We start from the raw sequence: 55,638 nt of genomic DNA on the forward strand, positions 1-55,638 counted from the left end.
GTGACCTATATGGGCCTGCCCATATTCTTCGGTTTCTACCTCTACCACAAACTGCGCTACCGCACCCGGGTGATTCCGCTTGAGGAAGTGGATTTGGGCGACGAGGAAGAGGACGAAGACGAATAAGCCCCATCATATAAAAGGCTACCTGAAAACCGTGTTTCAAGTTTTCAGGTAGCCTTTTGTGGTTGTGTTATATTGCTTTTTATTTTTACGGTTTCAGGTAGCCTTATGTCATCGCCATCCACTTCCACCATCGCCGCCATTGCCACTGCCGCCGGGCAGGGCGGGGTGGGCGTTATCCGGCTTTCCGGCAGGCAGCTGTTGCCGCTGGCGCAGCAAATCAGCGGCGGCAAAACCCCGCAGCCGCGCCGTGCGCTCCATACCGATTTTGTCGATGCTGCAGGCGAAGCCATCGACAACGGCCTTCTGCTCTATTTCCCCGCGCCCGCCAGCTTCACCGGCGAAGACGTGATCGAGCTGCACGGCCACGGCGGGCGTGTGGTGTTGCAAATGCTGCTGCAACGTTGCTTCGAGCTGGGCGCGCAGCCGGCCGAGCCGGGCGAATTCACCAAACGCGCCTTCTTAAACGGCAAGCTCGATTTGGCGCAGGCTGAAAGCGTGGCCGACCTTATCGATGCCGCCAGCCAATCCGCCGCCCGCCTGGCCGTGCGCTCGCTCAAAGGCGCGTTTTCCCAGCAGATTCACGAGCTGGTGGACGAACTCATCACCCTGCGCATGCTGGTGGAAGCCACCCTGGATTTCCCTGAAGAAGACATCGATTTCCTGGCCGAAGCCAAAGTGGATGAGCGCCTTGCCGCCTTGCAGGAGCGCCTTGCCCGAGTGCTTGCCCAAGCCGAGCAGGGCGCGATTTTGCGCGAAGGCATGAACGTGGTGCTGGTGGGCGCGCCCAATGTAGGCAAATCCAGCCTACTCAACGCTTTGGCCGGCGAGGACGTGGCCATCGTTACCGACATTGCCGGCACCACCCGCGACACCGTGCGCGAGCAGATTACGCTCGAAGGTATCCCCGTACACATCATCGACACCGCCGGCCTGCGCGATACCACCGACCCGGTGGAGCAAATCGGCATCGAGCGCAGCCGCCAAGCCGTGCAGCAGGCCGATGTGGCCTTGATTCTCATCGACCCGAACGAAGGGCTGAACGAGGCTACCTGTAAAATCCTCGCTCAGCTGCCGCCCGGGCTCAAACGTATTGAAATCCGCAATAAAATCGACCTCAGCGGCGAAGCAGCGGAAAGCTGCGAGCAAAGCGGCCAACCCAGCGGCGCCGACACTCTGATCAAACTTTCCGCCAAAAACGGCGCCGGGCTCGATTTGCTCAAACAGGCGCTGCTGCGGCAAATCGGCTGGCAGGGCGAAAGCGAAAGCCTGTTTCTCGCCCGCAGCCGCCACCTGCGCGCGCTGGAAGCCGCCCAAACCGAGCTCGAACTCGCCGCCCTGTGCGGCCGCCACCGGCTCGAACTCTTCGCCGAACACTTGCGCTTGGCGCAAGACGCCTGCAACACCATCACCGGCGAATTCAACGCCGACGACCTCCTGGGCGTGATTTTCAGCCGCTTCTGTATCGGCAAATAGAGCGGTTGGAAGGCGAATAAACCGTACGTGCGGGCTTGTTTCCTGAATGCTGTAATGAAAAGGCTACCTGAAACGGGATTTGAATGTTTCAGGTAGTCTGCCGTTTGGTTTTTGGCTACACTTGCCGCCTTCGGAATAAAGCTTCCGACCAGTCAGGGCAGGCCGCGGACATTGCGACCCGGCTTTGCCCGTCGGCGACATTGCGCCGCCGCAAACTCTTATTGAAGGAACACGCCTATGACCACCCTCTCCCCGGTGGCTTTGCGCCGTCAAACCGAGCCGAAGCCGCATCCCACCGCGCAGTATTGGAAAAAATGCGATGTCGAAGCCCTGTTCGGGCTGCCCTTTCTCGACCTCGTATTCCGTGCCGCCGAAATCCACCGCCAAAATTTCAACCCGCGCGAAATCCAGCTTTCCACCCTGCTTTCCATCAAAACCGGCGGCTGCCCCGAAGATTGCGCCTACTGCCCGCAATCGGCGCACCACAATACCAATCTGGGCAAAGAGCAGATGATGGATGTGGGCGAAATCGTGGAAAAAGCCAAAATCGCCAAATCGCGCGGTGCCAGCCGTTTCTGCATGGGTGCGGCATGGCGCGGGCCGAAGCCGAAAGATGTGGCCGTGGTGTCCGAAATCATCAAAGCCGTGAAGGGGTTGGGCATGGAAACCTGCGGCACGTTCGGTATGCTCGAAGACGGCATGGCGGAAGACTTCAAAAAAGCCGGCCTGGACTACTACAACCACAACCTCGACACCGACCCCGAGCGATACAACGACATCATCCACACCCGCAAACACGAAGACCGAATGGACACCTTGGGCAAAGTGCGCAATGCCGGCCTGAAAATCTGCTGCGGCGGCATTGTGGGCATGAACGAAACCCGTGCCGAGCGCGCCGGACTAATTGCCAGCCTCGCCAACCTCGACCCACAGCCGGAAAGCGTGCCGATTAACCAGCTGGTGAAAGTGGAAGGCACGCCGCTGGCCGATGCCGAAGATTTGGATTGGACGGAGTTTGTCCGCACCATTGCCGTGGCGCGGATTACCATGCCGCACAGTTTCGTGCGCCTTTCCGCCGGGCGCAGCAATATGCCCGAATCCATGCAGGCGATGTGTTTTATGGCAGGCGCGAACTCGATTTTTTACGGCGACAAGCTCTTAACCACGGAAAACCCCAATGAAGACGGCGACCGCCTACTGATGGCCAAGCTGGATTTGGTGCCGCTGGATTATCATGCCGAACCCGGCGAGGCGGCGGAAAGGCTACCTGAAAACCACCACACAGCCGGCGGTTGCGGCGGCGGACATTGCGGCTGTGCGCATTGAGTTTCAGATTTCAGGTAGCCTTTTCAGGTAGCCTGAAGTGGAAAATAAAAAACAGCATGATGTTGCGTCATGCTGTTTTTATAGTGGATTAAATTTAAATCAGGACAAGGCGACGAAGCCGCAGAAAGTACAGATAGTACGGCAAGGCGAGGCAACGCCGTACTGGTTTAAAGTTAATCCACTATATATATGTAGGGAGGCTACCTGAAAAATATTGGCTGCCATTGTCTGCCAACCGATAGCAGCCTTATTCGTTTCCCTCCGCATGTCTTGCCAAATGCCGCAGCGCCGCCGCCAGCTCCGGGTGGTGCGCCAAATCGTCCGCTGCGGCCAAGCATTGTTCGGCGGCGGTGCGGCTCAGTTTGGCTTGTTTCTCTTTCGGCCGTTCCTGTTCCGGCGGGCTGATTTTCACCTGCACTTCGCGCACTTCCGGGCACACCGCACGCCAGGCCGGCAGCAGCCCCGCCGCGAGCATCCGCAGCCGTGCCGCCGCCATATTGTTGCTTGCATACCAAACCAAAACCCCTTCGCGCACCCGTACTGCCTGACAATGTTGTTGCAGCTCGGCTGGCAGCCGTGCTTCCAGTGCTTGGGCGGTATGCCGCCAGCTCTCGGCCTGCATAATCAGGTCGTGCAACCGCGATTCGCCGCGGCTGAGGCTGTCGCGGCTGTGCAGGCTGTGGCGGCCGGGGTTGAGGCGGTTGAGGTCGGACATGAAAGGCTACCTGAAAAGTGGGGTTGGGCAACGGCAAAGCAGGCAGGATACACCTAAAAACCTCATCAAGAGGCTACCTGAAAACAGGCAAACTGCCGCTGCCGATAAAAAAGCCTGCCCGATGCGCTTGAAATCCTGCCAGGGCGAGCCATATTCCCAAGCGCGAACAGGTTTGATTATGCTAGAATTACCCGTTATTTTACTATCGCAGTGGATTAGATTTGAACCGGAATAAGCCGGCAGGCGAATGCCGCCGCGGTTTGAATCGAGCACACGGGGCAACAGCAATACCGCATAAGGGATTAAATATTTTATGATTACTTCACTGGCCAAAAAAGTGTTCGGCAGCCGCAACGACAGGCTTCTGAAACAATACCGCAAATCCGTGGTACGCATCAACGGCATGGAAAAAGATATCCAGCAGCTCGACGATGCGGCGCTGCAAGCCAAAACCGCAGAATTCAAACAACGGCTCGCCAAGGGCGAAACCTTGGACGACATTTTGGAAGAAGCTTTTGCCGTGTGCCGCGAAGCTTCCCGCCGCACACTGGGCATGCGCCATTTTGATGTGCAGCTCATCGGCGGCATGGTGTTGCACCAAGGCAAAATCGCCGAAATGCGCACCGGCGAAGGCAAAACCCTGGTAGCCACGCTGGCTGTGTATCTGAACGCGCTCGCCGGTAAAGGCGTGCACGTGGTAACGGTAAACGACTACCTCGCCGCCCGCGATGCCGATATCATGGGCCCGCTCTACAACTTCCTCGGCATGAAAGTGGGCGTGATTGTGGCCAATATGGATCAGGCCGCCAAGCACGAAGCCTATAACGCCGACATCACCTACGGTACCAACAACGAATTCGGCTTCGACTACCTGCGCGACAATATGGTGCACCAGCTGAGCGACAAAGTGCAGCGCGAGCTGAACTTCGCCGTGGTGGACGAAGTGGACTCCATCCTCATCGACGAAGCCCGTACCCCGCTCATCATCTCCGGCCAGGCCGACGATAATACCGATTTGTATTTGGTGATGAATAAAGTACCCGCCCAACTGGTGCGCCAAAAAGAAGAAGAGGGCGAGGGCGATTATTGGGTGGATGAGAAAAACCGCACCGTATTGCTCAGCGAAGCCGGCCATGAACATGCCGAGCAAATCCTCACCAAAATGGGTTTGCTGCAGGAAGGCGATTCGCTCTACTCCACCGCCAATATCGCCCTGATGCACCACCTGATGGCCGCTTTGCGCGCCCACAGCCTGTTTAATTTGGACGAACACTATGTGGTGCAAGACGGCGAAATCGTGATTGTGGACGAATTCACCGGCCGCCTGATGACCGGCCGCCGTTGGTCGGAAGGCCTGCATCAGGCCGTGGAAGCCAAAGAAGGCGTGGAAATCCGCCAAGAAAACCAAACCTTGGCTTCCATTACCTTCCAAAACTACTTCCGCCTCTACAGCAAACTCTCCGGCATGACCGGTACTGCCGACACCGAAGCCTATGAGTTCCAAAACATCTACGGCTTGGAAACCGTGATCATCCCCACCAACCGGCCGATGATCCGCAAAGACTTCAACGACCAAGTGTTCCGCACCGCCGAAGAAAAATTCGAAGCCGTGGTGGCCGACATTAAAGAGCGCCATGCCAAAGGACAGCCCATTCTGGTGGGCACCACCAGCATCGAAAACTCCGAGCTGGTGTCTAATATGCTCTCCCGCGCCGGCTTGGCACACAACGTTTTGAACGCCAAAGAGCACGCCCGCGAAGCCGACATCGTGGCGCAGGCCGGCAAAACCGGTATGATTACCGTGGCCACCAATATGGCCGGCCGCGGTACCGACATCGTGCTCGGCGGCAACGTGAAACATCTCAGCCACATCATCCGCAACAATCCCGATTTGAGCGAAGAAGAAAAAGCCGCCCGCATTAAAGAGTTGGAAGACGGCTGGCAGGAAGAGCACGACCGCGTAATCGCTGCCGGCGGCCTGCACATCGTCGGCACCGAGCGCCACGAAAGCCGCCGTATCGACAACCAGTTGCGCGGCCGTTCAGGTCGTCAGGGTGACATCGGCTCCAGCCGCTTCTATCTCTCGTTTGAAGACCCGCTGCTGCGCCTCTTCGCGCTCGACCGCCACGCTGCCTTGCTCGATAAACTGGCGCCGGAACGTGGTGTGCCGATTGAAGCCAATCTGCTCACCCGTCAGATTGAAAGCGCCCAGCGCAAAGTGGAAGGCCGCAACTTCGATATGCGCAAACAGGTGTTGGAATACGACGACGTGGCCAACGACCAGCGCAAGGTTATCTACAGCCGCCGCAATGAAGTGCTGGAGACTGAAGACAACTCCGCCATGATGACCGAGATGCGCAAAGAAGCGCTCGACAACTTGGTTGATTTGTATATGCCCGCCGACAGCATCGAAGAGCAGTGGGATTTGGTGGCGCTGGAGAAACAGTTGTTTGCCGACTTCCACATTCACGCCCCGGTTACCGAGTGGCTAAAGCAAGACCCCACTCTTGACAACCAAGATGTGAAAGAGCGCGCTTGGAAACTGGCACAAGATGACTACGCCGCCAAAACCGATATGGTAGGCGCCGGGTTGATGCATCAGTTCGAACGCAATATCTTCCTGCAAGTGATGGATAGCCAATGGCGTGAACACCTCTCCGCTATGGACTACCTGCGCCAAGGCATACACCTGCGTGGCTATGCCCAGAAGAATCCGAAGCAGGAATACAAAATGGAATCTTTCGAGATGTTCCAAAACCTGTGGCAGAGCATTCGCGGCGAAACCGCCAGGCTCCTGTCGCAAGTGCGTTTCGAGCAGAATGAGCCGGTGGCCAAGGAAAGTGCTCCCGTGCAAATGGCCTATCAAGAAAACCATGCTCCAGCGCCGGATATCAGCTACTTGGCTGTTAATGGCAGTACTGCCGAAGCCGCTGATTTTGCCGAGGACGACTTCAGCCCCGAAGCCCTTACTGCCCGCGGCCAAATGGTACACCGCAACGACCCCTGCCCTTGCGGCAGCGGTCTACGCTACAAACAATGCCACGGCAAACTGGACTAAACTACTCTGTTTAAACTAGGTAAAAATAAAGGCTACCTGAAATTTCAGGTAGCCTTTGATTAAGCCTGAAGGATTAGTTCTGGCCTTCTTCCGGACGCATATGCGGGAACAGGATAACGTCGCGGATGCTCGGGGCGTTGGTCAGCAACATTACCAAGCGGTCGATACCGATACCGCAACCGCCGGTGGGCGGCAGGCCGTATTCCATGGCGCGGATGTAGTCGGCGTCGTAGTTCATGGCTTCGTCGTCGCCGGCTTCTTTCTGTGCCACTTGCGATTTGAAGCGTGCAGCTTGGTCTTCCGGGTCGTTCAACTCTGAGTAGCCGTTGGCCAGTTCGCGGCCTACTGCAAACAGCTCGAAACGTTCGGTGAGCTTCGGATTGGTATCGGAAGCGCGGGCCAGGGGAGACACTTCAACCGGATAGTCGATGATGAAGGTGGGGTTCCACAGCTTGCCTTCGGCACAGCCTTCAAACAAGGCCAGCTGCAGGCTGCCGATGCCGGGGGCGGCAGGCAGGTCTTCGCCGTGTTTCACCACTTCTTTTTTCAGCCATTCTTCGTCGTTCAGCTGCTCGTCGGTGTATTGCGGATTGTATTTTTTGATCGCGTCCACGATGGTGAGGCGGTCAAAGCGTTTTTCCAAATCCACTTCTTTACCGTTGTAGGGAACGTGCAGGCTGCCGCAAACCTCTTTGGCGCAAGCGCGGATCACGCCTTCGGTCATGTCCATCATGCGGTGGTAGTCGCAGAATGCTTCGTAGAACTCCATCATGGTGAACTCGGGGTTGTGGCGGGCAGACACGCCTTCATTGCGGAAGTTGCGGTTGATTTCAAACACGCGCTCGAAGCCGCCAACAGTCAATCGTTTCAGATAGAGCTCAGGAGCGATGCGCATAAACAGCGGAATGTCCAGAGCGTTGTGGTGGGTAACAAACGGACGAGCTGCTGCGCCACCGGCAATCGGGTGCATCATCGGGGTTTCCACTTCCAGATATTTTTCACCGATCATGAAGTTGCGGATAGTCTGGATAATGCGAGCACGTTTTCTGAAGATCTCGCGTGATTCGGCATTCACGATCAAATCAGCATAACGCTGGCGGTAGCGGGTTTCCTGGTCTTTCAGGCCGTGCACTTTGTCGGGCAGGGGGCGCAGTGCTTTGGCCAGCAGACGGATTTGGCTTACGCGTACAGTCAGCTCGCCGTGGTTGGTTTTAAACAGCACGCCTTCTGCGCCGAGGATGTCGCCCAAGTCCCAGTGCTTGAACTCTTCGTGAATCTTCTCACCAACACCTTGGTCATTTACGTAGAGCTGGATTTGACCGGAAACGTCTTGCAGGGTGGCGAAGCTGGCCTTACCCATATCGCGTTGCAGCATCATGCGGCCGGCCACCTTGACAGTTACGTTCTTTTCTTCCAACTCTTCCTTAGACAGTTCGCCGTATTGGCTCTGCAGGTCACCAGCAAAAGCATTGCGGCGGAAGTCGTTCGGGAATGCTACGCCATGCTTGCGGATTTCTGCCAATTTCTCGCGACGAACTGCCATGACCTGACTTTCGTCTAATTGGGGGGTGTCGGTATGTTGAGATTCATTCATGATATCCATCCATATATTAATGAGAAGCAGCGGTCTCGGGCAGACGGTCTGTCTCTGTGGTTGAAGAACTTCATTTCTGAAGATGCCGTTGCATCAATCGCCCTTACCGCGAGGTTGACGAGGATCAATGTTTGTACATTCATTTGCGGCAAACCTCACAGCTTTACGCAAAGGCATGGCTGTAAAGTAAAGGAAAGGCGAGGTGTATGTCAAGCGGGTAAATCAAAATTTTTTCAAGTGTTAATGCTTGAGGTGTGACAATAATGAAAACAATCTGTCTGCAGAACAACTAGATTATTGCGGCGCAAAAGGATTTATGCGGCCATATCGGCAGCGCGGGCGATAGCCAAGCCTTTTGCTGGCTGAGGTAGAGCGGGTTATCGGGGCATCCGCGTCCAGGGTTCGTTGGCGGTCAGGGGTTGTGTGACAATAATGGTCACGCAGTCGCGGGCGTAGTCGCCGCGGCGAAATCTACAGTTACGTCGTTGTCGATAAGGTGCGCTTCGCCGAAGGGGGGGACGGATGATACGGATGATGTAATGATGATACGGATGATGTAATACAGCAGAGTGTTGGCGTGGGCAAACAGGATTTCTCTGTTGGACAGCATGAAATTGAATAATTCGTGGTGGCGGATTTGGGCGGTGAATGTGGCCACTTCGGTAAATAGTCTGCCCATCGGCAGTTTGTGCTCAAAACGGCTGTGTAGTTGCTCCAGTTAATATAAAGCAGAAAACACGTTCGGAGTCAGTGCTGCCGAACGGGGCGGTAGTATTTGCCTTCTTTAGGTTGGAAACCACCAAGGTGGCCGTTGTGGGCAAACAGCCAGTATTTGCCCAATATTTCGCGGATGAAGGGGTGGGTGTTGGCCAGGCCGACGCTGTCTTGGGTAGCCTTGCGGATGTGGGCGATGACGTTGGTGGATTTGATTTGGTAGGTTTTTACCACAAACTCGGCCATCGGCGAGTTGGCGCAGGGCTTGTCGTCGTGGAATATGCGCACGCCTTTGTTTTCGAAGAAGCCGATGCCGAGGCTGTCGGCGTGTCGGTCGGCAGGCCCGCCGCACAAGCGGAATCCTTCAAAGGAGAAAACGATGTCGGTTGAGGTGTTGCAGTTCATGCCTCTAAGCTGTACATGATGAGTTCCACGAGATTAGTTGGTGAAACTGGCAGGCGTTGTGCTGCTATGGTTATTTTAACAACGGCCTTGAGGCTACCTGAAACCTGTTCTGTTGCCATGTCGATATAACGCGTGGTTATATGCTTGCATTTGGAAGGCATGCATTAATTTCAGGTAGCCTTACTGTGTGGGATTAAGGCAAAGTTTCTACTTGAAAGTTTTGGTGAAAATATAGTATAGTTAGTATCTTGGCATTTTTGGCCAAGTTTTTGTTTTGTCCAAAAGGTCGGCCAATCGTAGCGGACCCGTTGTTATATAAGGAAGAATCATGACTTTAGGTCTGGTTGGGCGAAAGGTGGGCATGACTCGCGTGTTTACTGAGCAAGGTGTTTCCGTGCCGGTAACCGTGTTGGAAATGTCTCCTAATCGCGTCACTCAAGTAAAATCCAAAGATACCGACGGCTATTTTGCTGTTCAGGTTACCTTTGGTCAGAAGAAAGTCAATCGTGTAAACAAGGCGGAAGCCGGCCACTTTGCGAAAGCAGGTGTTGAGGCAGGTCGTGGTTTGCATGAGTTTGCTTTGACTGAAGAAAAATTGGCTGAATTGAAAGTGGGCGACGAAGTAACTGTTGCTATTTTTGAGGCTGGCCAGTTTGTGGATGTAACCGGCACCTCTAAAGGAAAGGGCTTTGCCGGTACTATCAAGCGCCATAACTTTGGTGCGCAACGTGCTTCTCACGGTAACTCCCGTTCTCACCGTGTTCCTGGTTCTATCGGTATGAACCAAGATCCGGGTCGTGTGTTCCCGGGTAAACGCATGGCTGGCCAGTATGGTAATACCACTGCGACCGTGCAGCGTTTGGAAGTGGTTCGTGTGGATGCGGAACGCAATCTGCTGTTGGTTAAGGGTGCGGTTCCCGGTGCCGCCAATGGTGATGTGGTTGTTCGCCCCAGCATGAAAGTAGGTGCGTAATGGAATTAAAAGTAATTGATGCTAAAGGCCAGGTTTCAGGTAGCCTTGCTGCTTCCGATGCGCTGTTTGCCCGTGAGTATAACGAGGCATTGGTCCACCAGCTGGTTACTGCTTTTTTGGCAAATGCCCGTTCTGGTAACCGTGCACAGCTGACTCGTGCTGAAGTAAAACACTCCACCAAAAAGCCGTGGCGTCAGAAGGGCACAGGTCGTGCTCGTGCTGGTATGTCTTCCTCTCCGTTGTGGAGAGGGGGTGGTCGTGCGTTTCCAAACAAACCCGATGAAAACTTTACTCAGAAGGTTAATCGTAAGATGTACCGCTCCGGTATGGCGACTATTTTGTCCCAGTTGGTGCGTGATGAGCGCTTGTTTGTGATTGAAGAGCTGTCTGTTGCCACTCCTAAAACCAAAGCTTTTGCTGAGCAAGTGAAAAATTTGGGTATGGAGCAGGTTTTGTTTGTTACCAATCAGCTGGACGAAAACGTATATCTGTCTTCACGCAACCTGCCAAATGTGTTGGTTCTGGAAGCTCAGCAGATTGATCCGTACAGCTTGCTTCGCTATAAAAAAGTAGTGGTAACTAAGGAAGCGGTTGCACAACTTGAGGAGCAATGGGTATGAATCAACAACGTTTGATGAAAGTAATTTTGGCTCCTGTTGTTTCTGAAAAGAGCAATTTGTTGGCTGAGAAACGCAACCAGATGACTTTTAAAGTGTTGCCTGATGCAACCAAGGCAGAAGTTAAAGCTGCTGTTGAATTGTTGTTTGGTGTTCAGGTAGCCTCTGTGACTACAGTTGCGGTTAAGGGCAAGGTAAAGCGTTTTGGCCGCTCTTTGGGTCGTCGCAGTAGCGTGAAGAAGGCCTATGTCAGCTTGGCTGCTGGGCAAGAGCTGAATTTGGAATCTGTTGCAGCAACTGCAGATAAGGAATAAATATTATGGCTATTGTAAAAATGAAGCCGACTTCTGCAGGCCGCCGCGGCATGGTTCGCGTGGTTGCAGAGGGTCTGCATAAGGGTGCTCCTTATGCGCCGCTGGTGGAGAAGAAAAACTCTATCGCTGGCCGCAACCATAACGGTCATATCACTACTCGTCATAAAGGTGGTGGGCATAAACATCACTACCGCGTAGTAGATTTTAAACGCGATAAGGATAATATTCCTGCGAAAGTTGAGCGTATTGAGTACGATCCGAACCGTACTGCTTTCATTGCGCTGCTTTGCTACGCTGATGGTGAGCGCCGTTATATTATTGCTCCTCGCGGTATCCAAGCGGGTGCCGTGTTGGTTTCTGGCGCAGAAGCTGCAATCAAAGTTGGTAATGCTTTGCCGATTCGTAATATTCCGGTTGGTACCACCATCCACTGTATTGAGATGAAACCTGGCAAAGGTGCTCAGATTGCTCGTTCGGCTGGTGCTTCCGCGGTTTTGCTGGCTAAAGAAGGTGTTTACGCTCAAGTTCGTCTGCGTTCAGGTGAGGTGCGTAAGATCCATATCGATTGCCGTGCCACTGTTGGCGAAGTTGGTAATGAAGAGCAAAGTCTGAAGAAAATTGGTAAAGCTGGTGCTAATCGCTGGCGTGGTATTCGTCCGACCGTTCGCGGTGTGGTAATGAACCCTGTGGATCACCCACATGGTGGTGGTGAGGGTCGTACCGGTGAGGCTCGTGAGCCTGTCAGCCCATGGGGTACTCCGGCTAAGGGTTACCGAACTCGTAATAATAAGCGTACGGATAATATGATTGTTCGTCGCCGCTATTCAAATAAAGGTTAATTGATATGGCTCGTTCATTGAAAAAAGGTCCATATGTCGACCTGCACCTGCTGAAAAAGGTTGATGCTGCTCGCGCCGGTAATGATAAGCGTCCTATTAAAACATGGTCTCGCCGCTCAACAATTCTCCCCGATTTTATTGGGTTGACTATTGCGGTACATAATGGCCGCACTCATGTGCCTGTGTTTATTAGCGATAATATGGTTGGCCATAAGTTGGGTGAGTTTGCGCTTACTCGTACTTTTAAAGGACACTTGGCTGATAAAAAGGCTCAGAAATAAGGTGAATTATGAGAGTATCTGCACAACATAAAAATGCCCGTATTTCTGCTCAAAAAGCCCGGTTAGTTGCTGATTTAATTCGAGGCAAAGAGGTAGAGCAAGCTCTTAATATTTTGGCATTTAGCACAAAGAAAGGTGCTGAGCTGATTAAAAAGGTATTAGAGTCTGCTATCGCTAATGCTGAGCATAACGAAGGCGCTGACATTGATGAGCTTAAAGTTGTAACGATTTTTGTGGACAAGGGGCCGAGCTTAAAACGATTCCGTGCCCGGGCAAAAGGTCGTGGCAACCGTATTGAAAAACAAACGTGTCATATTAATGTGACAGTAGGAAACTAAGGAAAAGCTATGGGACAAAAAATTCATCCAACTGGCTTTCGCCTAGCTGTAAATAAAGACTGGTCATCTAAGTGGTTCGCCAAGAGCACAGAATTTGCTGCTGTATTGAAGCAGGATATCGATGTGCGTGATTATTTGCGTAAGCGCTTGGCAAATGCTTCAGTAGGCCGCGTAGTGATTGAGCGTCCGGCTAAATCTGCTCGCATCACCATTCATACTGCACGCCCTGGTGTCGTGATTGGTAAAAAGGGCGAGGATATTGAGGTATTGAAGCAAGATTTGCACCAATTGCTTGGTGTTCCTGTTCATGTGAATATCGAAGAAATTCGCAAGCCTGAACTGGATGCTCAAGTGATTGCTGATGGTATCGCTCAACAGTTGGAAAAACGTGTACAGTTCCGTCGCGCAATGAAGCGTGCCATGCAGAATGCGATGCGTGCTGGTGCTAAAGGTATCAAGATTATGACTTCAGGGCGTCTGAATGGCGCGGATATCGCTCGTAGCGAGTGGTATCGTGAGGGTCGTGTGCCGTTGCATACTTTGCGAGCAGCTGTTGAATATGCCACTAGCGAGGCTCATACCACCTATGGTGTTATAGGCCTGAAAGTATGGGTTTATAAGGGCGAGACTGGACAGTTGTTGGAAAATACCAACACTGAGAATAAGCGTAGAAAAGGAGGTGGCCGCCATGCTACAGCCGGTTAGAATGAAATATCGCAAGCAGCATAAAGGTCGCAATACTGGTGTCGCTACTAATGGATACGATGTCAGCTTTGGTAATTTTGGTTTGAAGGCAATTGGTCGTGGCAGATTAACGGCTCGACAGATTGAAGCGGCTCGACGTGCTATGACTCGTCATATTAAGCGTGGTGGGCGTATTTGGATTCGTGTGTTTCCAGATAAACCTATTACTGAAAAACCAATCCAAGTACGTATGGGTGGCGGTAAAGGCTCTGTAGAGTATTATGTCGCTGAAATCAAGCCTGGCAAAGTGCTCTATGAAATGGATGGAGTATCAGAATCCTTGGCTAGAGAGGCGTTTGCTTTAGCGGCTGCAAAATTGCCTATACGTACAACATTTGTGTCCCGGCAGGTAGGTAAATGATGAAAATGATTGATTTAAAAGACAAATCATTGGAGCAGCTGGAGGCTGATCTGGTTGGTTTGTTAAAGACGCAATTTAGTTTGCGTATGCAACATGCTACTGGCCAGCTAAGCAAGAATAGTGAGCTGAAGCGCGTTCGTCGTGATATTGCCCGCGTAAAAACCAAGTTAGCTGAGAAAGGGGTTGGCAATGAGTGATGCCAAAATTATTCGAACTTTGCAAGGTAGGGTGATCAGCGACAAGATGGATAAAACAGTAACCGTCTTGATTGAGCGCAGAGTAAAACACCCCTTGTATGGTAAGATTATCCAGCGATCCACTAAAATTTACGCTCACGATGAGCGAAATGAGTGCAAAGTGGGTGATGTGGTGGTAATTGCTGAGGGTCGCCCTTTGTCCAAGACAAAGTCATGGGTTGTCCAAAGCCTGCTTGAGAAGTCTCAAGAAATTTAGTTGTAATTTTGGTATTTTTGTAGGCGAGGTCTTGCAGTAGGAAAGAAAAGGCTGTAAACTCCTCGCCTTTCTAGCTTCTAGTTTCCTAGGAGTTTCTCCCTGTCGGGGCCAAAACTGATCTATTTTGGTAGATGCTGGTCATCTATTTGAGACTAATGATAGGTTAAGTTGGTTTTAAAAAGGTAATGACATGATTCAGATGCAGACTATTTTGGATGTGGCTGATAACTCTGGTGCTCGTCGCGTTATGTGCATTAAGGTGCTTGGTGGTTCTAAGCGCCGTTATGCAAGCGTTGGTGATGTTATTAAGGTATCGGTTAAGGATGCGGCTCCACGTGGCCGAGTGAAAAAAGGTGATGTATATAATGCTGTTGTTGTTCGTACAGCTAAAGGCATTCGTCGTGCAGATGGTGCGTTAATTAAATTTGATAATAATGCTGCTGTACTGCTGAATACTAAGCTTGAGCCTATGGGTACGCGCATTTTTGGGCCGGTAACGCGTGAATTGCGTACTGAGCGGTTTATGAAGATTGTTTCGTTGGCTCCTGAAGTGATCTGAGAGATAAGATTATGAGTAAAATTATTAAGGGCGATCATGTTGTTGTTATCTCGGGTAGAGATAAAGGTAAGCAGGGGCAAGTTACCCGTTTGTTAGGTGATAAGGTGGTTGTTGAGGGAGTGAATCTTGTTAGGAGGCACCAAAAGCCTAATCCTATGCGTAATATTGAGGGTGGTGTGGTTGTTAAAAATATGCCTATTCACATTTCAAACGTCGCTATTTATAACAAAGAGACGCAGAAAGCGGATCGAGTTGGTATTAAGTTGATTGATGAGAATGGCAAGGTTAGACGTGTGAGAGTGTTTAAGTCTAACGGTACTGAGTTGGCTTAAGTTGAGCTAAGGAAATTTAGGTATGGCACGGTTGAGAGAGTTTTATATTGAGACGGTTGTTCCTGCGTTGATGTCGCAGTTTGGGTATAAGTCCATCATGGAGGTTCCTCGTATTGAAAAAATAACATTAAATATGGGGGTTGGTGAGGCAGTTGCTGATAAAAAAGTGATGGAGCATGCCGTTAGCGATTTGGAAAAAATTGCTGGGCAGAAGCCTGTTGTTACTTTGGCTAGAAAATCAATTGCTGGGTTTAAGATCCGTGATGACTATCCGGTTGGTTGCAAGGTTACTCTTCGTAAGGAGAGGATGTTTGAATTTTTGGATAGATTAATTTCTGTAGCTTTGCCGCGTGTTAGAGACTTTCGAGGGGTGAATAGTAAATCTTTTGATGGTCAAGGTAATTATAATATGGGTGTTCGTGAGCAGATTATTTTCCCTGAGATTGAGTACGATAAGATTGATACACTTCGTGGGTTAAATATCACGATTACTACTACTGCGAAAACGGATGAAGAGGCAAGAGCATTGCTTTCGCTTTTTAAATTTCCATTTAAGGGATAATCATGGCAAAAAAAGCTCTTATTAATCGAGAAGCTAAACGCGTTGCGCTTGCAAAAAAGTATGCTGCAAAGAGGGCTGCAATTTTTGCAGTAATTAATGATGCAGGGGTAAGCGATAAAGAGCGATTTGAGGCTCGTTTAAAGCTTCAAGCTATTCCTCGAAATGCATCACCTATTCGTCAAAGAAGACGCTGTGCTTTAACGGGGCGACCACGTGGCACCTTCCGTAAGTTTGGCTTAGGGCGTACTAAGATTCGCGAGATTGCGATGCGTGGTGAGATTCCTGGTGTTATTAAGGCCAGCTGGTAAATTTTAAGGATAATGGTAATGAGTATGCATGATCCTATTTCTGATATGCTGACTCGCATTCGTAATGCGCAGCGTGCAAATAAAGCTTCCGTTGCTATGCCTTCTTCTAAGGTGAAATGTGCAATTGCTAAAGTTCTGCAAGAGGAAGGGTATATTGATAGCTTTTCGGTGTCTTCTGGTGTGAAGCCCGTTTTGGAAATTCAGTTGAAGTATTACCTGGGAAAGCCGGTAATTGAGCAGATTAAGCGAGTTTCTCGTCCCGGCTTAAGGGTGTACAAGGGTGCAGATTCAATTCCGCGAGTTATGAATGGGTTGGGTATTGCTATCGTTAGTACATCCAAGGGCGTGATGACTGGGCATAAGGCTCTTGCCTCAGGTGTGGGTGGTGAGTTGTTGTGCATCGTGGCTTAACTTTAAGTGGCCAATTAAGGAGCTTTATTTAAAATGTCTCGTATAGCAAAAAATCCAGTGCATGTCCCTGCTGGTCTTGATGTTGAGCTTGGGGCTGGTAAGTTGGTAATAAAGAATAAGAGTGACAAGTTAAGTGTTGCAGTGCCTAGTAGTATCTTGGTTCAGTTTGCTGATGGGCAGTTAGTATTTTCTGCTGTTACTGATACTAAAGAAGCAGATACAATGTCAGGTACTATTCGGGCGATTGCAGCTAACATGGTTAAAGGGTTGGCTGAAGGATTTGAGAAAAGGTTACAGTTGGTTGGTGTGGGGTATCGTGCACAGGCCCAGGGCTCTACCTTAAATCTTTCTTTGGGATTCTCGCATCCTGTTGTTTATGATATGCCAGCAGGTGTGTCTGTTCAGACACCGTCTCCCACGGAGATAGCGCTGAAGGGCGCCAATAAGCAAATTGTAGGGCAGGTAGCAGCTGAAATTCGTGGTTTTCGACCTCCTGAGCCTTATAAAGGTAAGGGTGTACGCTATTTGGACGAAGTGGTAGTTTTGAAAGAAGCAAAGAAAAAATAGCTAAGGAATTGCATTCATGGATAAGTATACTAGAAGAGCTCGTCGCGCGCATAAAGCGCGTGCGCGCATAAAGCAACTTGGAGAGATTAGGTTGTGCGTATTTCGAAGTAATAACCATATTTACGCACAAATAATTGATGCGAGTGGTGGTATTGTTTTGTCTCAGGCTTCCACAGTAGAGTCAGAGGTAAGAAAAAGCTTAGACTCATGCAGTAATGTTCAAGCTGCATCTTTAGTGGGTAAAAGAATTGCGGAAAAAGCTAAAGCATTAGGTATTGAAAGAGTTGCTTTTGATAGATCTGGTTTTCAGTATCATGGGCGTGTCAAAGCATTGGCAGAGGCCGCTCGTGAAAATGGCCTGAATTTCTAGGATAATAGTTACAGATTTGAGGATCAGATAATGGCAAAGCAAGATATTGAAGAACGTAATGATGGCTTGATTGAAAAAATGGTTGCTGTTAATCGTGTCACCAAGGTGGTTAAGGGTGGTCGAATCATGGCGTTTTCAGCACTGACAGTGGTTGGTGATGGTGATGGCCGTATCGGAATGGGTAAAGGTAAATCTAAAGAAGTACCTGCTGCGGTTCAGAAAGCTATGGATCAGGCTAGACGTTCAATGATTAAGGTATCATTGAATAATGGAACTATTCACCACGAGGTGGTTGGTAAACATGGTGCTACAAAGGTGTTTATGCAGCCTGCAAAAGAAGGTAGTGGTGTAAAAGCCGGTGGCCCAATGCGACTAATTTTTGAAGCAATGGGGGTTCATAATATTTCTGCAAAAGTACATGGTTCTACTAATCCATATAATATCGTTCGAGCCACTTTAGACGGTTTGGTAAAATTATATGCCCCGAGTGAGGTGGCAGCTAAACGCGGTATGTCTGTGGAAGAGTTGGGGGTTTAAGATGAGTACGCAAAAGACAATTATTGTAACGCTTACTAAGAGTTTGATTGGTACGGTTAAATCTCATCGGCAGTGTGTCCAGGGCTTGGGTTTGCGCCATCGGCATCATTCAGTTGAAGTGTTAGATACTCCTGAAAATCGTGGAATGATTAATAAAGTAAGTTATCTCTTGAAGGTTGGGGGCTAATTATTTATGTTTTTGAATACAATTCAACCATCTGCAGGCTCTATCCATGTTAAGCGTCGTGTTGGACGTGGTATTGGTAGTGGTCTTGGTAAAACGTGTGGTCGTGGACATAAAGGGCAAAAAAGCCGTGCTGGTGGATTTCATAAGGTTGGTTTTGAAGGCGGGCAGATGCCTCTCCAACGCCGCCTTCCCAAGAGGGGCTTTAAGCCAATCTCTTCTTTGAAAGCAGCAGTTATTACTTTGTCTGACTTGAATAAAGTAAATGGTAAAGAGGTTGATATCCTAATATTAAAACAAAACGGCTTATTAAACTCTGAGGTGAGCGCGGTTAAAGTGGTTGCTACTGGGTCTGTTGCTAAAGTACTTACTGTTCGTGGCGACGTTAAGGTTACCAAAGGTGCTCAGGCAGCTATTGAGGCTGTTGGTGGGGTTGTAGAGTTGTCTTGATATTTGTTGAAAATACCGAGAGGTGGCTGTAATTAGGAATTTAGCAAGAATGAATGATTTGAGAAGACGCCTGTTGTTTTTGCTCGGGGCTCTTATCGTCTTTAGGGTAGGGGCTCATATTCCCGTACCTGGAGTCAATGCTGCAGCACTCGCTAATAGTTTTAAGGAAGGTAATGCCGGTATCTTGGAGATGCTTAATCTCTTCTCTGGCGGTTCTTTAGAGAGGTTTAGTATTTTTGCCATAGGAATTATGCCATATATTTCAGCATCTATTATTATTCAATTGGTTGCTGAGGTACTACCATCGTTAAAGGCCTTGAAAAAGGAAGGGGAAGCGGGACGCCGAGCTTTGACCAAATATACTCGTTGGGGAACTCTGATTGTTGCGATAGTACAAGCATTTACAGCGGCAGCGTTTGTTTATCAGCAACCAGATCTTGTAGTGATTGGACGGTCAGAGTTCTACATTTCTACAATTACGTGTCTGGTAACCGGAACCATGTTCTTGATGTGGCTTGGAGAGCAGATGACTGAGCGTGGTATTGGTAATGGTGTTTCATTATTAATTACAGCAGGAATTGTGGCTGCTCTCCCTGGCGCGGTTAGTAACTTGTTGAATCTGGCAATTACTGGTGCTAGTGGCTATGGGGCAATTCTTTTTGTATTGTTCGGTGGGTTGTGCCTGATCTATATAGTTGTTTATATTGAGAGTGCTCAGCGTAAGATTCCTATTCATTATGCGCGTCGACAAATCGGGAACCGAATTGTACAAGGACAGAAAACCCATTTGCCATTTAAAATAAATATGGCAGGCGTGATTCCTCCAATTTTTGCATCTAGCGTAATTTTATTCCCGTCTCAAATTATTGGGTGGTTGGATAAAAGAGTGGATGGTAATGTATTTGTTGATTTTATCGCTGCTAATCTTTCCCCAGGTAAATCTTTATATTTGGTAGTATTTGCAGCGGCCATAATTTTCTTCTGCTATTTTTATACTGCGTTAGTATTTAGCCCAAGAGAAATGGCTGAGAATTTGAAGAAAAGTGGGGCTTTCGTCCCAGGTATTCGGCCAGGTGAACAAACCTCAAATTATTTGGAAAAAGTGGTTATGCGCCTTACCTTCTTTGGTGCGTTGTATATAACTATTATTTGCTTGATTCCAGAGTTTGTTACGGGAGTGCTCGGCATTCCATTTCATTTGGGTGGAACGTCTCTTCTTATTTTGGTTGTTGTTACTATGGACTTTGGTACTCAGGTTGCTTCCTATCGTATGAATCAGCAGTATGAGCATTTAATGAGGAAAGGTTCAGCTAAGAAGTAATTGTACTATGTAAGTAAAGAGATTATGGCTAAAGAAGATACTATACAAATGCAGGGCGAGGTATTGGAGACTTTGCCTAATGCGACTTTTAAAATTAAACTGGAAAATGGCCATGAAGTATTAGGACATATTTCTGGGAAGATGCGAATGCACTATATCCGGATTTCACCTGGTGATAAGGTTACTGTAGAAATGACACCTTATGACTTATCCCGTGCTCGTATCGTTTTTCGAGCTCGTTAAATCATGAAAAGGAAAATAAATGCGTGTTCAACCATCGGTAAAGAAGATTTGTCGCAATTGCAAGGTTATTCGTCGCAATCGCGTTGTGAGAGTGATCTGCACAGATCCACGTCATAAACAGCGACAAGGCTAATTGTTTAAAATAAAATATGCTATGCTTGTGTAGCTTTTCGTCTTAAAAGGAAACGAAGAATGGCTCGTGTTGCAGGAGTGAATATTCCTAATAATGCCCATGTTGTAATTGGTTTGCAGGTAATTTATGGTATTGGCGCCAGTCGCGCAAAATTGATTTGTAATAATGCAGCTATTGCTCCTGATATTAAGGTAAAGGATTTGACAGAGGGGCAGTTAGATGCTTTGCGTGAGCAGGTTGCGCAGTATGAAATTGAAGGTGATCTGCGTCGTGAAATTACTATGAATATCAAACGACTGATTGATATGGGTTGTTATCGTGGGTTTCGTCACCGTCGTGGTTTGCCATGTCGTGGGCAGCGTACTAGGACTAATGCCCGTACTAGAAAAGGTCCTCGTAAGGTAATTGCAGGCAAAAAGGGTTAGGAGATTAAGTTAAATGGCTAAAGCAACTACAGTTGCGCGTGCGCGTAAAAAAGTACGGAAAGTAGTGAATGATGGTATTGTCCATATTCATGCCTCTTTTAATAATACTATAATTACCATTACTGATCGACAGGGTAATGTTCTGTCTTGGGCTACATCTGGTGGTGCAGGGTTTAAAGGATCTCGCAAAAGCACCCCTTTTGCCGCTCAGGTAGCTGCTGAAGCAGCTGGTAAGGCTGCGCAGGAATATGGTGTGAAAAATTTGGAAGTTCGCATTAAAGGGCCTGGGCCTGGTCGAGAGTCTTCTGTTCGTTCTCTAAATGCTATCGGTTTTAAGATTGTAAGTATTACTGATGTTACTCCATTGCCTCATAATGGATGTCGTCCACCTAAAAAACGTCGTATTTAATCTGGAGTAATTAACTTATGGCACGTTATATTGGCCCTAAATGCAAATTAGCTCGTCGTGAAGGTAGCGATCTTTTTTTGAAAAGTGCGCGCCGTCCTATTGAGTCAAAATGTAAACTTGAAAACGCTCCTGGTCAGCATGGTGCAAGAAGAGGTCGTTTGTCTGACTATGGTATTCAGCTACGTGAGAAACAAAAAATCCGTAGATTATATGGTGTGTTAGAGAGACAGTTCCGCCGTTATTTTGCTGAAGCCTCACGTCGTAGGGGTGCGACTGGCGAGCTGTTGTTGCAGCTGCTTGAGTCACGTTTGGATAACGTGGTATATCGCATGGGTTTTGGTTCTACTCGTGCGGAAGCTCGTCAGTTGGTATCCCATAAAGCAATTTTGGTGAATGGCGAAGTAGTTAATATCCCGTCTTTCCAGGTAAAAGCGGGAGATACTGTCTCTGTGCGGGAAAAAGCTAAAAAACAGGTTCGTATCCAAGAATCATTGCAATTGGCTGCTCAAATTGGCTTGCCAAGCTGGGTTTCTGTAGATGTCGATAAGCAAGAGGGCGTATTTAGAAATATGCCTGACCGTGCTGACTTGTATAGTGATATTAACGAGCAGTTAGTGGTTGAGTTTTACTCAAAATAATTTCATTGGCTCAAAAAAGGGGGCAGTTAAATGCAAAACAGCACCTATGAATTTCTGAAGCCGCGACAGATTGATGTAGATGCTTTGTCTGCAACGCGTGCAAAAGTTTTTATGGAGCCATTTGAGCGGGGTTTTGGTTATACATTAGGCAATGCGTTGCGCCGTATATTGCTATCATCAATGAATGGTTTTGCACCTACAGAGGTGGTAATTGACGGTGTACTGCATGAATATTCTACTTTAGATGGTGTTCAGGAAGATGTTGTAGACATATTGCTGAATATTAAAGGAGTGGTATTCAAGCTTCAGGGTCGTGATTCGGTCCAGGTTAGCTTAAATAAATCAGGTAGTGGGGTAGTAACTGCTGCTGATTTGGAATTGCCGCATGATGTGGAAGTAATTAATCCAGAACATGTTATTTGCCGCTTGTCTGATAATGGCAAGATTGAACTGACAATTACTGTAGAAAAGGGTCGTGGCTATCAAACTGTTAGTAGCAGGGATGATGACCACAAGCAAATTGGCGCTATTCATTTGGATGCCAACTTTTCTCCTGTTCATCGTGTTAGCTTTGAGGTTCAGGCTGCTCGTGTGGAGCAGCGGACGGACTTGGATTGTTTGGTTTTAGATATTGAAACCAATGGTGCAATTGATCCGGAAGAGGCAGTGCGTCGAGCAGCTCGGATACTGATTGATCAAATGTCGGTATTTGCTGACTTGGAAGGGACACCGGTTGAAGAGTCTAAAGAAGAAGCTCCGCATATTGACCCGATTCTGCTACGCCCAGTAGATGATTTGGAATTGACTGTTCGTTCAGCGAATTGCTTGAAAGCTGAAGATATCTACTATATTGGTGATTTGATTCAGCGAACCGAAACCGAATTGCTGAAAACCCCGAATCTTGGCAGAAAATCTTTAAACGAGATTAAAGAAGTATTGGCTTCAAAAGGCTTGACCTTGGGCTCAAAATTGGATGTGTGGCCACCTGTTGGTTTAGATAAGCCTTAATATTTAATTGAAAAGGATAATAAAATTATGCGTCATGGTAATGCCAACCGCAAATTAAACCGCACAAGCAGCCATCGTGCAGCGATGTTGCGTAATATGGCTAATTCGCTTTTAACCCATGAAACTATTGTAACTACTCTGCCCAAGGCTAAAGAGTTGAAACGAGTAGTAGAGCCTTTGATTACTTTGGGTAAGAAGCCTTCTTTAGCTAATCGTCGTACTGCCTTTAACAGAACTCGCGACAGAGATGTTGTAGTGAAACTGTTCGATGAGTTGGGTACTCGTTTTGCCAGCCGCAATGGTGGTTATGTTCGTATTTTGAAATATGGCTTCCGTAAAGGTGATAATGCGCCGTTAGCATTGGTGCAATTGACCGATTTGGCCACTGAAGACTCAAATACTGAGGCTGCATAACTGTTTGATTGAGCTGTTGCCGAAAGCTGAATTCTGTGGATTACATAGAATTCGGCTTTTTTTATTTGTTGGGCTTTAAATTAAGCTTTATATTTGTTTCAAATAGGGATGAGACAAGGTGGTAAGTTGCGGACAGCACAGAGGAGTGTGGCAAAGCAAACTAAATTTATATTCTATTTATGTAACAATTAAATGGCCAACTCCTTCTTTCTTCAAAGCTCTCTTCTGAAAGGCGTTGAATCTAATCGTCCCATATTTGGAATCATGCACAACTTCGCTACTTTTGCTGAACTTCGGTGCAGTATCCTATCTTGATGGACAGGACACTAATCCCGTTTATTCAGTGCTCTCAATTCTTATGATTGGCACACTATTTTCAGGCAGCTTTGTTCGTATTCCAGCTGCGGATACTAATCTACCCCCGCAATAGCTATCTGCTACACCTCCTATCCAAGCATCGGTATAATCCCTTAAGGTTAGCCAGATCCACCAATCGGCCGGCTAAATACATTCCCAATATAAGGCAGTATAGCAAGCTAATACATAGCCAAGACTAGGCTAATTTGCTAGCAACCCTGTGTACAAAATGCTTTCCTGCAACCAACACACCAATTATCTAATAAGGATACCCACCATGCCCTACCAAGTACAGCTTCCCATCGTTATCACGCCTGCTGATCTGCCTCTACATTGCAGTGACCCCACGCACGAAGCCTGGGATGGCCAACCGCGTGTATTTTTGCCGATTACCTCCAACGGCAGCATCGAATGCTCGTATTGTAGCAGCATCTATCAGCTCAACGGCGAAGTAGGTGGGCATTACTAACGTTCTGGTTTTAGTATAGTGGGGCAGTTCGCAACTGTTACCGCCTTGGCCCTCTTAGCATTACTACAGGAATCCCTCTATAACGGCATACCAAAGCCGCCAGAGTCTGCCCGAAAAATGTCTACGCCGCTGTTCTATAGCGAACGTTAAATTCATTCGCTATATCCCGCCGATTCCTTGCCATGCCCAAAAATATCCTCATCATCTCTCCTTCTTGGATTGGCGATTGCGTGATGACGCAGCCGCTTTACCGCCGCCTGCACGAATTGCATCCCGGCTGCCGGATTGACATATTTGCGCCCAAGTGGTCGATGGCCGTGTTCGAGCGCATGCCCGAAATCAACCAGATTTTGGAAAACCCCTTCGCCCACGGCGCATTGCGGCTGCGCGAGCGCTGGCGGCTGGGCAAAGAGCTGGCACGGCGCGGCTATGACCAAGTGATCGTGTTGCCCGGCTCGTTTAAATCTGCGCTGATTGCCCGCGCCGGCGGCATCGCGCAGCGCACCGGCTATGTGGGTGAGAGCCGCTACCCGTTGCTCAACGACATCCGCAAGCTGGATAAGGCCGCACTGCCGCTGATGGCCGATCGTTACACTGCCTTGGCTTACCCGAAATGCGTGCCGTTCGAGCCGCGCCCCGGCGATTTTCCCCGCCTCTCCGTTTCTGCTGCCGCCAGCGAAGCCGCCATGCATGCCCATGGTTTGAGGCACGACCGCCCCGCGGCCGCTTTCTGCCCCGGTGCGGAATACGGCCCGGGCAAACGCTGGCCGCCACGCCATTTTGCTGCATTGGCTAAACGCTACGCCGCTGAAGGCTATCAGATTTGGTTGTTCGGCTCGGCCAAAGACCACGAAACCGCCGAAGAAGTACAGCGGCTTTCAGGTAGCCTTTGCACCAATTTGTGTGGACGGACCAGCCTTTCCGAAGCCATCGATTTGCTCGCCCTTGCGCAAATCGTGGTGTGCAATGACAGCGGCCTGATGCACCTGGCTGCCGCGCTGAATCGCCCGCTGGCTGCCGTGTACGGCTCGTCCAGCCCAGAGCATACCCCGCCCCTGAGCTTGCATGCGCAGGTGGTGAGCCTGCACCTCGAGTGCAGCCCCTGCTTCAAGCGTGAATGCCCGCTCGGCCACACCGATTGCCTCAACAAGCTCGAGCCGGATTTGGTGTACCAAGCCGGCTGCCGTGCCATCTGCTCCCGCTTCCCCGAACAAGCGCCTGAAACTCCAGCAAAATGAGCGTACCCACTACCTTAATCTGGTTCCGGCAAGACCTGCGCACCGACGACCAGCCTGCCCTACAAGCCGCCACCCGCACTGGCCGGCTGCTGCTCGGCCTGTATGTGTGGCCGAACGACAGTGCACTCACGGCGTGGCGGCGTTATTTTATTTGGCAGAGCCTGCGCGATTTGCAGGCACGGCTGGCCGAATGCGGTATTCCGCTGCATGTGCGCGGAGGTAATCCCGTGCAGGCGGTGGCCGAAATGGCGGCATATTGCCGTGCGGCAGAAGTGGTGTGTGCAAGCGACGGGGCAGGGCAGGGCGCATTACGCGCCGTGCTGGAAAAGCAGGGCTGCCGGCTGCACGGCGTGGCCGACGGCCTGTTGCAGCCGCCCTTCCAATTTATCCGTTCGCCGTATTTCAATGAGCCGGCCTTTGCCGCGTTTCAGGTAGCCTGGCAGGCCGCATGTGCCGAACAATATGCCGCTTGGCAAGCACCGGCCTGGCCGCCGCCGGATTTGGCCGCGCAGCAGAAAAGGCTACCTGAAAATCTGAAAACTGCCGCGCTGCCTGCTGTCCCCCGTGCCGTGCTCACCATTCCCGGCGGCGAAACCGCCGCCCGGCGGCAGCTGGCCGAATTTTTGTCGCGCCTGCCGTATTACCCGGTGTTGCGCAGCCTGCCCGCCCAACACGGCAGCTCGCAGCTCTCGCCGCATCTTGTGTTTGGCACGCTGTCGGTGCGCCGGGTGTGGGCGGTGGCCGGCAACTCGCCTGATGCTACTGCCTGGCGCGAAGCTTTGGCCCGGCGCGAATTTTGGCGGCATTATTTCCGCCAATATCCCGATGTGCTGCAGCAAGGCCTGCCCGAACACCGTGCCGCAGCCGGGCAGGCCAACCAAGTGCTGATGGCCGCTTGGCAGCAAGGCATAACCGGCTACCCGCTGGTTGATGCCGCCATGCGCCTGCTGCGCGACACCGGCTGGTTACCGCACAGCCTGCGCCGTTTCTGCGCCGCTTTTTTCTGCCACGTGCTGGGTGGCCGCTGGCAGGATGGTGCCGGCTGGTTTGCCCGCCAGTTGCTGGATTTCGAGCCCGCCGCCAACAGCGACAACTGGCAGCTGGCTGCCGGCCTGGGTGGTAAGCGGGTTGAACGGCAGCCCTTCAACCCCGTGGTTTGGTCACAAAAGCTCAATCCCGACGGCCAATTCATCCGCCGCCATCTGCCGCAGTTGGCACATCTCGATAGCCGCCGTATCCATGCCCCGTGGCTGGCCGCAGCGGAAGTGAACACCAACGGCTACCCGGCGCCGGTAGTAGATTATCGGGCGCGCTAGGGCAGGGCGATGAAGAGGCTACCTGAAAAACGGTTAACTTCGTTGCCGCTTTCAGGTAGCCTCTAGCTTTGGCGCGAACTTTATGGCTTTGGCGCTATAATTCCGCCTTTACACAACCAACGACTGCTTGCCATGTACCGATTGATGAGCGATGCCGCCAACCTGATGCGGCTGCGATTGCGCCCTGCCGAAGAATATGCCTACTCACTACCGGATTGCCTGGGCGCGCTGGTGATGGTGGCTGCCGTGAACACAGCGATGCTTTCGCCCGTGCTGACCGGGCAATACGGCATGATGGTGTTTGTGTTTTGCCTAAATTTGGTGAAATGGCCGGTGTTTGCCGGCGTGATGACCCGGCTGATGGGTGCACTCGGTGGCCGGTGGCAATCTTTGTGGGGCTACACGCTGCTTACTGAAGTGCTCTCTTTGCCTGCTTTGTTGATTCTGTACGTACCCAGTCTGGCACTGTTGCTGCAAGTTTGGATGGCTTGGGCGTTTGCCGTGGGTGTGATGGGCTATGCCCGCCTCTGCGGCGTGCGTCTGTGGCAGGTGTTGCTGGGCTATTTTGCCGGTTTCTGTACTTTATTGGTAACGGCCATGGTCGTTATGGTATTGTTTGCTTCGGCCGGTATCATCAACCAAACGCAATTGGAGCAGAATATGCAGCGCTGGCAGGAGCAGATGAGCGCGCCACAGCAACAGAAATAAACGGCTGCTTGAGCATATGAAAAGGCTACCTGAAAACAAATTTTCAGGTAGCCTTTTGCTTGCAGGTATATGCTCTTAACGGCCGTCTATCCGGCGTATGGCGGCATCCACTTTGGCTCGGCGCTCGGTTTCCTTGGCGCGGGTTTGGTGCAGCAGTTCTGCAGCGGAGATGCCGCGTTTTGGGGCTTCTGCAGCGGCGTATCCGGCCATTTTGCTGTCGAGATAGGTTTCAATCTCACGGCGCAGACGGGCGCGTTCGACTCGGCTCTCGGCGCACAGTTTGCCCAAATCAGCGTTGGTGGGGCGGGCCGTATGGCTTTGATTTGGAGATTGCCTAGCTTGCTGGCGGCATTGATCCACTTTGGGGTGGTTAAACAGCAGTATCATGGATAAATCGTTGAAATAGCTTGATGCTTCCGGGCTTTCCCGATAACAGAGCGTACCGTTGGCCAAGGTGTTGGTATCTTTAATTAGCTGCTCGCACTCGGCAGCCAGTGAGGCATGGTCGGTGCCTGGCCGGGTTTGAGCAAAGGCAGGCACGGCGAAGGAGGCCAGTAGCAGGAGGGCGAGGGATTTTTTCATAATATTGATTCCTCTAGCAGAGTTGCTTCAGCAAGAAACGGCAGTAGAATGTATCAGAAAAGGCTATCTGAAAGCAAGGTTTCAATGCAGCACAGTAGTGTAGTGTCTGCGAAGCTAACAATTTTCAGATAACCTTTCCGCATTTAGCAAACCTTATCCCCGGGCTGAGCACCAGTATCGGGGCTGAGGATACGGGAGGATCCGTCTGGCAGTTCGGCGGAGAGAATCATGCCTTCGGATATGCCGAATTTTGCCATTTTGCGTGGGGCGAAGTTGGCGACGGCGATAACCATGCGGCCGTTCAATTCGGCAGGGTTGGGATAAGACGCGGCGATGCCGGAGAAAATGATGCGTTTTTCAAAACCGAAATCGAGGTCGAATTTTAAGAGTTTGGTGCTACCTTCGACGGCTTCGCAGTTCAATACTTTGGCAACGCGCATGTCGATTTTCATGAAGTCGTCGAAGCTGGCCTGCTCGGCAACTTTTTCGTATTTGCTGTCTTCAACAGGCGCGGCTGCGGCGGCAATGCTTTGTTTGTTGGCTTCGATTAAATCGTCCACTTGTTTTTGCTCCACTCGTTGCATTAAATGTTCGTATTTGTTGATGGCGTGTTCTTCGCCTAGGGTTTCGCGCGTGTTCGCCCAGGTAATCGCGTCCAGATTGAGGAAACGCGCGGCGTTGGCGGCGGTTTGCGGCAACACGGGGGCGAGGTAGGCGGTCAGCATGGTGAAGGCATTGATGAGTTCGCTGCATACTTCATGCAGGCGTTCGTCCTGACCTTCCTGTTTGGCGAGCTCCCACGGCTTGTTGGCATCGACGTATTCGTTCACCGCGTCTGCCAATGCCATGATGTCGCGCAGGGCGCGGGCGTATTCGCGGTTTTCGTATTGCTCGGCGATGCCGTCGCTTTCGGCAGCGAGTTTTTGCAATAACAGGCTACCTGAAACGTCTTTCAGACGGCCTTCAAAGCGTTTGGCCAGAAAGCCTGACGCGCGGGCGGCGATATTGACGTATTTGCCGACGAGGTCGCTGTTTACGCGCGAGATAAAGTCTTGCAGGTTCAAATCGATGTCTTCGATTTTGCTGTTGAGTTTGGCGGCGATGTAGTAGCGCATCCACTCGGGGTTCAGACCTTGTTCCAGATAGGATTTGGCGGTAATGAAGGTGCCGCGCGATTTGGACATTTTTTGTCCGTCCACGGTCAGGAAGCCGTGTGCGTACACGCCGGTCGGGGCGCGGTGGCCGGAGAAATGCAGCATGGCGGGCCAGAACAGGGCGTGGAAATAGAGGATGTCTTTGCCGATGAAGTGGTACATCTCGGTTTGGCTGTCGGCTTTGAAGTATTCGTCAAAATCGATGCCGATGCGGTCGCACAGGTTTTTAAACGACGCCATGTAACCGACGGGTGCGTCCAGCCAGACGTAGAAGTATTTGCCCGGCGCGTCGGGGATTTCGAAACCGAAATACGGCGCGTCGCGGGAGATGTCCCAATCGGACAGGGTGGTTTCTTCGCCTTCGCCCAGCCATTCTTTCATTTTGTTGAGGGCTTCGGCTTGCAGATGGGGCTTGCCGTCGTGCGGGTTGTTGCCGGAAGTCCATGCTTTGAGGAAGTCGGCGCATTCGCCCAGTTTGAAGAAGAAGTGTTCGGATTCGCGCAATTCGGGTTTGGCACCGGAAACGGCGGAATACGGGTTGATCAGTTCGGTCGGGGAATAGGTCGTGCCGCAGACTTCGCAGTTGTCGCCGTATTGGTCTTGGGCGTGACATTTGGGGCATTCGCCTTTGACGAAGCGGTCGGGCAGGAACATTTGTTTTTCTGGGTCGAAAAGCTGCTCAATGACGCGGCTTTCGATTTTGCCGTTGGCTTTGAGTGCGCGGTAAATGTCTTGGGAAAACTGTTTGTTTTCAGGGGAATGGGTGCTGTAATAATTGTCGTAGCCGATGAAAAAGCCGGTGAAATCGGCGAGGTGCTCTTCGCGCACTTTGGCAATCATGTCTTCGGGCGCGATGCCTTGTTTTTGCGCGGCAAGCATCACGGGCGTGCCGTGGGTGTCGTCGGCGCAGCAGTAGTGGCATTCGTGGCCGCGCAGTTCTTGAAAGCGCACCCAAACGTCGGTTTGGATGTGTTCGACCATATGGCCGAGGTGGATGCTGCCGTTGGCATAGGGCAGGGCGGAGGTAACGAGGATTTTGCGTTGCGGTGATTTAGTCATGATTCGCGGTTTGTTGGAAAGATGGAAATGGGCGGTATTATGCCACAAAGGGCCTGCCCTTAGCAGACGCAAAGGCTACCTGAAAGGGTTTCAGGTAGCCTTTGGATTGTGTGGAGAGGCCACCTGAAATTTAGCTTTGCAGAGCTTCGCCGCATTGCATTGCAACGGCGCTTTCAGGTAGCCTGTGTGCTTAGGGCTGTTTGTTTTGCTCTTCTGTTTTACTTTTTTCCGGGAACACGAAAGAAGCGGCCACGCCCAAGGCCAGCACTACCAGCACCACCACCAGCGAGGCGTTGGGCGAAATTTCGTAGCCGTGTTGGAACAGGTGCTCGGAGGCGGAAAGCGCCAGTTTTACCGCGATAAAAAATAGCAGCGCCACCACGGCTTTTTCCAGGTGCACCAAATAGCCGCGCAGGGCTTCGAGCACGAAATACATGGTACGCAGGCCGAGGATGGCGAATATCATGGCGCTGTACACAATCAGCGGCTCTTTGGATACGGCAATCACCGCCGGTACGCTATCGAAGGCAAACATCACATCGGAAATCTCGATAATGGCCAAGCACAAAAACAGCGGCGTGGCCACCAGCACGCCTTTTTTCACCGGCTGCGGGTGGTGTTGCGCCGGGTGTTTCAGGTCTTCGCCGGCCGGCTCGAGGCGCACGTCGGGGTTTTGGCGGCAAGCTTCGGTAAGCTCGTGGCCGTGCAGGAAGAAATTGTGCCCATAGAGGCGCGGCCATACTGGGAAGAAACGGTGCACCCAGCGGTAGGCCAGGTGTTCGGAGTAGTCTTCGTTGGCTTCCTCCTCTTCATCGCGGCGCAGCATCATGACGCCCGTCCAGCCCACCACCACGGCAAACACGAGCTCCACATACGGCCCCAGCGCCATCAGGCCGGTGCCGATGGCCACGAACACCATACGGAACACAATCGCGCCGATGATGCCCCAATACAGCACACGGTGGCGGTAGGCCTCTGGGATTTTAAACCAGGAAAACACGGCCATAATCACGAATAAGTTGTCCACCGACAGCACTTTCTCCAGCGCATAACCGGTGAAAAACAGGCTGGCCATCTCGCTGCCGTGGTGGAACCACAAATAGCCGCCGAACGCCAGCGACACTGCAATCCAAAACACTGACCACAGCGCGGCGCTTTTGAGCGACATGGGCTTGTCGCTGCGGTGGGCAAACAGATCAATGGCAATCGCGCCTACGGAGAGGACAACGAAAACGGCAACGGTTTCCAGCGGAAAACCTAAATGGGTGGTCATGGGAGGGAATCCTTATGGTGGTGTGTACGGGCTACCTGAAAAACCGGCTATACCTGAACAAACATTTTGTAATACTCAATTTCGCCGCACGCAAACGCAATCACCAGCCGGTCTTCGCTTTGGGGATTTTTTTGCCGCCCATGTTGCCGATGCACACGCCCAGGCCGGGGATGGTGAGGTAGTAGTTGTCTTCCACATAATCGTATTGTTCGTTCCAGGCGGCAATGCTCTCGGCAGAGAACACGGCCAGGCCGTTTAGCATGGGGTTGGTGTGCTTGTTGCAGATGATGGATTTCAATTTCTTGCCCTGATTTTCATACACCAGCTCGCAGGCAGAGCGGTATTCGGTGGTTTGGCGCAGGATGTTGTCGGTTAGGATTTTCGAGGCCTCGCCCCATTCTTGGTTGATGCTGTCGAAAGTGGCATCCAGCTGGAAAACGGCCGAGTCGGTGTTTACCGATTCGAAGGGGGTGATGATGAAATCGTTCATATCGGGCAAGTTTTTCTGATTAGGCTGTTGCGGTGCGGCATTGTAATTCATGCTGCCTGCGGCGGCAGCAAAATTTGCATATTGCTGCAAAATGCAGCACAGATTGCCTACCGTATGGGCAGGACGTAATTAAGGCTACCTGAAAACCCACTACACAGAAATTTGCTGTGTGGCGTTTCAGGTAGCCTTTGCTATGGCTTGCTAGCCGGGCTTACTGCTTGGGCGGCAGCTCTTTAGCCAGGTAGAGCCAGGTTTCAATCACCGTATCCGGGTTCAACGAAATGGTTTCGATGCCTTGTTCAACCAGCCATTTGGCGAAATCCGGGTGGTCGGACGGGCCTTGGCCGCAGATGCCTATGTATTTGTTCAGCTTGCGGCAGGCTTTGATGGCCAGGTGCAGCATCACTTTCACCGCCGGATCGCGCTCGTCGAAGGTGCCGGCAATCGGGCCACCGCTGTCGCGGTCTACGCCGATGGTGAGCTGGGTCATGTCGTTGGAGCCGATGGAGAAGCCGTCGAAGTATTTCAGATACTGTTCGGCAAGGATGGAGTTGGTAGGCAGCTCGCACATCATAATCAGACGCAGGCCGTTTTTGCCGCGCTCCAGGCCGTTTTCTTTTAGTGCTTTCACCACGGCTTCGGCTTCGTGCAGGGTGCGCACGAAGGGAATCATAATTTCCACGTTGGTGAGACCCATTTCGTCGCGCACGTATTTCAGGGCGCGGCATTCGAGCGCGAAGCAGTCTTTGAAATCGGGTGAAATGTAGCGGGCGGCGCCGCGGTAGCCGAGCATGGGATTTTCTTCGTGCGGCTCGTAGATATTGCCGCCGAGCAGGTTGGCATATTCGTTGGATTTGAAGTCGGACATCCGCACGATAACCTTTTTCGGATAGGCGGAGGCGGCGATGGTGGCGATGCCTTCGGCCAGTTTGTCCACGTAGAAATCCACCGGTGAGGAGTAGCCGGCGATGCGCTCGTTAATCTGCACCTGCAGTCCGGCATCTTGGCGGTCGAATTCGAGCAATGCGCGCGGGTGGATACCGATTTGGCGGTTGATGATGAATTCCATGCGCGCCAGGCCGATGCCTTCGCTGGGCAGGCTGGCAAAGCCGAAGGAGAGCTCAGGGTTGCCCACGTTCATCATGATTTTCACTGGCGAAGCAGGCATGTTATCCAATGCCAAATCAATTACTTCTACTTTTAGCAGACCGTCATAAATCAGGCCGGTGTCACCCTCGGTGCAGGATACGGTTACGCTTTGGCCGTGAGTGAGCACATCGGTGGCGTTGCCGCAGCCCACTACTGCCGGGATGCCTAATTCTCGGGCGATAATGGCAGCATGGCAGGTGCGGCCGCCGCGGTTGGTAACGATGGCGGAGGCGCGCTTCATCACTGGTTCCCAATCCGGATCGGTCATGTCGGTCACCAATACGTCGCCGGGCTGCACTTGGTCCATCTCGGCGGCGTTTTTAATCAGGCGCACGGTACCTTGACCGACTTTTTGGCCGATGGCGCGGCCTTCGCACAATACGGCAGATTTGTTTTCGATGCGGTAGCGGCGCAGGGTGCTGTTGCGCTCTTCCTGCGATTTCACGGTTTCTGGGCGAGCCTGCAGAATGTAGAGCTTGCCGTCCAAGCCGTCGCGGCCCCATTCGATGTCCATCGGGCGGCCGTAGTGTTCTTCGATAATCAGCGCGTATTTGGCCAATTCGGTGATTTCTTCGTTGCTGATGGAGAAGCGTTTGCGTTCGGCTTCTTCCACGTCTACCACCTGCACAGATTTGCCGGTTTCGGCGGTGTCGGTGAACACCATTTTAATCAGTTTGGAACCCATGGTTTTGCGCAGGATGGCGGGGCGGCCGGCGCGCAGGGTGGGCTTGTGCACGTAGAATTCGTCGGGGTTTACCGCGCCTTGCACCACAGTCTCGCCCAGGCCGTAGGAGGCGGTTACGAACACCACTTGGTCGAAGCCGGATTCGGTGTCGATGGTGAACATCACGCCGGAAGCACCAGCGTCGGAGCGCACCATGCGCTGTACGCCAGCAGACAAGGCCACCATGTCATGTGCGAAGCCTTTGTGCACACGGTAGGAGATGGCGCGGTCGTTATAGAGCGAGGCAAATACGTGGTGCATCGCTTCTTTTACGTTTTCCAGGCCTTGGATATTCAGGAAGGTTTCCTGCTGGCCGGCAAAAGATGCGTCCGGCAAGTCTTCAGCAGTGGCAGAAGAGCGTACGGCCACGGAGATTTGGTCGGTACCCGCGTCGGCCACCAGTTTATCCCAAGCGGCTTTGATGTCGGCTTCTAGTTCAGCCGGAAACGGAGTATCCAGAATCCACTGGCGGATTTGTGCGCCCACTCGTGCCAGCTCGGCTACATCGTCCACATCCAGCGCAGCCAGCGAGGCGGAAATGCGTTCATTCAAGCCGTTGTGCGACAAAAATGCGCGGTAGGCTTCGGCCGTGGTGGCAAAGCCGCCGGGCACGCGCACGCCTTTTTCAGCCAGCTGGCTGATCATTTCTCCCAGGGAAGCGTTTTTGCCGCCCACCTGTTCCACGTTGGTCATACGCAGATTTTCAAACCAGATTACATTGTTGCCAGACATGATTCTATTCCGTCCTGTGGGTAGTTAAGGGAAAGCGGCAGTATTTTAGCCGCTGGCCGGGTTTCTGTCATGGGCTATAGCTGAAGCACATGCTTTTTTCCTGCTGCGTTGGCTCGTCTTGCTGTACTGCCTGTACTGTTGGCTCGTTGCCTTGTAGGAAAACTACACCCAAACCTGGACCGCAAAAGCTGCTAGAATAAGTCGTTTTTAAGCATATTTACGCATCAATAATTTATTAGGAATCCCACTAGGCTAGCTGAAAGGAACACCAATGCCACCATGCACACGCCACGCCATCTTTATTTCCGACCGCACCGGCCTCACCGCCGAGGGCATGGGCGACGCCCTGCTCAACCAGTTCGACAGCATCGAATTTAAACGCCTCACCTATCCCTTTATCGACACCCCCGAAAAAGCCGAACGCGTGGTGGCCGAAGTGAATAAAATTGCCGACGGCTGCAACCTGCGCCCCATTATCTTCACCAGCATCGTGAACGAAGACATCCGCCACATCATCCGCAACTGCAACGGCCTACACCTGAGCTTTTTCGACGCCTTTATCAATAAACTTGAAGAAGAACTCGGCACCCAAGCCGTATTGCAGGTGGGACGCACCCACAGCATCCAAAACACAGAGCGCTACGATGCCCGCATGGAAGCCGTAAACTTCTCCCTCAACCACGACGACGGCGTATCCGCCAAAGATCTTGCCGACGCCGACGTAATCCTCATGGGCGTATCCCGCAGCGGTAAAACCCCCACCTGCCTCTACCTCGCCCTGCAATACGGTATCCGTGCCGCCAACTACCCGCTTACCCCCGACGATTTGGACAACATCGACCTGCCGCGCATGGTTAAGCCCTTCAAATCCAAAATCTTCGGCCTCACCATCGATCCCGCCCGTTTGCACCATATCCGCACCGAACGCCGCCCCAACTCCCAATATGCCAGCCCCGAAAACTGTCGGCGCGAAGTGCGCGAAGCCGAATCCATGTTCCGTCAACACAGCATCCCCCACACCAGCACCACCCATAAATCCGTGGAAGAGCTTGCCGCCGGCATTATGCTCGCCTGCAAACTGCAACGGCGCACATAAGCTGCACTGCTGCAATATGAAGAGGCTACCTGAAAACACGGCTTACCGTTTTCAGGTAGCCTTTTGTATGGCAGCTTGCTTGCGGGAGGCATTACTACACTACGCCGATAGTGGGAGGCATCCCCCACTTTGGTTTTCAGGTAGCCTCCAGCGGCACAGTTGGGCTGCCAAGCTGCTTTGCTATAATCCCCGCATCCAATCCGCTATTCGCCAACCATGCAACTCACCAAATACCTGCAAGCCCAAGGTATCGGCAGCCGCAAACAATGTCGCCAGCTGGTCGAACAAGGGCGCATTACGATTAACGACGAAACTGCCGAACAGCCTGCTGCCGAAATCGAACCCGACCAAGTGCAGCGTCTCGCCATCGACGGCGAAGAGATCGCTGTCATCCCCCTGCCGCACTACTACATCCTGCTGCACAAGCCCGCCGGCTACGAAACTTCGCACAAACCGCGCGACTATCCCAGCGTGTTTTCCCTGCTACCCGACCACATCCGCGCCACCGAGCCGCAAGCCATCGGCCGGCTTGATGCCGACACCACCGGCGTGCTGCTCATCACCAACGACGGCGCGTTCAACCACCGCCAAACCTCGCCCAAACACCATGTGGGCAAGCTCTACCGCGCCACGCTCAAGCATCCTGCCGGCGAAGAGCTGTGCGCCGCCCTGCGCCAAGGCGTGCTGCTGCACGATGACAATAAAACCGTATCTGCTGCCGCTGCCGAATTGGAAAATCCGCACAGCCTGCTGCTCACCATCACCCAGGGCAAATACCACCAGGTAAAACGCATGGTGGCCGCTGCCGGCAACCGCGTGGAAGCCCTGCACCGCCTGCGTTTCGGCGATTGGGAGTGTGATGATTTGCTGCCGGGGCAGTGGCGCTTTATCCAGCCCGAGGATTGAGTGGCTCGGGTATTTGAGGCTACCTGAAACATTGTGGGGGCGGGTATATAACGAAAGTATTTCCCTTCTGTACGGCATTAGCCCGCTTTGCCGTACTCTTGTATTCGCGACGGCCTACTGCTTGTGTCGAAAAGTGGATGTAAATAAAGGCTACCTGAAAATTTCAGCTTCGCAGAAACTTGCTGTGCTGCTTTTCAGGTAGCCTTTTCACGTCTTCTCAATCAGTCTGCCTGCCATTTAAAGCTGTGATCGCAGAAGGGCAGGAACAGCAGTTTGGTGGTGCCGACTTGGATGATGTCGTTGCGTTGCAGGGTGGGCTCGCCACGGATGGTGCTGCCGTTGAGCATAGCGAGGTTTCGGCTGCTGCCGCGCTCAATAAAGAACTCGTTGGCGTGATGGTCATATACCACGACGGCATGGGCTTCGTGGCTGACGGTGTTGTCGCTTTGCGTGCCGAAATCGAGGCAGACTTCGAGGTCGGTGTTGCGACCGATTCGGTTTTCCCCCTGAATCAGGCGGAAATCGGTGCCGCGCCCTTGGCCTTCGGTAATAACCAGCCAGCCGACCACGGGGAATTCGCACATGCCTTTAGCGCGGGGTTCGTCATCGGGCCGGTTGCTCATGCCGATGATATGGGTTTTCAAGGCAGGGGCGCTACTTGCCTCGGTGGCGGTGTTATCAAGGATTTGGGTTTTGGCGCTTTGGGCGGCCAGTTGCTGCGAATCGGCAGCGAGCATTTGGGTGCGTTCGTTGGCAGGGGTCGGGGCGGCTGCGGTGTAGGGGCTACCGGAAAAGCCGGAGTCTCCGCAATAGGGGCAGTCGGCCTGTATTGCGGAGTCGTAGTAGTGTTTACCGGCAGCACAGAGAGTCATTGCCATGCTATGTTCCTTTTATGATTGGGTGAGTTGGTAGGCAATATCGCGGTTGGCCAGATAGATGGTTTGGCCGGAACGCAAGGTGGTGCGGCTGATGCGCTGCTCCAGGCTGTCTACAAAGGTGCCGTTGGTGGATTGCAGGTCTTCCAACACAACGTTGCCGGCTGCGTCCACGCTGATACGGCAGTGGCTGCCGGAGATTTGCTGGCGGTTGATCACCACGTCGTTGCCGCTACTGCGGCCGATGCGGACGGTTTGACCGGGGTAGAGTGCGATGGCGGGCAGACCGGCGCCGAGCGGTTGCAGGGTGGCGGTAATACGAGGTTGGGCGGCTTGTGGCGAGCCCATGCTGAAGCGGGCAATGTTTTCGTCGGCAGACAGTTGCAATACATCACCGGCGTTCAAAACGGCGCGGGTGATTTTGCTGCCGTTTACATAGGTGCCGTTGGTGCTGCCCAAGTCTTCCACCTGTACTTGGTGGCCGTCGAACAGCAGTTGTGCGTGGCGGGCGGATACCTGTGCTTGGTTGATAATAACGGAGGCGGGTGCGCTGCGGCCGATAATCGTGGGTTTGCCGGCCGGCAAGACGATATTGCTGCCGCCGCAGAGTGCGGTGAGTGTAACGCTACCTGAAATGCCGGCTTGGGCTGGCTGCGCCTGTTGTACCTGCTGCGCGCCGACGATGCGGCGGATCAACTGGGAGTTAATCGGCGGATTGGAGCCGGCTTTCACCTGTTTTTTCAGGCGCAGCAGATACACGCCGCCGCCGCCGGCCAGCAATATCAGCAAACCCATGCCGCTATAAAGCAGGGTGAGCTGGCGCTTAGTGCTGGCGGTGGCGCTGTCTACGCATTCGTTCTTGATTTGGGTGAATTTGACGTTGTGGCTTTGCAGAATCGGTACAAGTTCGGAGTTGGAAACGGCAATAACAGTATTAACCTGTTCTTTGTGCGCACCTTCGTTGGTGCCGACCACCTGGCCGCAGCGGTTTACCAGCGGGCCGCCGCTGTTGCCACCGCTGATGGGGGCGTGGTGTTCCCAGTAGCTGCGGTTTTCGTAGTTTTTGAATTCGCGTTTGAGCGTACCTTCGGCAATTACCGGCTGGATGTAGGCATTGGGGTCGCCGAAGCCGAAGCCGGAGGTAATATCATCGGAAGCACCGGGGAAACCGATGGAAAACACCGGTAGGGTAGGTTGGAGGAATTTTTCGGCAGCCAGCGGCAGCGGTTTGCCAGTGAGGCCGTGCACTTGCAGTAGGCTAAGGTCTTTGGCACTGTCGCTGGAAATCTGCTGGGTGGAAATTAGCTCTAGGTGGGGGGCAATGGTGCGCACCACAAACACTTCCGGCTTGCCCAGCTGTGCCATCTCACCCACATCTGCGTTAGCAACGTGGTCATTGGTTACGAGGTGGCCTTCTGTCGACACCAAATAGCCCGAACCGTGGCCGGCAAAGAGGTAGATTTGGCCGTTTTGTTTGAAGAGGGTAAGGTTCTGCCCATTTTGTGCGGCAACGCGCACATAGCCGTTGCTGTTGATTTCCGAGAGCATCTGCGGGCTGACCAGCTGCGAGGCGATTTGCGTCGGCAGCGGCACGCCTATCCATAGGCGGTATACCGATTTGGCCGCGCTCAAAACATCGGGCTGATTGGCGCTGGCCTGCCCGGGCAGCATCAAAAGGGATAGCAGCAGAAATTTTCGCCAAAAGTGTTTCATAGAGGATCCTTAATTGATTGTGCAGATGGTGTTATCGGGTTTGCGGCGCAGAGGAGTCAGGCGGCATCAGTGGCAGCGGCACGGAAGCAGCGGGTGGATTTTTCGGGCTGGATACGACAGAGGGTGGCTCAGATGCAGGGGTAGGAGAGGTCGGTGTATAAGGTTCGGATGTGGCCGGTGAAGAGGTTGCGGATGCAGAGGAAACATCCTCGTTTGGCGGCATGTGCTGGGTGTGGCGGTCGGATGTGAACCACCAGGTACCAACTAAGAGTACACCCAAAATAAAGCCAATGATAAGGCCTTTGGCGGGGAAGCTGGAGGTGGATGGTGCGGGCGGGAGGCTACCTGAAATTCGGGTAGAGAGCGTGGACTCGCCGGTGGCAGGGAGGGATTGCGTAGACAGGTCGTGCACTTGGGTAGCGGGCGAGGTTTGTTTGGCAGTTGCCTGTACCAAAAGTAGCGAGGTATTGTCTTGATGCGGATGCCGTTTGGCCTGCACCAGGGCCAGTAGGGTGTTTACTTTGTCTTCGAGGCTACCTGAAGCAGCTATAAGGGTTTGCTCGATTTCCTCATCGCTTAAGGTTTGCACACCGTCGCTGGCCAAGAGCAGTAATTCGCCGGGAGAGAGTGTGCCGGAGGAACAATCGATATGGGCGATGTCTTTGCCCATTACGGCGCTGGTTACGGCATGACGGGCGGGGTGGCGGTCGGCGGCTTCGCTGCTGATTTCCCCCGCAGCGATCATGCGTTTGAGATCTTCGGCAAAGGCATGGTTGGCATTGATGCGGCGCAGGCTGCCTTGGCCGTAGGTGTAGAGAGGGCTGTCGCCGACGCTGATGTAGCTGTAGCGGTTGTCGGTTTCGTCTACCACCACGGCAATAACGGTGGTGCCCATACCTTCGAGTTTCGGCTGTCGGCGCAGGGTGTCGGACAGGGTCTGGTTGGCTTGGTGCAGGGCTCGGCGCAAATCCTGCTCAGCTTCGTGTAGGCCATATTGTTGAAAATAGTCTAAAAAGGCAGCTACCACGGTTTTGGCGGCAATTTGCCCGCCGCGCTGCCCGCCCATGCCGTCGGCCAGTACATAGAGTTTGTGCTGGGGAGAAAGCACCAGGTTGCCCAGTGCGTCTTGCTGTTCTTCACGTTGGCCGATGTACTGGCTTTGATGGAAATTGATCTGCATAGGTACTCCTTCAGCGGCCATCTGATACCGCAATTGGGCGGCAGGCTACCTGAAAACTATGTGGCAGAAGGGACTGATTTATGGGCAGTCGCTGCCGGATACTGTGCCATCGACAAGGTGTTTGCCGTTTTTGTCGTAGAAGGCAATGATAAGGGTACCGTTATGTTGGATCAGCCACGGGCTGATATTGGGATCGGTACAGAAGGTTTTGGCCATAGCTGGGCCGATAGAACTCTGCAATTCGTTGAGCTGGTCGCTGTTGAGGTCACGGAGGTGCAGGTCGGTCATGGTAATCTGCATTATCAGTTCGTTGCTACTCTCGACATAGACGGTTTTGTCCCAACGCACGCCGTCGCTGATCATTTGTGGCAGCTGTTTGTTAATTTCGTCGAGATAAGCAGCCGAGATACCGGTGCCGTCATTCTTGCCGCTATCGTTTTCAGCGGGCTGCTCAGGTTGGGTTTGGCTGGCGGGTGGCAGTACTACCGGCGTATCGGCAGCAGTTGAGGCGGTGGGTGGGGAGGCAGGTTCGCCGTTTTTATCACTGTCGCGCATCAGGACGGAAGCGGCGATAACCAGCACTACCAACATTGCTGCAACGATGCTGCCCCACAACAGCCATTTCGATTTGCTGCTGGTCGCTGCTGGAGCAGTTTTACGCTGTTTGGGTAGCACTTTCCCGTACACGGCGGTTTGTGTCGGGTAAGAGGCTTGGGTGGTATTGCCGGCTTCGGGGAGGGAGGCAGCCTGAGATGGAATTTCTGCCAGTCCAAGCAGTGCCTGCTGCATATCCATAGCATTTTGGAAACGGTTTTCGGCACGCACGTTGAGAGCGTAGTCGATGGCGGCAAGGAAATGATGGCTGTAGCGGCCTTCATAGCGACTGCCGGCCAGCTTGGGTTGGGTATCTTCACCGGCGATGCGGGCGGGGGCTTCTTCAATCAGCTGGTGGGTAATGGATTGGTAAATGCAGGCGCCGATACTGTATAAATCCAGAGCGGGCATGAAAACATCGCGTGAGTGGTATTGTTCGATAGGGGCGAAAGGAGGGGTAAGGATTTGGGTAAGTGGTCGGCTTTTTTGGCCGACAGCCTGCCGGGCGGCTCCGAAATCAATTAATACCGGGGTTTGGTTTTCGGTGATGAAGATATTTTCTGGTTTGATGTCACGGTGCAGCAGCTGGCGCTCGTGAATATATTTCAGGCCTTCAAGCAAGGGGATAAAAATACTGGCCAGCTCATTTTCACTCGGGCTGGGGTGTCCTTTAATCCATTGGTGCAGGGTGATACCGCGCAGATAGGGCATCACAAAATAGGCGGTGCCGTTGGCCTCGAACAGGTCGGTTACCTTGACTACGTTGGGGTGGCTTAAGCCGTAGAGCAGCTTGGCTTCGTTGAAAAAGCCGTTTAAGCCCCAGTTGAAGATTTCCTGGTCACTGCTGCTTTTGGCTTGAATGGTCAGCCCTTGAACGCGAACGCCGCTGTCGGGCAGGTATTCTTTGATAACGTGTTGCGAGCCGAAATGGATATGTTCGGCCAGATAGGTGATGCCGAATGCGCCGGAGCCGAGCACTTTGAGGACGATGTAAGTGTGAAGCTGGCTACCTGCAACCAGCGCGTCTGCCCGTTGGACGTTTTGCTGCGTCATAAACACTATCCTTTACCAAAACCTGCAAATAATCCACATTACCCAGCATTATATAAAGGAAGCTTGAAACAAGGCAATTTCCGCTGCCAAGCAAAGTGGTTAATTTTTAGGATGTTGGAAACTGGTAATGACTACAGAGAGGTTCTCAATGGACCAATATTAGGGCAGAGTACTGTAGACGGCATCAGGAGTGCTGTGGAGAGGAGTAATGCTGCCCCCGTATTGATTGGGAAAGAGCGGTAAGATAAAGGTTTCCTGTTTTTACATCTTAGCAGCGATTATTGTTATGGCTACCTGAAACTTTTCAGGTAGCCTGCTCCCATCTTCCCATTTCATGCTTCAGTTAAACATTACTTTCTCTGCTAATCCTGCCGCCATATGAAGCCCCACCGTTTGCCTATATAATCGACACCATCACACACCGCACGGAAAATCATCATGCTTCCTTTGTTCACTGTTGCCACCAATGCCGATTGGCTCGACCAACTCGGTACTAATCTGCACACCTTTTTGCTAAGCCTGTTTTCGCGTGAGGAATTCGGGCTGAACCAGCTGCTCGGCAGCTTATCCAAAACGCTCGGCTGGGTGGATTTGGTGCTGGCGTTAGCTTTGCTGGTGGGAGCGTATTTCCTCTCCGGCCGACTGCTGGGCAAGATGCCGACGGAAGACGGCAAGCCGCATTTTTTGCGCCATATCGGGCGCCGCATTGCTTGGCCGCTATTGATGCTGCTGGGCGGGGCATTGGCGTTGGGTGGCTGGTTTGCCTTTTTCGGGGCAACGGCGGTGTGGCTGCGCCTGTTGGTGATGGCGGCGCGTTGGATGATTTTGATTCGGGTGGTGCTGGCGGTGTTCCATTCGGCGATTCCGGCCAACCGTTTTTCCGAGCGGATGGAATCTTCGCTGGCGGCTGCGCTGTGGGGCGCGTTTCTGCTGTGGGCTTCGGGCATTGACGATTTGATTCTGGCCTGGCTGCGCGGCTTGCAGTTTTCAGTTGGCTCGGCGCGGCTTTCGCTTTATACCGTGCTCACCGGATTGTTGTGGGTGGGCGTGATGTTGGTGGGCGCGATGTGGCTGTCGCGCTATATCGATGCACGGCTCAAAGGCAGCACGCGGCTGGATCCAAACCTGCAAATCGTGCTTTCCAAATTGGCGCGCTCGTTGCTTTTGGTGTTATCGGTGTTGATTGCGCTGCCGCTGGTGGGCATTGATTTAACCGTGCTTTCCGTGTTTGGCGGCGCGTTGGGTGTGGGCTTGGGCTTCGGCTTGCAGAAAATTGCCAGCAATTATGTGTCGGGCTTCATTATTTTGGGCGACCGTTCGGTGCGCCCAGGCGACCGGCTCACGGTAAACGGCTTCACCGGCTACGTGACGCAAATCACTTCCCGCTTCGTGGTGCTGCGCAGCAGCAACGGGCAGGAGGCGCTGATTCCGAACGAAACTTTCATCACTTCTACTGTGATCAACGAATCCTACACCGGTAAATCCCTGTGGCAGAGTTTAGACGTTCAGGTAGCCTACCATACCGATTTAACCCAGGCGATCGAGATTCTGCAGGAGGCTGCCGCCGCGCAGGAGCGCGTGAAAACCGATCCGCCGCCTAAGGCTTATCTGATTGATTTCGCGGATAACGGCATCAATCTGCGGCTCGGCTTTTGGGTGCGCGACCCCGAAAACGGCTTTCTCGGCCTTAGCTCAGCCATTTTGCTCACCGTGTGGCGGCGGTTTAACGAAGAAGGCATCGAATTCCCCTTCCCGCAGCGTGAAGTACGCATTCTGAATCAAGACCTCTCCCCCGATGCTGCCGCCCTGCTCAAAGCCGGCTATCAGGCGCAGGGCGATACCGCCTCCGACGAATTCGCCAACGCCAATCCCGAGCCGGCCAAGCCATCGGAAAGCCAAGAGGACGCCCGGTCATGAATCGCCCCGCCTATAAGCGCCCGGAATCCGTGCTGGTGTTGCTGCATGACGGGCAAGGCCGCGCCCTGATGCTCGAGCGCGTGTCCCCGCCCGGCTTCTGGCAATCCGTAACCGGCAGCTTGGAAAAAGGCGAAACCCCGTTTGCCACCGCCCTGCGCGAAGTGGCCGAAGAAACCGGCATCCTGCTCGCGCCTGAAGAATTAAAAGACTGGCACACGCAAAACGAATACGAAATCTACGAACACTGGCGCCACCGCTACGCCCCCGGCGTTACCCGCAACACCGAACACGTCTTCTCCGCCCGCATTCCCGCCGCCAGCCCCGTACGCCTTTCCGCGCGCGAACACCGCGCCCACCGCTGGCTGCCGCTGGCCGAAGCCGCCAGTCTTGCTTTTTCCCCTTCCAACCGCGAAGCATTGTTGCGTCTGGCCGCCGAAACCGAAGGCAGGCTACCTGAAAAATTGACTGCCCCACCGCTTTGATAGATGATGGCAGTCATCACCCCAAACGAGCCCTGTTATGGATACCCTGCTGCAAGAAGTTACCCAACAACTCGCCCAACGCGGCGAAACCATCACCTGCGCCGAATCCTGTACCGGCGGCCTGCTCGCCGCCGCGCTCACCCGCCTGCCCGGCAGCTCCGCCTGGTTTGAAACAGGCTTCGTTACCTACAGCAACCACGCCAAACAGCAGCTCCTTAATGTGAACGCCGCCACCCTCGGCCACTACGGCGCAGTGAGTGAAGAAACCGTGCGCGAAATGGCGCTGGGCGCACTCATCACCACCAAAGCCGACTATGCGCTCAGCATCTCCGGCATCGCCGGCCCCGACGGTGGCAGCGAAGAGAAACCCGTGGGCACGGTTTGGTTCAGCCTGGCCACCAAACAGCGCATCTGGGCCAAAGAGCAGCACTTTGAAGGAGACCGCGAAGCCATCCGCACCCAAGCCGTGCGCTTTGCCCTGATACTGATGAAAAAGTATTTGGAGCGATAGCCCGGCAGGGTTGATTGGAATGGAAAAGGCTACCTGAAAATTTCAGGTAGCCTTTATTCATGCCGTCGGCCTCACGCTTTGGGCAGGGTAACGCCGGTTTGCCCCATGTATTTGCCTTTGCGGTCTTTATAGGAAGTTTCGCACACTTCGTCGCTCTCGAAGAAGAGGACTTGCGCCACGCCTTCGCCGGCGTAGATTTTGGCGGGCAGGGGGGTGGTGTTAGAGAATTCGAGGGTAACGTAGCCTTCCCATTCCGGCTCGAACGGGGTCACGTTCACGATAATGCCGCAGCGCGCATAGGTGGATTTGCCCAGGCACACGGTGAGCACGTTGCGCGGGATGCGGAAGTATTCCACCGTGCGCGCCAGAGCAAAGGAATTGGGCGGGATGATGCAGCAGTCGTCTTCCACGGTCACGAAGTTTTTTGGATCGAAGTTTTTCGGATCGACGATGGTGCTGTTGATGTTGGTGAAGATTTTGAATTCGTTGGCGCAGCGGATATCGTAGCCGTAGCTGGATGTGCCGTAGGAAATGATGCGGCGGCCGTCTTGCTCTTTGATTTGCTTGGGCTCGAACGGCTCGATCATGCCGTGCTCTTCGGCCATGCGGCGGATCCAGCGGTCGGATTTGATGCTCATGGTGTTTGTCCTGGGTTGGGTTAGTTTGAGGGGAGGCTACCTGAAAGTGCTGCTGAAGTTTTCAGGTAGCCTTTTGGAGCAGCAGGCTACCTGAAGAATTGGTATTTAATCCTGCCAGCCGCCTAGAAGCGATACCAATTCCTGCAGCAGAGTGGAGAACGCTTCGGCCATCAGGATTTGCGAGGCAAAGGCCAGGCTGGAGGCATCGTCGCCGTGGCTTTCGGCTTCTTCCTGCAATACGTCTAAATACTGGATGCGTTTGAGAGTGAAATCTTGGGTGAGCACAAAGGCAATCTGATCACGCCACACCAGGCCGAGCTGGGTAACGGTTTTGCCGGTTTTCACGTGCTGCACCACTTCATCAGCGGTCAAATCCTGTTTCGACACACGCACGGTGGGCGCGGCATCGCCGGTGCCTTTGAGTTCGCACATATCATCCAGCTCAAAGCCGCCGCCGCAAGCGCCGGCGAGCAGCCACTCGGTCATCAGGGAGGAAGGTGATTGTTTGGTGTTCGGCAGTTTGGCTTCGAGCCCTCCCAAGGCTTCGCGCAGCTTGGCCAACAGGTTTTCCGCACGGGTGGCCGAGGCTTGGTTCACCAGCAGGAAGCCGCTGCGCGTGTCGCACACAGCCTGCGTTTTGCTGCTGCGGGTGAAGGCGCGGGGCAGCAGGTCGTCCGTAATCTGCTCTTTGAGCTCCTGCTTTTCTTTGCGACCCACGGTGCGCGCTTCGGCTCCTTGGATTTCGGCGATTTTGTCGTCCAAAATCTCGCGGATTACGCCGGCGGGCAGCACTTTTTCGGATTTTTTCAGCGCCACGCTCCAAGTGAAATCGGCGGGAAACACCAATTCCGGCGAAAACCCTTCCGGCGGGGCAAAGCCTTCGCCAAACCAGTCCAAACCCTGCGGCGGGGCAAATTCGGCCTCTTGCAGCCTGGAGGACAAGGTTTCCAAATCCGGTAGTTTGTCTTTGTTTAGGGGATAAAAGCTGACTTGTTTAAACCACATTTTGCTTGCTGTTTCAGTTTGTTTCAAAACGCGGCATTATACTGCCAAGCAGGCTTAGAAAGCTATTTGGAACGATGATTACCAAGACCGGCAAGAGAAGAAAAACCAAAGTGAAAACGGGGGAAGAAGAGTGGTGCTACACCTACAAAAATCTGAGGGAGGTGCTTATGGCAGTCTGAAGCGCAACCTGCCGTATCTGGGTGATTTTGCAAAGAGTAAGGAACTGATGATGCCTAACGTTATCAATATATTGGAGAGAAAATTTAGTGAAAATAAAGGCTAAAATCACTATCAGGCTGGGATGAAATTATGTACTAAAAGACTATTTATAATAATTTTATTTTATGGCTAGAGAAAGGACAAAAGAGATGGGAAACCCATCCTTTTGTCCATTGAACTAATTTTTCATACAATACGGTAAGCCGCAGTAGTGCAGAATCAGGCAAGGCTAGCTAATGCTCCCAGTAATTTTAAGCATCCTCCCATATAAAAAAAGCCGTCTGAATAGTTCAGACGGCTTTGCTACTTACAGCCTTAGAAAATCTCGCGCCAAGAGATACGGCGGATTGAGGGGGTTTCTGGCAAGTAAACTTCGTGCAAGTTCACATTACCCTGGCTATCTTTTGTTAAGAGCAGCAATTTACCGTCGGTTGTTTTCAACAAGAGAGGAGAACCCACTGCATTCAGCTGTTTGCGGTATGAGGAGCCGTTAAAGTTGCCATCGAAGAAGCCTCTCAAGCCGGAGCCAGTTACCGCATTCAGCGGATAAGTATAACCAGAAGATTGAATTACGTTACAAGATAAAGCCGGGTTACTACCATCAATGAAAGTATTTACAATCAAATATTTACCTCTCTCCAGGTAGGGGTTGTAAATTACTTGCTCATATTCAACTTTGCCATTGATAGTTACTCGAGTTAAGTTTAAATACCAACCTGATTTGGTATTCCAATCAACGTTCATATTACTCAACTGATCTTTTTTACCACCCTCATGTATTACTTGTGCTTGCATTTGGCTATGATTTACTTGAGCCACAGTGGTTCCAGCAGCAGGATTAAAAGCCAAAGCCGTTTTGTCGCGGATACCATAGATACTTTGTTGGCCGGTGGCGTAAGTGGTTTTTGTACCCAAGTAACCCTCTTTGCGCATGCCTGTACCAAAGTTCAGAATAACGTCGCCAGATGCACCATTCCGTCCCATGCGGGTTACAATAATTTTGGTGGAAATTGGTTGAACAGCGGGGGCAGTAAAGAGCTTTTGCGGTTGCACAGTCCAACCATTACTATTTTGGGATAGAAGGTTAAAGCGCCACACATTGCCTTTTATGTCACCTGCATAAGCATAATCGTAGATGTTGTCCCCATCCAAATCCACAGGGGTAACATAAGCAATACCGTTGGGAGCATCAGGTGTGCCTGCTTCTCCCGTACTGATGAATTTGAAAGAAGGCTTACCAGTACTTTGGTTGATGGACATTACATAAATACCAGCCGGACCGTTGGAGGCGGTACAGTTACCGTTGGCAGCATCAGTGGTGGAACACCAGCCATTACCGAACACAGCGCCCCAGTTGCCATCATGGAAACGGCCGAAGACGGGTGTGCCGTAGGTGTTACCCAAATTGCTCCATTCTCCTCCGGAAGAGCGAGACCATTCGCCTATTACATTGGATGCATTGAAGGAATCGGGGTTGGTAACATCCAGAGCATAGATGGTATCGCCACCGGCTCCCAAGCCACCCATAACCCAAGTGTGCCATGAACCTCCGTAGAACACGTCTCCAGTGCCTACTGGGGCATCGTTATAGTAGTTGTGGGCATATTGTGGGCTGAAGAGATCCAAGCCTGCATTGGTTTTATTGTGAATCCGTGATAGTACAGCACCGGGGATGTAGGCAAACATTTCTTGACCGTCATTGTTTGCGGTCTGGAATTGCCCGGCTGCGTTATAGCTACCGCTGCGGAAGGCATGCAGGAAACCGTCATTCGAACCCGCATACACAATATTGGTGCGTGTGCGGTTCGAATTGGCAAAGGTGGTGTAAGGTTGACCATTGTTTTCCTGCATGGCTGCGCCTAGATAACGCGCATCGCGCCAACGGGGAGCAGATAGATAATTCTTGTTATTCGGATATCCTAACCATACCGGGCTGGAGTTGATGATGTCGCCTAACAGTTTTTTGCGGGGACGGAAGACGCCGTTGGGCTGACCGACTTCCCGGCTTGTATCGCCCTTCAGATAGGCTAATCTGGCTTCGCCCATGCCGGCAGGCTCGCCAGGGGATGACAAGGCAGCCTGTTGCGAAGGACTGATGTTTGACCACTCCAATGCGGCACCCGCTGCACCAGTCCAAGTAAAGAATTTACGCACGGGCTGTTTATTAACAATTCGGTTACCTTTTTTCTCGCATGGGCCGCCGGTTAGAACGCACGCAGCATCCCAGTTGGCATCAGGCTGCACCGCATAAGTTCCATTGGGTTTACGGAGAATGTTTTGTGCCGTTAAGTTGCCATACCAGTGCACTTTGTTGAAGAAAGATAGATAAACCTGTGAATCAGATGCTAATTTTGCATCAGGCAGATTTACGTCTGCAGAACCTTCAGATTGAGTGGCCGGGGTGGCTTTGAAGCACAAGACTTCGTGGTTGTTGTGAGCACCACCTGTTGCCCCCATAAACCCAAAGCGAAAGCTCTCTGGCAGAGGCCCATTTGCAGCTACAATATCAAAATCTGTCATTACCGGTTGGAAATCACCACCGTTATAACTAATCCATACACTAGCTTTGCCGTTCGGCGTGATACGGATTTTATATAACATTGGAACTGCTTGGTCACGCGAACGGGCAGATTCTGTGGCAAATCGCTGAGGTAAATTTTTATGGGCAAAGTACTGATAGTTATATAATTTTAATCTTGGATCTGTTGCTTTATCACTTAATACAAGAGATCCTCTACCCGCAGGCAGGTACGCAGAGTCAATGGTTAGTTGCCCGGTTTTGCATACATCAATAAATCTGCGATAAGATGGGGCGCTATAACCCCCAGCACCGAACCCATTTCTGGAAGCCCATAAGTTAGTCCAGTTGTTTTGTACGGATGCAGGTACAGTACCCCACCCAAACTTAGTATAAATCTCCTGCAACAAATGTTTACTGATATAGGTATGATTAATGGAGCCCGCACCGCGAATACCAATCGTATTTGGCAGACGTTGGCCCAAGCCTGGCGCACCGGTAGAGGTGTTGTCATTGCGGAAAACAAAGTTGCCCCATTCGTCAATACCGATACCCATGTATCCGCCATAAACACCACTAAAAATCGGGTTTACATTACTGCATGAATAACCAATTGAACCCCCTGACGCCCCTAACGTAGCTGGTTTACTACCATCGGCCAAGAAGAATGTCATACCGTCGGCACCACTACCGCCCCATGTGTAGGTAATAAAAGTAATTTCCACACCTTCTTGGGTGCCAAAAGTGAAATCTGAAACAATACCGCCAACTACTTGGTGTTGTGCAGGAGTTAGGCGCAAGACCCCTTTGCCCAGATTATCCCGAACCCCGGTACATCTAGGAGGAGAGCCAGCAACTGTAGCTGTAGGTTTGGATGATTGAGTTCCCGCAGTCAGACAAGCACTATTAATTACTGTTGATGAAGGAGAAGATGGAGCCCATGAGTTTGCAAATCCGTCCCCAGGCAGTGGCATCAACCATTTGTTGGTGGTTGTTCCGCCGGAAAAATTCTCTTCAATTACACCGTTAAAATGGGTGTTGCCGAGTATTTGTGGCGCATAAACCGCCATCAGGGCGGCTACCAATGCCTGATAAGTCGGGGTGATTCTTTTTCCGACGTTGGCTTGCTGTTTTCTCGTTGTGGTTTTCATTTTTAAAACTCCCGCGGATATATATATAGACACCGTGTAAGCCCTAGTCTTACTGGGCGAATTCGGTGCGTCCTGTAAACACGTTATATTTTGATTGATTGAATTTTTGTTAAATTTAGCCAATAACTGCCATACCGAGAACGGAATGCGCTACCTTGTATGGCAAGCAATTTCGATACCATGCTGCTTGCGGATAGAAGGATTAACAAATTTTTAAAAATAACTGGTACATAAGCAGTATGATAAAGCGTTCTTGGTCTTTTTGGCAAGTTGGCTTAAATTAGGAAACTTGTAAGGTATAGAAAATCAGGAGGATTGGGAGATTGCCTGATGGCTTGGGAAGTTTACGAACCCGCTTCACCCACCGGCTGAGGCTTGGCGGGGTTGTTGTTGCAATAGTTTGGTTAATAGGTAACTTTTCTGGTTATCTGCTGTTTTTGCCTTTCTTGGGCGTCAGGATTTTTTGTCCATTGCCGGAGAGCCTGAGTGTTGTGGTTGTTTATTGAGTCACTCTGACCTGTGGGTTTGCCCAATTTGCTGTTAGCAAACGGCGTATGGCGGATATTGCAAAGATTGCCTGCCGTTGTTTGTCAGAAAGGGCGGGGTGGAGAGGCGGTGAACAGGTTGCCTGAAACCATTCTTACCGGTTTTGGGCAGCCTTGATTCTTGATTGCCAGATAGTGCCGAGTTCAAACTGTGCCAATCGGGCGGCATCGACATTTGGGGCACCAGGGTTCATTTTTTCTCCCCAAAGGGGTTTCAGGTAGCCTCATTCAAGTGTGGAGGCTACCTGAAAAATGCGGTGGCAAGACGTTTATCGGTTGCTACTGTTGTAGCGTTGCAGGCTGCGCTGTACGGGGGTTTTGATGGAAGCGCAGTATTGTTCGTGGTCTTTGCCTGCAGTTTGGCTGTTGAGGAAGGCGCGAGCTTCGGCTTTGCTCACCAGACTTTCGCAGCTGCCTTGCTCAAACTGTTTCATAGCGGCGAAGAAGGCGTTTTTATAGCGTTCGTCTTGGGCGGCGGTGCTGTCGCAGGCAAAGGTGTGGATGGTGATTTGGAAACCATCTTTCAGGTAGCCCAGGCATTGCTGTTTGCTGGCTTGGACGGGCTCGGCTTGGGCAAGGGCGGGGAGGAGGGCGGCAGTAAGGAGGGCTAGGGTACGGAGTTTCATTGGAGGAGTTCCTTGTATGTGGCTAGGAAGAAGAGGCTACCTGAAAATTGCTTTTCAGTTTTTCAGGTAGCCTGTGAGTTATTTGACATTGCGGTAGCGGTGGGCAATGCCAGGCAGTTCGTCTTTGACGGCTGGGCAGAACAGGCGGCTGGTCTGACCGAGCCGCTTGAGTTCAAGATTGATGGCGGCTTGGGCTTCGTCTTCGCTGACGATGTCTAGGCAGCTGTCGTGCTCAAATTGGGTCTGGGTGTTTTTGAAGGCGGTTTGGTAGCGCTCCTCGGTGGCGGCATCGGGACGGCAGGCCTGGGTGAAGGCGGAGAGGTTGTTGCCATCGACAACGTAGCGCAGGCATTGGGCTTTTGCGGCAGCGTGTTCGGCAGCTTGGGCACTGTCTTGCGGGCTGTTGTCTTGTGGCTCGGGGTTAGGCTGCGGGCGCTCTTGGGTGTGGGCGGGTTGTTCGTTACCTTGCCGGCGGGTTGGCCGGCTGTGCCGGATTGGGGATTGGGTGGCGTTGTGTCCGGTATTGCGCTGCTGGCGGGCGTTGGTGCGGGTGTTGGCAGGTTTTGTTTCCTGTTGTTGGCGTGAGCGTGCACGGCCGTTAGCAGGCTTGTTGTTGTCGTGCTCCCTGCTTTGGCTGTTGCGACCACGGGCGGGTTTGGCATCCTGCTGCTGACGTGAATTGGCGCGGCCGTTGGCTGGTTTGTTGCTGTCTTGGGTTCTGTTTTGACTGTTGCGGCCGCGCTGGGGTTTGTTGTCTTGCGGTTTGGAAGATGAACTTCTGCCGGAGGAAGCGCGCCCTTGAGGCCTGCTCTGCGCGGGTTTGGATTGGGATGCACGGCCGGATGAGGGTTTGGCGGGGGCGGCGATGGCGAGTGCGGGAAGGACGGCGGCGAGGGTGGCGAGGGTTTTGAGTTTCATGGAGTTTGCTTTATGGCGTTGTGGGAAATGGGTTTGATGGGTTTCAGGTAGCCTGTCAGCTATTTGGCTGTCCCCTAATCTACCGGATTGGGGCGCGGGAAGGCATATATCCGGCTACGGCCGGGCAGGATGTCGAATCATAGCGCAAGGCAGATGAGAAGGCGATAGTTATGAGGGCTATGCCCGTTTGAATTTTCAGGTAGCCTTTAAATTATTCTTGCCGTTGCCACAACACAAATGCCTCGTGTTTCTCTCGCGGGCGGTTGGCGCTGGCGAGTTCGGCGGCATCGGGTACGGACTCGTGGCGCAGGGTGGCGGCGAAGCGGCAGTTTTCGCCTAAGGGGTAGCGGCCGTATTCCTGCCAGGCATGGCGCACCACGGCGTGTTGTGCGGAAACGCAGGCATCGGCCGGCAGCTCGGCTTCCAGCCGCTGCACCACGGGCCGGTAGCTTTTGGCCGCATCCAGCCAGGGCAGGAACAGGGTGAGGATGAGCGACCAGCACAGCGTGAGCCCGGCCGCCCAGTTGGTAGCCGCCTGCCTGCCGCGCACGTATTTGCGCGTAATCGCCAAGAGCCACACCGGTGTGAACAACACGGCCACGATAACCGGGAAGTAATCGATATCCCGTTGATAATACGGGCTGAAATAAGCCGCACGCTCGGCCAGCTTGGCCGGCCAGCCGAAGTTCATGGCGAAAAAGCCGAGCCACACAAACAGCGCCAGCGAGCCGAACGTCATAATGCCGAACCAGTTGAAAAACGCCGCCGCGCCGCGCCGAAGCTGGTCGGCCTGCGCCGCTGCCGCCAACACCAAAGGCGGCAACAACAGCATTAAATTGTCTTCCATGTGCTGCGGCGAGGAGGCCAGCACGAGGCCGAACACAGCCAGCCAAATCAGGCACAGGCTGTTCCAGCCGTGGCGCGGCAGGCGGCGCTGGCGGTAGAGCGTCCACAAGGCCAGCGGCCAGGCCGGGAAGGCAAACCACAGCAGGTTTTTCAGATAATAAGCGGCGGAAAAACCGAAATCCAAGCGGGCGAAGCCGCCGAACGGCGCGAGCGCGTGATACCGCCACCATTGCAGGAAGGCCTCGTGCGACAGACCATTGAGCACCAGCGGCCACACAAACAGCAAAGGCAGCGTCAGCCCTGCCGCCGCCAGAAGCGTGAGCCAGAAGCGCTTATTGTGCCAATGCGAATCCAGCAGCAACAGCGCCGTGGTGAGCATCACGCCCAACAGCGGCAACAGGCTACCTGAAAGCGACAATACCGTCCAACCCAAGAGCGTGAGTACAATCGCCTTCACCGTTTTCTGCCGCGCCATCGCCAGCGCGTAGAAACTCAGGCTTAAGCCGCACAGGGTAACGATTTGCCCGCCGATGAAGTGGCTCATCATCAGCAGACCCGGGCAGCCGATCAGCACCAGTACCGCCGTACGCCCGTTGCGCCGCCCCAAAAGCATCCGCCCCGCGCCGCCCATGGCCGCGAGCGACACCGCCGCGAGCAAGGCATTCACCATGCGCACCGCCTCATACGGCGGCAGATGACCGAACAGTTTCAAAAACAGCAGGGAAAGCCACATATACAGCGGCGGAACATCCCAAAACAGCGCCCCGCCATCCTGCGGCAGCCACCATTGCCCGCCCTCCACCGCCTGCCGGATGACCGCATACACCAAGGGCTCGTCTTGCCACAAATCGTGCGCGAACACGCCCGGCCACAGCCAGACAAAAGCCAGCAGCAGCAAAAGCCAGGGCCGCTCGTAAGTGGGCGGTGCGGGGCGTTGCTCGGGCGGAACGTAGGTTAGCATGGGATGTTTGGCAGGAAATTCAAATTGGGCGCTATTGTATAGCAAAGTGCGGGGCGGGGGTGGATAGGCGGGAGGCTACCTGAAAATGGAGCGGCTACGAAGTGAGGATATGGCAGGGCAGGATGGTGCTGTGCCGCCGGTTGGTGTGGCTGCGTTTACCGGCTTTCAGGTAGCCTGCCGGGTTCAGTTGGCGCGGCGCAGGTAGGTGGCGAAGCGGGGGGTGCCTTTGGCTGTGAAGCCGCGGTATTTGTAGGTGATGCGGCTGCCGATTGGCGGCGGGTTGCGGCGGTCGGCGTCTTTGAAACCGGAGCCGATGCGGAATTCGCCGGTTTCGTTGCGGCAGGACACGGCGCCGAGCAGGCCGGCGTTGCGGCCTTTGCCTTCGTGGTGGGCGGTAACGGTGCATTCCGCGTCGTGCGCGCTTTTGAGCTTGAGCAGGTTGTCGCTGCGGCCGCCTTGGTAGGGGATATTGGGGTTGCGCAGCATCACGCCTTCGCCGCCTTGGGCTTCGATTTGGCGCAGGAATTGTTGGGCATGGGCGGCATCGCGCACGGGGGTTTGCGGGATGACGGCGATTTTGGCCTGCGGATGGGCGGCGAGGTGGCGCTGCACGAGGGCGAGGCGCTGATACAGGTTGCCCGGGGCTTGCGGCGCATCGAAAACGTGCAGCCTGATGCCGCTCCAATCGCCGTTGGCGCTGCGGACGGCGGCGGAAATCTGCTCGAATGCGCCGCGCCGGCTGTAGAGCTCGCCGTCGAGCGGGTAGGGCGGGAAATCGCGGGTGAAACCGGCTGGCGGGGAGAAGGGGTGGCCTTGGCGGCTGATGAGTTTGCGACCGTCCCAATAGGCGCGTACGCCGTCAAGTTTTTCGCTCATCGCCCAGCCGGCAATGTTCTGGCCGTTGTATTCTTTGGCCAAGATAAGGTTGGGCGCGGCGTACAGGGCGGGGGCGAATAGAAGGGCGGCGAGGACGAGGAGTGATTTCATGGTATGTGGGCAATTTCAGGTATTGGTAGGTCAGGCAGTTAATCTCAGATACATTCTCGTTAGTGTAGCGAAAAAGAAAATTATGTAAAGGTAAAGTTGGCTTCAGGTAGCATGATGCAGAATAGGGATGATATACTAACACTTACATTTTTTGACAGGTGAGTTGCTTAATTTAAAGTTAAAGGGGGTTTATTCTATGGCCAGTTATATTGAGGCAAATTTAGGCAGAGGAGAGCAGATTATTTATAGAGCACAAGTATCATGGTTATCCCAAATTTGGTATTTTATAATCGGTATCATACTGCTCCCAGTTATGTTTGCTGGGGTTATATTCTTCATTTTTGCAGCAATTAATGTTATGTCTACAGAGTTAGCTCTAACCAACAAACGAGTTATTGCTAAGTTTGGGTTTATTCGTAGGCAGACTATTGAGTTAAATCTGAA

General features: G+C 52.6%; 59 protein-coding genes and 2 pseudogenes (1 of these 61 only partly in view). 42 read left to right on the forward strand and 19 right to left on the reverse strand.

Annotated features, from left to right (window positions below; all coding sequences use genetic code 11):
- Positions 1–231 precede the first annotated feature (231 nt).
- The 3 genes and pseudogenes from mnmE to A7P97_RS09950 form a co-directional block, all read left to right on the forward strand.
- Positions 232–1,599, forward strand: a complete 1,368-nt coding sequence (gene mnmE / locus A7P97_RS01775; RefSeq protein WP_067530145.1) for a tRNA uridine-5-carboxymethylaminomethyl(34) synthesis GTPase MnmE — start codon at positions 232–234, stop codon at positions 1,597–1,599.
- A gap of 237 nt (positions 1,600–1,836) precedes the next feature.
- Complete coding sequence (gene bioB, locus A7P97_RS01780) at positions 1,837–2,925, forward strand: biotin synthase BioB (protein WP_082887565.1); 1,089 nt, start codon at positions 1,837–1,839, stop codon at positions 2,923–2,925.
- A gap of 79 nt (positions 2,926–3,004) precedes the next feature.
- A pseudogene (locus tag A7P97_RS09950) lies at positions 3,005–3,127 on the forward strand (IS5/IS1182 family transposase); the annotation flags it as partial.
- Positions 3,128–3,172: 45 nt separating this feature from the next.
- Here the strand turns inward: A7P97_RS09950 and A7P97_RS01785 are convergent.
- A complete protein-coding gene (locus tag A7P97_RS01785) occupies positions 3,173–3,640 on the reverse strand; it encodes a DciA family protein (RefSeq protein ID WP_067530146.1) in 468 nt (155 codons plus the stop codon).
- A 313-nt stretch (positions 3,641–3,953) separates the two neighbouring features.
- Here A7P97_RS01785 and secA point away from each other — a divergent pair, with 313 nt between their 5' ends.
- Entirely contained in the window at positions 3,954–6,698 is a 2,745-nt protein-coding gene (gene secA, locus A7P97_RS01795) for a preprotein translocase subunit SecA (protein WP_067530147.1), read from the forward strand.
- 73 nt (positions 6,699–6,771) lie between these two features.
- Here the strand turns inward: secA and lysS are convergent, their stop codons facing one another.
- Together lysS and A7P97_RS09555 are read right to left on the reverse strand one after the other, a co-directional pair.
- Positions 6,772–8,292, reverse strand: coding sequence for a lysine--tRNA ligase (lysS, locus tag A7P97_RS01800; protein WP_067530148.1), 1,521 nt, complete (start codon positions 8,290–8,292; stop codon positions 6,772–6,774).
- 386 nt (positions 8,293–8,678) lie between these two features.
- Positions 8,679–9,411 (reverse strand): annotated as a pseudogene (locus A7P97_RS09555) (class II glutamine amidotransferase); the annotation flags it as partial.
- Positions 9,412–9,739: 328 nt separating this feature from the next.
- On the opposite strand from A7P97_RS09555, the gene rplC reads away from it, so the two are divergent.
- The 32 genes from rplC to A7P97_RS01950 all read left to right on the forward strand — a co-directional run bounded on the left by rplC (position 9,740) and on the right by A7P97_RS01950 (position 27,290).
- Positions 9,740–10,384 carry a 50S ribosomal protein L3 gene (rplC, locus tag A7P97_RS01815; protein ID WP_067442691.1) on the forward strand — a complete coding sequence of 215 codons (645 nt, stop codon included), beginning with the start codon at positions 9,740–9,742 and terminating at the stop codon, positions 10,382–10,384.
- The gene (gene rplD, locus A7P97_RS01820; RefSeq protein WP_067530151.1) at positions 10,384–11,004 is read left to right on the forward strand and encodes a 50S ribosomal protein L4; all 621 of its coding nucleotides are present in this window, start codon (positions 10,384–10,386) and stop codon (positions 11,002–11,004) included. The genes rplC and rplD overlap by 1 nt, the downstream gene beginning before the upstream one ends.
- Entirely contained in the window at positions 11,001–11,315 is a 315-nt protein-coding gene (gene rplW, locus A7P97_RS01825) for a 50S ribosomal protein L23 (RefSeq protein WP_185737533.1), read from the forward strand. The genes rplD and rplW overlap by 4 nt, the downstream gene beginning before the upstream one ends.
- 5 nt (positions 11,316–11,320) lie before the next feature.
- Positions 11,321–12,154: a 50S ribosomal protein L2 gene (gene rplB, locus A7P97_RS01830; RefSeq protein ID WP_003823800.1), complete on the forward strand. Its 834-nt coding sequence runs from the start codon at positions 11,321–11,323 to the stop codon at positions 12,152–12,154.
- Between the two features lie 5 nt (positions 12,155–12,159).
- Positions 12,160–12,435 carry a 30S ribosomal protein S19 gene (rpsS, locus tag A7P97_RS01835; protein ID WP_003823801.1) on the forward strand — a complete coding sequence of 92 codons (276 nt, stop codon included), beginning with the start codon at positions 12,160–12,162 and terminating at the stop codon, positions 12,433–12,435.
- Positions 12,436–12,443: 8 nt separating this feature from the next.
- Positions 12,444–12,773, forward strand: coding sequence for a 50S ribosomal protein L22 (gene rplV, locus A7P97_RS01840; protein WP_064083613.1), 330 nt, complete (start codon positions 12,444–12,446; stop codon positions 12,771–12,773).
- 9 nt (positions 12,774–12,782) lie between these two features.
- Positions 12,783–13,478 (forward strand): 30S ribosomal protein S3, encoded by a 696-nt coding sequence (gene rpsC, locus A7P97_RS01845; RefSeq protein WP_067530153.1) that lies wholly within the window; start codon positions 12,783–12,785, stop codon positions 13,476–13,478.
- Positions 13,462–13,878 (forward strand): 50S ribosomal protein L16, encoded by a 417-nt coding sequence (gene rplP / locus A7P97_RS01850; protein ID WP_003823806.1) that lies wholly within the window; start codon positions 13,462–13,464, stop codon positions 13,876–13,878. Before rpsC ends, rplP begins: the two co-directional genes overlap by 17 nt.
- Positions 13,878–14,075: a 50S ribosomal protein L29 gene (gene rpmC / locus A7P97_RS01855; protein WP_035573964.1), complete on the forward strand. Its 198-nt coding sequence runs from the start codon at positions 13,878–13,880 to the stop codon at positions 14,073–14,075. Before rplP ends, rpmC begins: the two co-directional genes overlap by 1 nt.
- Entirely contained in the window at positions 14,068–14,331 is a 264-nt protein-coding gene (gene rpsQ / locus A7P97_RS01860; protein WP_067442697.1) for a 30S ribosomal protein S17, read from the forward strand. The genes rpmC and rpsQ overlap by 8 nt, the downstream gene beginning before the upstream one ends.
- Before the next feature lie 190 nt (positions 14,332–14,521).
- On the forward strand, positions 14,522–14,890 hold the full coding sequence (rplN, locus tag A7P97_RS01865) for a 50S ribosomal protein L14 (protein ID WP_067442699.1): 369 nt from the start codon (positions 14,522–14,524) through the stop codon (positions 14,888–14,890).
- Between the two features lie 11 nt (positions 14,891–14,901).
- The gene (gene rplX, locus A7P97_RS01870) at positions 14,902–15,222 is read left to right on the forward strand and encodes a 50S ribosomal protein L24 (protein ID WP_067526402.1); all 321 of its coding nucleotides are present in this window, start codon (positions 14,902–14,904) and stop codon (positions 15,220–15,222) included.
- 22 nt (positions 15,223–15,244) lie between these two features.
- Positions 15,245–15,784 (forward strand): 50S ribosomal protein L5, encoded by a 540-nt coding sequence (gene rplE / locus A7P97_RS01875; RefSeq protein ID WP_067442703.1) that lies wholly within the window; start codon positions 15,245–15,247, stop codon positions 15,782–15,784.
- A 2-nt stretch (positions 15,785–15,786) separates the two neighbouring features.
- On the forward strand, positions 15,787–16,092 hold the full coding sequence (rpsN, locus tag A7P97_RS09560; protein ID WP_049259020.1) for a 30S ribosomal protein S14: 306 nt from the start codon (positions 15,787–15,789) through the stop codon (positions 16,090–16,092).
- Between the two features lie 18 nt (positions 16,093–16,110).
- Positions 16,111–16,503: a 30S ribosomal protein S8 gene (gene rpsH / locus A7P97_RS01880; RefSeq protein WP_067526404.1), complete on the forward strand. Its 393-nt coding sequence runs from the start codon at positions 16,111–16,113 to the stop codon at positions 16,501–16,503.
- Between the two features lie 33 nt (positions 16,504–16,536).
- The gene (gene rplF / locus A7P97_RS01885) at positions 16,537–17,070 is read left to right on the forward strand and encodes a 50S ribosomal protein L6 (protein WP_067447422.1); all 534 of its coding nucleotides are present in this window, start codon (positions 16,537–16,539) and stop codon (positions 17,068–17,070) included.
- A 16-nt stretch (positions 17,071–17,086) separates the two neighbouring features.
- Entirely contained in the window at positions 17,087–17,440 is a 354-nt protein-coding gene (rplR, locus tag A7P97_RS01890) for a 50S ribosomal protein L18 (RefSeq protein ID WP_067442706.1), read from the forward strand.
- Positions 17,441–17,470: 30 nt separating this feature from the next.
- A complete protein-coding gene (rpsE, locus tag A7P97_RS01895) occupies positions 17,471–17,977 on the forward strand; it encodes a 30S ribosomal protein S5 (protein WP_067526406.1) in 507 nt (168 codons plus the stop codon).
- Between the two features lies 1 nt (position 17,978).
- Positions 17,979–18,164: a 50S ribosomal protein L30 gene (gene rpmD, locus A7P97_RS09565; protein ID WP_082881547.1), complete on the forward strand. Its 186-nt coding sequence runs from the start codon at positions 17,979–17,981 to the stop codon at positions 18,162–18,164.
- A 6-nt stretch (positions 18,165–18,170) separates the two neighbouring features.
- Positions 18,171–18,611, forward strand: a complete 441-nt coding sequence (rplO, locus tag A7P97_RS01900) for a 50S ribosomal protein L15 (RefSeq protein WP_067530154.1) — start codon at positions 18,171–18,173, stop codon at positions 18,609–18,611.
- A 49-nt stretch (positions 18,612–18,660) separates the two neighbouring features.
- Positions 18,661–19,932: a preprotein translocase subunit SecY gene (gene secY / locus A7P97_RS01905; protein ID WP_067530155.1), complete on the forward strand. Its 1,272-nt coding sequence runs from the start codon at positions 18,661–18,663 to the stop codon at positions 19,930–19,932.
- Positions 19,933–19,956: 24 nt separating this feature from the next.
- Positions 19,957–20,175 (forward strand): translation initiation factor IF-1, encoded by a 219-nt coding sequence (gene infA, locus A7P97_RS09570; RefSeq protein ID WP_049259017.1) that lies wholly within the window; start codon positions 19,957–19,959, stop codon positions 20,173–20,175.
- A 19-nt stretch (positions 20,176–20,194) separates the two neighbouring features.
- Positions 20,195–20,308: a 50S ribosomal protein L36 gene (rpmJ, locus tag A7P97_RS09575; protein ID WP_049259016.1), complete on the forward strand. Its 114-nt coding sequence runs from the start codon at positions 20,195–20,197 to the stop codon at positions 20,306–20,308.
- A 59-nt stretch (positions 20,309–20,367) separates the two neighbouring features.
- The gene (rpsM, locus tag A7P97_RS01910; RefSeq protein WP_067530156.1) at positions 20,368–20,733 is read left to right on the forward strand and encodes a 30S ribosomal protein S13; all 366 of its coding nucleotides are present in this window, start codon (positions 20,368–20,370) and stop codon (positions 20,731–20,733) included.
- Positions 20,734–20,746: 13 nt separating this feature from the next.
- Complete coding sequence (gene rpsK / locus A7P97_RS01915) at positions 20,747–21,142, forward strand: 30S ribosomal protein S11 (RefSeq protein WP_067447428.1); 396 nt, start codon at positions 20,747–20,749, stop codon at positions 21,140–21,142.
- A gap of 17 nt (positions 21,143–21,159) precedes the next feature.
- Positions 21,160–21,780, forward strand: a complete 621-nt coding sequence (gene rpsD, locus A7P97_RS01920) for a 30S ribosomal protein S4 (protein WP_067526411.1) — start codon at positions 21,160–21,162, stop codon at positions 21,778–21,780.
- A gap of 30 nt (positions 21,781–21,810) precedes the next feature.
- Positions 21,811–22,788, forward strand: a complete 978-nt coding sequence (rpoA, locus tag A7P97_RS01925; RefSeq protein WP_067530157.1) for a DNA-directed RNA polymerase subunit alpha — start codon at positions 21,811–21,813, stop codon at positions 22,786–22,788.
- Between the two features lie 27 nt (positions 22,789–22,815).
- Positions 22,816–23,202, forward strand: coding sequence for a 50S ribosomal protein L17 (rplQ, locus tag A7P97_RS01930; protein ID WP_067530158.1), 387 nt, complete (start codon positions 22,816–22,818; stop codon positions 23,200–23,202).
- A 634-nt stretch (positions 23,203–23,836) separates the two neighbouring features.
- A complete protein-coding gene (locus tag A7P97_RS01935) occupies positions 23,837–24,028 on the forward strand; it encodes a zinc-finger domain-containing protein (protein WP_067530159.1) in 192 nt (63 codons plus the stop codon).
- A gap of 182 nt (positions 24,029–24,210) precedes the next feature.
- Positions 24,211–25,266 carry a lipopolysaccharide heptosyltransferase II gene (waaF, locus tag A7P97_RS01940; RefSeq protein WP_067530160.1) on the forward strand — a complete coding sequence of 352 codons (1,056 nt, stop codon included), beginning with the start codon at positions 24,211–24,213 and terminating at the stop codon, positions 25,264–25,266.
- On the forward strand, positions 25,263–26,582 hold the full coding sequence (locus A7P97_RS01945) for a deoxyribodipyrimidine photo-lyase (protein WP_067530161.1): 1,320 nt from the start codon (positions 25,263–25,265) through the stop codon (positions 26,580–26,582). Before waaF ends, A7P97_RS01945 begins: the two co-directional genes overlap by 4 nt.
- Positions 26,583–26,714: 132 nt before the next feature.
- Complete coding sequence (locus tag A7P97_RS01950; RefSeq protein WP_125080458.1) at positions 26,715–27,290, forward strand: hypothetical protein; 576 nt, start codon at positions 26,715–26,717, stop codon at positions 27,288–27,290.
- Positions 27,291–27,365: 75 nt separating this feature from the next.
- On the opposite strand, the gene A7P97_RS01955 is transcribed toward A7P97_RS01950, so the two are convergent.
- The 5 genes from A7P97_RS01955 to ppsA all read right to left on the reverse strand — a co-directional run bounded on the left by A7P97_RS01955 (position 27,366) and on the right by ppsA (position 34,453).
- Positions 27,366–27,872: a hypothetical protein gene (locus A7P97_RS01955; protein ID WP_067530163.1), complete on the reverse strand. Its 507-nt coding sequence runs from the start codon at positions 27,870–27,872 to the stop codon at positions 27,366–27,368.
- Between the two features lie 143 nt (positions 27,873–28,015).
- Positions 28,016–30,085 (reverse strand): methionine--tRNA ligase, encoded by a 2,070-nt coding sequence (metG, locus tag A7P97_RS01960; protein WP_067530164.1) that lies wholly within the window; start codon positions 30,083–30,085, stop codon positions 28,016–28,018.
- Positions 30,086–30,275: 190 nt separating this feature from the next.
- A complete protein-coding gene (locus A7P97_RS01965; protein WP_067530165.1) occupies positions 30,276–31,358 on the reverse strand; it encodes a TerC/Alx family metal homeostasis membrane protein in 1,083 nt (360 codons plus the stop codon).
- A 100-nt stretch (positions 31,359–31,458) separates the two neighbouring features.
- Positions 31,459–31,899: a hypothetical protein gene (locus A7P97_RS01970; protein ID WP_125080456.1), complete on the reverse strand. Its 441-nt coding sequence runs from the start codon at positions 31,897–31,899 to the stop codon at positions 31,459–31,461.
- A gap of 160 nt (positions 31,900–32,059) precedes the next feature.
- Positions 32,060–34,453, reverse strand: a complete 2,394-nt coding sequence (gene ppsA, locus A7P97_RS01975; protein WP_067530167.1) for a phosphoenolpyruvate synthase — start codon at positions 34,451–34,453, stop codon at positions 32,060–32,062.
- A 271-nt stretch (positions 34,454–34,724) separates the two neighbouring features.
- Here ppsA and A7P97_RS01980 point away from each other — a divergent pair, with 271 nt between their 5' ends.
- Together A7P97_RS01980 and A7P97_RS01985 are read left to right on the forward strand one after the other, a co-directional pair.
- Positions 34,725–35,549 carry a pyruvate, water dikinase regulatory protein gene (locus A7P97_RS01980; protein WP_067530168.1) on the forward strand — a complete coding sequence of 275 codons (825 nt, stop codon included), beginning with the start codon at positions 34,725–34,727 and terminating at the stop codon, positions 35,547–35,549.
- A 216-nt stretch (positions 35,550–35,765) separates the two neighbouring features.
- Positions 35,766–36,455, forward strand: coding sequence for a pseudouridine synthase (locus A7P97_RS01985; protein ID WP_067530169.1), 690 nt, complete (start codon positions 35,766–35,768; stop codon positions 36,453–36,455).
- 221 nt (positions 36,456–36,676) lie between these two features.
- On the opposite strand, the gene A7P97_RS01990 is transcribed toward A7P97_RS01985, so the two are convergent.
- From A7P97_RS01990 to A7P97_RS02005, 4 genes are all read right to left on the reverse strand, one after another.
- Complete coding sequence (locus A7P97_RS01990) at positions 36,677–37,333, reverse strand: FHA domain-containing protein (RefSeq protein ID WP_067530170.1); 657 nt, start codon at positions 37,331–37,333, stop codon at positions 36,677–36,679.
- A 12-nt stretch (positions 37,334–37,345) separates the two neighbouring features.
- Entirely contained in the window at positions 37,346–39,043 is a 1,698-nt protein-coding gene (locus tag A7P97_RS01995; RefSeq protein WP_067530171.1) for an FHA domain-containing protein, read from the reverse strand.
- A gap of 31 nt (positions 39,044–39,074) precedes the next feature.
- Entirely contained in the window at positions 39,075–40,223 is a 1,149-nt protein-coding gene (locus A7P97_RS02000; protein WP_067530172.1) for a protein phosphatase 2C domain-containing protein, read from the reverse strand.
- Positions 40,224–40,301: 78 nt separating this feature from the next.
- Positions 40,302–41,870, reverse strand: a complete 1,569-nt coding sequence (locus tag A7P97_RS02005; RefSeq protein ID WP_067530173.1) for a serine/threonine-protein kinase — start codon at positions 41,868–41,870, stop codon at positions 40,302–40,304.
- Between the two features lie 438 nt (positions 41,871–42,308).
- Here A7P97_RS02005 and A7P97_RS02010 point away from each other — a divergent pair, with 438 nt between their 5' ends.
- From A7P97_RS02010 to pncC, 3 genes are read left to right on the forward strand one after another with little or no spacing between them, the layout of a single operon-like run.
- A complete protein-coding gene (locus A7P97_RS02010; protein WP_067530174.1) occupies positions 42,309–43,787 on the forward strand; it encodes a mechanosensitive ion channel family protein in 1,479 nt (492 codons plus the stop codon).
- A complete protein-coding gene (gene nudB, locus A7P97_RS02015) occupies positions 43,784–44,269 on the forward strand; it encodes a dihydroneopterin triphosphate diphosphatase (protein WP_067530175.1) in 486 nt (161 codons plus the stop codon). Before A7P97_RS02010 ends, nudB begins: the two co-directional genes overlap by 4 nt.
- A 37-nt stretch (positions 44,270–44,306) precedes the next feature.
- Positions 44,307–44,780: a nicotinamide-nucleotide amidase gene (gene pncC, locus A7P97_RS02020; RefSeq protein WP_067528237.1), complete on the forward strand. Its 474-nt coding sequence runs from the start codon at positions 44,307–44,309 to the stop codon at positions 44,778–44,780.
- Between the two features lie 71 nt (positions 44,781–44,851).
- Here pncC and dcd read toward each other — a convergent pair whose 3' ends face one another.
- From dcd to A7P97_RS02060, 7 genes are all read right to left on the reverse strand, one after another.
- Complete coding sequence (gene dcd / locus A7P97_RS02025) at positions 44,852–45,418, reverse strand: dCTP deaminase (RefSeq protein ID WP_067530176.1); 567 nt, start codon at positions 45,416–45,418, stop codon at positions 44,852–44,854.
- A 105-nt stretch (positions 45,419–45,523) separates the two neighbouring features.
- On the reverse strand, positions 45,524–46,423 hold the full coding sequence (locus tag A7P97_RS02030; RefSeq protein WP_067530177.1) for a recombination-associated protein RdgC: 900 nt from the start codon (positions 46,421–46,423) through the stop codon (positions 45,524–45,526).
- Positions 46,424–46,957: 534 nt separating this feature from the next.
- Positions 46,958–50,311: a pilus assembly protein gene (locus A7P97_RS02035; protein ID WP_082887567.1), complete on the reverse strand. Its 3,354-nt coding sequence runs from the start codon at positions 50,309–50,311 to the stop codon at positions 46,958–46,960.
- An 814-nt stretch (positions 50,312–51,125) separates the two neighbouring features.
- Positions 51,126–51,482 (reverse strand): hypothetical protein, encoded by a 357-nt coding sequence (locus tag A7P97_RS02045; RefSeq protein WP_067442764.1) that lies wholly within the window; start codon positions 51,480–51,482, stop codon positions 51,126–51,128.
- A 78-nt stretch (positions 51,483–51,560) separates the two neighbouring features.
- Complete coding sequence (locus A7P97_RS02050; protein ID WP_067530180.1) at positions 51,561–52,400, reverse strand: hypothetical protein; 840 nt, start codon at positions 52,398–52,400, stop codon at positions 51,561–51,563.
- A gap of 211 nt (positions 52,401–52,611) precedes the next feature.
- On the reverse strand, positions 52,612–54,207 hold the full coding sequence (locus A7P97_RS02055) for a glycosyltransferase family 39 protein (protein ID WP_067530920.1): 1,596 nt from the start codon (positions 54,205–54,207) through the stop codon (positions 52,612–52,614).
- A gap of 183 nt (positions 54,208–54,390) precedes the next feature.
- Positions 54,391–55,194, reverse strand: coding sequence for a DNA ligase (locus A7P97_RS02060; protein ID WP_067530181.1), 804 nt, complete (start codon positions 55,192–55,194; stop codon positions 54,391–54,393).
- A gap of 196 nt (positions 55,195–55,390) precedes the next feature.
- Between A7P97_RS02060 and A7P97_RS02065 the strand changes: the two genes are divergently transcribed.
- Positions 55,391–55,638: the 5' portion of a PH domain-containing protein gene (locus tag A7P97_RS02065; protein WP_067530182.1), read on the forward strand. The gene runs 181 nt beyond the window's last position; the window shows 248 of its 429 coding nt (coding positions 1–248); the start codon lies at positions 55,391–55,393; its stop codon lies beyond the right edge, outside the window.

The sequence above is a fragment of the Eikenella sp. NML070372 genome (assembly GCF_001648415.1).
GTDB lineage: Bacteria > Pseudomonadota > Gammaproteobacteria > Burkholderiales > Neisseriaceae > Eikenella > Eikenella exigua.

Excerpts from the sequence above, each read along its gene's own strand:
- rplW (WP_185737533.1), top strand. The coding sequence starts at position 11,001 with ATGAATCAACAACGTTTGATGAAAGTAATTTTGGCTCCTGTTGTTTCT.
- infA (WP_049259017.1), top strand. The coding sequence starts at position 19,957 with ATGGCTAAAGAAGATACTATACAAATGCAGGGCGAGGTATTGGAGACT.
- rpsH (WP_067526404.1), top strand. The coding sequence starts at position 16,111 with ATGAGTATGCATGATCCTATTTCTGATATGCTGACTCGCATTCGTAAT.
- rpsQ (WP_067442697.1), top strand. The coding sequence starts at position 14,068 with ATGAGTGATGCCAAAATTATTCGAACTTTGCAAGGTAGGGTGATCAGC.
- A7P97_RS02060 (WP_067530181.1), bottom strand. The coding sequence starts at position 55,194 with ATGAAATCACTCCTCGTCCTCGCCGCCCTTCTATTCGCCCCCGCCCTG.
- A7P97_RS02030 (WP_067530177.1), bottom strand. The coding sequence starts at position 46,423 with ATGTGGTTTAAACAAGTCAGCTTTTATCCCCTAAACAAAGACAAACTA.
- pncC (WP_067528237.1), top strand. The coding sequence starts at position 44,307 with ATGGATACCCTGCTGCAAGAAGTTACCCAACAACTCGCCCAACGCGGC.
- bioB (WP_082887565.1), top strand. The coding sequence starts at position 1,837 with ATGACCACCCTCTCCCCGGTGGCTTTGCGCCGTCAAACCGAGCCGAAG.
- rplO (WP_067530154.1), top strand. The coding sequence starts at position 18,171 with ATGTTTTTGAATACAATTCAACCATCTGCAGGCTCTATCCATGTTAAG.
- rplB (WP_003823800.1), top strand. The coding sequence starts at position 11,321 with ATGGCTATTGTAAAAATGAAGCCGACTTCTGCAGGCCGCCGCGGCATG.
- A7P97_RS01945 (WP_067530161.1), top strand. The coding sequence starts at position 25,263 with ATGAGCGTACCCACTACCTTAATCTGGTTCCGGCAAGACCTGCGCACC.
- secY (WP_067530155.1), top strand. The coding sequence starts at position 18,661 with ATGAATGATTTGAGAAGACGCCTGTTGTTTTTGCTCGGGGCTCTTATC.
- A7P97_RS01985 (WP_067530169.1), top strand. The coding sequence starts at position 35,766 with ATGCAACTCACCAAATACCTGCAAGCCCAAGGTATCGGCAGCCGCAAA.
- secA (WP_067530147.1), top strand. The coding sequence starts at position 3,954 with ATGATTACTTCACTGGCCAAAAAAGTGTTCGGCAGCCGCAACGACAGG.
- rpsC (WP_067530153.1), top strand. The coding sequence starts at position 12,783 with ATGGGACAAAAAATTCATCCAACTGGCTTTCGCCTAGCTGTAAATAAA.
- A7P97_RS02010 (WP_067530174.1), top strand. The coding sequence starts at position 42,309 with ATGCTTCCTTTGTTCACTGTTGCCACCAATGCCGATTGGCTCGACCAA.
- rpmJ (WP_049259016.1), top strand. The coding sequence starts at position 20,195 with ATGCGTGTTCAACCATCGGTAAAGAAGATTTGTCGCAATTGCAAGGTT.
- dcd (WP_067530176.1), bottom strand. The coding sequence starts at position 45,418 with ATGAGCATCAAATCCGACCGCTGGATCCGCCGCATGGCCGAAGAGCAC.
- A7P97_RS02055 (WP_067530920.1), bottom strand. The coding sequence starts at position 54,207 with ATGCTAACCTACGTTCCGCCCGAGCAACGCCCCGCACCGCCCACTTAC.
- rplX (WP_067526402.1), top strand. The coding sequence starts at position 14,902 with ATGAGTAAAATTATTAAGGGCGATCATGTTGTTGTTATCTCGGGTAGA.
- rplR (WP_067442706.1), top strand. The coding sequence starts at position 17,087 with ATGGATAAGTATACTAGAAGAGCTCGTCGCGCGCATAAAGCGCGTGCG.
- metG (WP_067530164.1), bottom strand. The coding sequence starts at position 30,085 with ATGACTAAATCACCGCAACGCAAAATCCTCGTTACCTCCGCCCTGCCC.
- rpsE (WP_067526406.1), top strand. The coding sequence starts at position 17,471 with ATGGCAAAGCAAGATATTGAAGAACGTAATGATGGCTTGATTGAAAAA.
- rplV (WP_064083613.1), top strand. The coding sequence starts at position 12,444 with ATGAGAGTATCTGCACAACATAAAAATGCCCGTATTTCTGCTCAAAAA.
- A7P97_RS01785 (WP_067530146.1), bottom strand. The coding sequence starts at position 3,640 with ATGTCCGACCTCAACCGCCTCAACCCCGGCCGCCACAGCCTGCACAGC.
- rpmD (WP_082881547.1), top strand. The coding sequence starts at position 17,979 with ATGAGTACGCAAAAGACAATTATTGTAACGCTTACTAAGAGTTTGATT.
- rpsD (WP_067526411.1), top strand. The coding sequence starts at position 21,160 with ATGGCACGTTATATTGGCCCTAAATGCAAATTAGCTCGTCGTGAAGGT.
- ppsA (WP_067530167.1), bottom strand. The coding sequence starts at position 34,453 with ATGTCTGGCAACAATGTAATCTGGTTTGAAAATCTGCGTATGACCAAC.
- rplP (WP_003823806.1), top strand. The coding sequence starts at position 13,462 with ATGCTACAGCCGGTTAGAATGAAATATCGCAAGCAGCATAAAGGTCGC.
- rpsK (WP_067447428.1), top strand. The coding sequence starts at position 20,747 with ATGGCTAAAGCAACTACAGTTGCGCGTGCGCGTAAAAAAGTACGGAAA.
- rplE (WP_067442703.1), top strand. The coding sequence starts at position 15,245 with ATGGCACGGTTGAGAGAGTTTTATATTGAGACGGTTGTTCCTGCGTTG.
- rpsN (WP_049259020.1), top strand. The coding sequence starts at position 15,787 with ATGGCAAAAAAAGCTCTTATTAATCGAGAAGCTAAACGCGTTGCGCTT.
- A7P97_RS02045 (WP_067442764.1), bottom strand. The coding sequence starts at position 51,482 with ATGAAACTCCGTACCCTAGCCCTCCTTACTGCCGCCCTCCTCCCCGCC.
- rplF (WP_067447422.1), top strand. The coding sequence starts at position 16,537 with ATGTCTCGTATAGCAAAAAATCCAGTGCATGTCCCTGCTGGTCTTGAT.
- A7P97_RS01950 (WP_125080458.1), top strand. The coding sequence starts at position 26,715 with ATGTACCGATTGATGAGCGATGCCGCCAACCTGATGCGGCTGCGATTG.
- A7P97_RS01955 (WP_067530163.1), bottom strand. The coding sequence starts at position 27,872 with ATGAAAAAATCCCTCGCCCTCCTGCTACTGGCCTCCTTCGCCGTGCCT.
- rpoA (WP_067530157.1), top strand. The coding sequence starts at position 21,811 with ATGCAAAACAGCACCTATGAATTTCTGAAGCCGCGACAGATTGATGTA.
- rplD (WP_067530151.1), top strand. The coding sequence starts at position 10,384 with ATGGAATTAAAAGTAATTGATGCTAAAGGCCAGGTTTCAGGTAGCCTT.
- A7P97_RS01980 (WP_067530168.1), top strand. The coding sequence starts at position 34,725 with ATGCCACCATGCACACGCCACGCCATCTTTATTTCCGACCGCACCGGC.
- rpsS (WP_003823801.1), top strand. The coding sequence starts at position 12,160 with ATGGCTCGTTCATTGAAAAAAGGTCCATATGTCGACCTGCACCTGCTG.
- A7P97_RS01970 (WP_125080456.1), bottom strand. The coding sequence starts at position 31,899 with ATGAATTACAATGCCGCACCGCAACAGCCTAATCAGAAAAACTTGCCC.
- rpsM (WP_067530156.1), top strand. The coding sequence starts at position 20,368 with ATGGCTCGTGTTGCAGGAGTGAATATTCCTAATAATGCCCATGTTGTA.
- A7P97_RS02005 (WP_067530173.1), bottom strand. The coding sequence starts at position 41,870 with ATGACGCAGCAAAACGTCCAACGGGCAGACGCGCTGGTTGCAGGTAGC.
- A7P97_RS02050 (WP_067530180.1), bottom strand. The coding sequence starts at position 52,400 with ATGAAACTCAAAACCCTCGCCACCCTCGCCGCCGTCCTTCCCGCACTC.
- A7P97_RS01995 (WP_067530171.1), bottom strand. The coding sequence starts at position 39,043 with ATGAAACACTTTTGGCGAAAATTTCTGCTGCTATCCCTTTTGATGCTG.
- rplN (WP_067442699.1), top strand. The coding sequence starts at position 14,522 with ATGATTCAGATGCAGACTATTTTGGATGTGGCTGATAACTCTGGTGCT.
- A7P97_RS01935 (WP_067530159.1), top strand. The coding sequence starts at position 23,837 with ATGCCCTACCAAGTACAGCTTCCCATCGTTATCACGCCTGCTGATCTG.
- lysS (WP_067530148.1), bottom strand. The coding sequence starts at position 8,292 with ATGAATGAATCTCAACATACCGACACCCCCCAATTAGACGAAAGTCAG.
- rplC (WP_067442691.1), top strand. The coding sequence starts at position 9,740 with ATGACTTTAGGTCTGGTTGGGCGAAAGGTGGGCATGACTCGCGTGTTT.
- nudB (WP_067530175.1), top strand. The coding sequence starts at position 43,784 with ATGAATCGCCCCGCCTATAAGCGCCCGGAATCCGTGCTGGTGTTGCTG.
- A7P97_RS02035 (WP_082887567.1), bottom strand. The coding sequence starts at position 50,311 with ATGAAAACCACAACGAGAAAACAGCAAGCCAACGTCGGAAAAAGAATC.
- A7P97_RS01965 (WP_067530165.1), bottom strand. The coding sequence starts at position 31,358 with ATGACCACCCATTTAGGTTTTCCGCTGGAAACCGTTGCCGTTTTCGTT.
- rpmC (WP_035573964.1), top strand. The coding sequence starts at position 13,878 with ATGAAAATGATTGATTTAAAAGACAAATCATTGGAGCAGCTGGAGGCT.
- rplQ (WP_067530158.1), top strand. The coding sequence starts at position 22,816 with ATGCGTCATGGTAATGCCAACCGCAAATTAAACCGCACAAGCAGCCAT.
- A7P97_RS01990 (WP_067530170.1), bottom strand. The coding sequence starts at position 37,333 with ATGGCAATGACTCTCTGTGCTGCCGGTAAACACTACTACGACTCCGCA.
- waaF (WP_067530160.1), top strand. The coding sequence starts at position 24,211 with ATGCCCAAAAATATCCTCATCATCTCTCCTTCTTGGATTGGCGATTGC.
- A7P97_RS02000 (WP_067530172.1), bottom strand. The coding sequence starts at position 40,223 with ATGCAGATCAATTTCCATCAAAGCCAGTACATCGGCCAACGTGAAGAA.
- mnmE (WP_067530145.1), top strand. The coding sequence starts at position 232 with ATGTCATCGCCATCCACTTCCACCATCGCCGCCATTGCCACTGCCGCC.